The organism is Melghirimyces thermohalophilus, assembly GCF_900102685.1.
In the GTDB taxonomy this organism is placed as follows: Bacteria; Bacillota; Bacilli; order Thermoactinomycetales; family DSM-45169; genus Melghirimyces; species Melghirimyces thermohalophilus.
The window spans coordinates 1-56970 of sequence record NZ_FMZA01000013.1 but is presented as its reverse complement, the minus strand read 5'-3'; the positions used below and the strand labels follow the sequence as shown (position 1 = coordinate 56970).

Annotated in this window: 61 protein-coding genes (1 of these 61 only partly in view); 4 read left to right on the top strand and 57 right to left on the bottom strand. The window is 53.9% G+C overall.

Annotated features, from left to right (window positions below; all coding sequences use genetic code 11):
* The 9 genes from BLP91_RS10795 to BLP91_RS10750 form a co-directional block, all read right to left on the bottom strand.
* Positions 1 to 46, bottom strand: partial view of a hypothetical protein gene (locus tag BLP91_RS10795; protein ID WP_091570758.1) — the 5' end (the start) only. 701 nt of this gene lie to the left of the window's left edge; the window shows 46 of its 747 coding nt (coding positions 1–46); its start codon is at positions 44 to 46; its stop codon lies off the left edge, out of view.
* Between the two features lie 345 nt (positions 47 to 391).
* Complete coding sequence (locus BLP91_RS10785; protein ID WP_091570751.1) at positions 392 to 1624, bottom strand: dicarboxylate/amino acid:cation symporter; 1233 nt, start codon at positions 1622 to 1624, stop codon at positions 392 to 394.
* Positions 1625 to 1752: 128 nt separating this feature from the next.
* The gene (locus BLP91_RS10780; RefSeq protein WP_091570748.1) at positions 1753 to 3189 is read right to left on the bottom strand and encodes an SLC13 family permease; all 1437 of its coding nucleotides are present in this window, start codon (positions 3187 to 3189) and stop codon (positions 1753 to 1755) included.
* The gene (locus BLP91_RS10775) at positions 3186 to 4376 is read right to left on the bottom strand and encodes a glycerate kinase family protein (RefSeq protein WP_091570746.1); all 1191 of its coding nucleotides are present in this window, start codon (positions 4374 to 4376) and stop codon (positions 3186 to 3188) included. The genes BLP91_RS10780 and BLP91_RS10775 overlap by 4 nt, the downstream gene beginning before the upstream one ends.
* Before the next feature lie 146 nt (positions 4377 to 4522).
* Complete coding sequence (locus tag BLP91_RS10770) at positions 4523 to 5683, bottom strand: mannitol-1-phosphate 5-dehydrogenase (protein ID WP_091570743.1); 1161 nt, start codon at positions 5681 to 5683, stop codon at positions 4523 to 4525.
* Between the two features lie 2 nt (positions 5684 to 5685).
* Entirely contained in the window at positions 5686 to 6123 is a 438-nt protein-coding gene (locus tag BLP91_RS10765) for a PTS mannitol transporter subunit IIA (RefSeq protein ID WP_091570740.1), read from the bottom strand.
* Between the two features lie 2 nt (positions 6124 to 6125).
* Complete coding sequence (locus tag BLP91_RS10760; protein ID WP_091570738.1) at positions 6126 to 8225, bottom strand: BglG family transcription antiterminator; 2100 nt, start codon at positions 8223 to 8225, stop codon at positions 6126 to 6128.
* Positions 8226 to 8241: 16 nt separating this feature from the next.
* A complete protein-coding gene (locus tag BLP91_RS10755; protein ID WP_091570735.1) occupies positions 8242 to 9705 on the bottom strand; it encodes a PTS mannitol transporter subunit IIBC in 1464 nt (487 codons plus the stop codon).
* A gap of 187 nt (positions 9706 to 9892) precedes the next feature.
* The gene (locus BLP91_RS10750) at positions 9893 to 10597 is read right to left on the bottom strand and encodes a Type 1 glutamine amidotransferase-like domain-containing protein (protein WP_091570733.1); all 705 of its coding nucleotides are present in this window, start codon (positions 10595 to 10597) and stop codon (positions 9893 to 9895) included.
* 139 nt (positions 10598 to 10736) lie between these two features.
* On the opposite strand from BLP91_RS10750, the gene brnQ reads away from it, so the two are divergent.
* Both brnQ and BLP91_RS10740 read left to right on the top strand, forming a co-directional pair.
* Complete coding sequence (gene brnQ / locus BLP91_RS10745; RefSeq protein ID WP_091570730.1) at positions 10737 to 12062, top strand: branched-chain amino acid transport system II carrier protein; 1326 nt, start codon at positions 10737 to 10739, stop codon at positions 12060 to 12062.
* Between the two features lie 215 nt (positions 12063 to 12277).
* Positions 12278 to 12853, top strand: coding sequence for a hypothetical protein (locus BLP91_RS10740; protein ID WP_091570727.1), 576 nt, complete (start codon positions 12278 to 12280; stop codon positions 12851 to 12853).
* A gap of 9 nt (positions 12854 to 12862) precedes the next feature.
* Here BLP91_RS10740 and BLP91_RS10735 read toward each other — a convergent pair whose 3' ends face one another.
* The 28 genes from BLP91_RS10735 to BLP91_RS10600 form a co-directional block, all read right to left on the bottom strand.
* Positions 12863 to 13228 (bottom strand): YraN family protein, encoded by a 366-nt coding sequence (locus BLP91_RS10735; protein ID WP_091570725.1) that lies wholly within the window; start codon positions 13226 to 13228, stop codon positions 12863 to 12865.
* An 85-nt stretch (positions 13229 to 13313) separates the two neighbouring features.
* The gene (locus BLP91_RS10730; RefSeq protein WP_091570722.1) at positions 13314 to 14105 is read right to left on the bottom strand and encodes a ribonuclease HII; all 792 of its coding nucleotides are present in this window, start codon (positions 14103 to 14105) and stop codon (positions 13314 to 13316) included.
* Positions 14080 to 14970 carry a ribosome biogenesis GTPase YlqF gene (gene ylqF, locus BLP91_RS10725; protein ID WP_091570720.1) on the bottom strand — a complete coding sequence of 297 codons (891 nt, stop codon included), beginning with the start codon at positions 14968 to 14970 and terminating at the stop codon, positions 14080 to 14082. The genes BLP91_RS10730 and ylqF overlap by 26 nt, the downstream gene beginning before the upstream one ends.
* A 14-nt stretch (positions 14971 to 14984) precedes the next feature.
* Entirely contained in the window at positions 14985 to 15545 is a 561-nt protein-coding gene (gene lepB / locus BLP91_RS10720) for a signal peptidase I (RefSeq protein WP_091570717.1), read from the bottom strand.
* 98 nt (positions 15546 to 15643) lie between these two features.
* Positions 15644 to 15988, bottom strand: a complete 345-nt coding sequence (rplS, locus tag BLP91_RS10715) for a 50S ribosomal protein L19 (RefSeq protein ID WP_091570713.1) — start codon at positions 15986 to 15988, stop codon at positions 15644 to 15646.
* Positions 15989 to 16104: 116 nt separating this feature from the next.
* Positions 16105 to 16848, bottom strand: coding sequence for a tRNA (guanosine(37)-N1)-methyltransferase TrmD (gene trmD / locus BLP91_RS10710; protein ID WP_091570710.1), 744 nt, complete (start codon positions 16846 to 16848; stop codon positions 16105 to 16107).
* A 16-nt stretch (positions 16849 to 16864) separates the two neighbouring features.
* Positions 16865 to 17389: a ribosome maturation factor RimM gene (gene rimM, locus BLP91_RS10705; RefSeq protein WP_091570705.1), complete on the bottom strand. Its 525-nt coding sequence runs from the start codon at positions 17387 to 17389 to the stop codon at positions 16865 to 16867.
* Positions 17390 to 17419: 30 nt separating this feature from the next.
* On the bottom strand, positions 17420 to 17647 hold the full coding sequence (locus BLP91_RS10700; RefSeq protein ID WP_091570702.1) for a KH domain-containing protein: 228 nt from the start codon (positions 17645 to 17647) through the stop codon (positions 17420 to 17422).
* A 40-nt stretch (positions 17648 to 17687) separates the two neighbouring features.
* A complete protein-coding gene (rpsP, locus tag BLP91_RS10695; protein WP_091570698.1) occupies positions 17688 to 17960 on the bottom strand; it encodes a 30S ribosomal protein S16 in 273 nt (90 codons plus the stop codon).
* Between the two features lie 33 nt (positions 17961 to 17993).
* Positions 17994 to 19343: a signal recognition particle protein gene (gene ffh, locus BLP91_RS10690; RefSeq protein WP_091570696.1), complete on the bottom strand. Its 1350-nt coding sequence runs from the start codon at positions 19341 to 19343 to the stop codon at positions 17994 to 17996.
* A 28-nt stretch (positions 19344 to 19371) separates the two neighbouring features.
* Positions 19372 to 19710 (bottom strand): YlxM family DNA-binding protein, encoded by a 339-nt coding sequence (gene ylxM / locus BLP91_RS10685; RefSeq protein ID WP_245662234.1) that lies wholly within the window; start codon positions 19708 to 19710, stop codon positions 19372 to 19374.
* A 247-nt stretch (positions 19711 to 19957) separates the two neighbouring features.
* Complete coding sequence (gene ftsY, locus BLP91_RS10680; protein WP_091570691.1) at positions 19958 to 20947, bottom strand: signal recognition particle-docking protein FtsY; 990 nt, start codon at positions 20945 to 20947, stop codon at positions 19958 to 19960.
* Positions 20944 to 24549 carry a chromosome segregation protein SMC gene (gene smc / locus BLP91_RS10675; protein ID WP_091570688.1) on the bottom strand — a complete coding sequence of 1202 codons (3606 nt, stop codon included), beginning with the start codon at positions 24547 to 24549 and terminating at the stop codon, positions 20944 to 20946. The genes ftsY and smc overlap by 4 nt, the downstream gene beginning before the upstream one ends.
* Positions 24550 to 24634: 85 nt before the next feature.
* Complete coding sequence (locus BLP91_RS10670; protein ID WP_091570685.1) at positions 24635 to 24970, bottom strand: tRNA-binding protein; 336 nt, start codon at positions 24968 to 24970, stop codon at positions 24635 to 24637.
* Between the two features lie 30 nt (positions 24971 to 25000).
* Positions 25001 to 25183, bottom strand: coding sequence for a DUF8066 domain-containing protein (locus BLP91_RS10665; RefSeq protein WP_091570683.1), 183 nt, complete (start codon positions 25181 to 25183; stop codon positions 25001 to 25003).
* Positions 25180 to 25410 carry a DUF8066 domain-containing protein gene (locus tag BLP91_RS10660; RefSeq protein ID WP_091570681.1) on the bottom strand — a complete coding sequence of 77 codons (231 nt, stop codon included), beginning with the start codon at positions 25408 to 25410 and terminating at the stop codon, positions 25180 to 25182. The genes BLP91_RS10665 and BLP91_RS10660 overlap by 4 nt, the downstream gene beginning before the upstream one ends.
* Before the next feature lie 354 nt (positions 25411 to 25764).
* Positions 25765 to 26457 (bottom strand): ribonuclease III, encoded by a 693-nt coding sequence (gene rnc / locus BLP91_RS10655; protein WP_091570677.1) that lies wholly within the window; start codon positions 26455 to 26457, stop codon positions 25765 to 25767.
* 17 nt (positions 26458 to 26474) lie between these two features.
* Entirely contained in the window at positions 26475 to 27722 is a 1248-nt protein-coding gene (gene fabF / locus BLP91_RS10650) for a beta-ketoacyl-ACP synthase II (RefSeq protein ID WP_091570674.1), read from the bottom strand.
* A 106-nt stretch (positions 27723 to 27828) separates the two neighbouring features.
* Positions 27829 to 28062 (bottom strand): acyl carrier protein, encoded by a 234-nt coding sequence (locus tag BLP91_RS10645; protein ID WP_091570672.1) that lies wholly within the window; start codon positions 28060 to 28062, stop codon positions 27829 to 27831.
* Positions 28063 to 28137: 75 nt separating this feature from the next.
* Positions 28138 to 28881: a 3-oxoacyl-[acyl-carrier-protein] reductase gene (fabG, locus tag BLP91_RS10640; RefSeq protein WP_091570669.1), complete on the bottom strand. Its 744-nt coding sequence runs from the start codon at positions 28879 to 28881 to the stop codon at positions 28138 to 28140.
* An 11-nt stretch (positions 28882 to 28892) separates the two neighbouring features.
* Positions 28893 to 29828 carry an ACP S-malonyltransferase gene (gene fabD / locus BLP91_RS10635; RefSeq protein ID WP_091570666.1) on the bottom strand — a complete coding sequence of 312 codons (936 nt, stop codon included), beginning with the start codon at positions 29826 to 29828 and terminating at the stop codon, positions 28893 to 28895.
* A gap of 21 nt (positions 29829 to 29849) precedes the next feature.
* Complete coding sequence (locus BLP91_RS10630) at positions 29850 to 30848, bottom strand: beta-ketoacyl-ACP synthase III (protein ID WP_091570664.1); 999 nt, start codon at positions 30846 to 30848, stop codon at positions 29850 to 29852.
* Between the two features lie 5 nt (positions 30849 to 30853).
* Positions 30854 to 31852, bottom strand: coding sequence for a phosphate acyltransferase PlsX (gene plsX, locus BLP91_RS10625; protein ID WP_091570661.1), 999 nt, complete (start codon positions 31850 to 31852; stop codon positions 30854 to 30856).
* Positions 31853 to 32413 (bottom strand): transcription factor FapR, encoded by a 561-nt coding sequence (gene fapR / locus BLP91_RS10620; RefSeq protein WP_091570658.1) that lies wholly within the window; start codon positions 32411 to 32413, stop codon positions 31853 to 31855.
* Between the two features lie 135 nt (positions 32414 to 32548).
* Complete coding sequence (gene rpmF / locus BLP91_RS10615) at positions 32549 to 32722, bottom strand: 50S ribosomal protein L32 (protein WP_091570656.1); 174 nt, start codon at positions 32720 to 32722, stop codon at positions 32549 to 32551.
* A 40-nt stretch (positions 32723 to 32762) separates the two neighbouring features.
* Positions 32763 to 33278, bottom strand: a complete 516-nt coding sequence (locus tag BLP91_RS10610; protein ID WP_091570653.1) for a YceD family protein — start codon at positions 33276 to 33278, stop codon at positions 32763 to 32765.
* A gap of 27 nt (positions 33279 to 33305) precedes the next feature.
* Entirely contained in the window at positions 33306 to 34409 is a 1104-nt protein-coding gene (locus BLP91_RS10605; protein WP_091570651.1) for a SepM family pheromone-processing serine protease, read from the bottom strand.
* The gene (locus tag BLP91_RS10600) at positions 34406 to 35212 is read right to left on the bottom strand and encodes a patatin-like phospholipase family protein (RefSeq protein ID WP_091570648.1); all 807 of its coding nucleotides are present in this window, start codon (positions 35210 to 35212) and stop codon (positions 34406 to 34408) included. Before BLP91_RS10600 ends, BLP91_RS10605 begins: the two co-directional genes overlap by 4 nt.
* A 93-nt stretch (positions 35213 to 35305) precedes the next feature.
* On the opposite strand from BLP91_RS10600, the gene ylbJ reads away from it, so the two are divergent.
* On the top strand, positions 35306 to 36556 hold the full coding sequence (gene ylbJ, locus BLP91_RS10595) for a sporulation integral membrane protein YlbJ (protein WP_091570646.1): 1251 nt from the start codon (positions 35306 to 35308) through the stop codon (positions 36554 to 36556).
* Positions 36557 to 36603: 47 nt separating this feature from the next.
* Here ylbJ and coaD read toward each other — a convergent pair whose 3' ends face one another.
* The 10 genes from coaD to BLP91_RS10540 form a co-directional block, all read right to left on the bottom strand.
* Complete coding sequence (gene coaD / locus BLP91_RS10590) at positions 36604 to 37083, bottom strand: pantetheine-phosphate adenylyltransferase (RefSeq protein WP_091570642.1); 480 nt, start codon at positions 37081 to 37083, stop codon at positions 36604 to 36606.
* Between the two features lie 23 nt (positions 37084 to 37106).
* Positions 37107 to 37661, bottom strand: a complete 555-nt coding sequence (rsmD, locus tag BLP91_RS10585) for a 16S rRNA (guanine(966)-N(2))-methyltransferase RsmD (protein WP_091570639.1) — start codon at positions 37659 to 37661, stop codon at positions 37107 to 37109.
* Positions 37662 to 38001: 340 nt separating this feature from the next.
* Positions 38002 to 38595, bottom strand: coding sequence for a hypothetical protein (locus tag BLP91_RS10575; RefSeq protein ID WP_091570633.1), 594 nt, complete (start codon positions 38593 to 38595; stop codon positions 38002 to 38004).
* 117 nt (positions 38596 to 38712) lie between these two features.
* On the bottom strand, positions 38713 to 39042 hold the full coding sequence (locus BLP91_RS10570) for a hypothetical protein (protein WP_091570631.1): 330 nt from the start codon (positions 39040 to 39042) through the stop codon (positions 38713 to 38715).
* A 578-nt stretch (positions 39043 to 39620) separates the two neighbouring features.
* Positions 39621 to 41669 (bottom strand): ATP-dependent DNA helicase RecG, encoded by a 2049-nt coding sequence (recG, locus tag BLP91_RS10565; RefSeq protein ID WP_091570856.1) that lies wholly within the window; start codon positions 41667 to 41669, stop codon positions 39621 to 39623.
* Positions 41666 to 42556 carry an L-serine ammonia-lyase, iron-sulfur-dependent, subunit alpha gene (gene sdaAA, locus BLP91_RS10560; protein WP_091570628.1) on the bottom strand — a complete coding sequence of 297 codons (891 nt, stop codon included), beginning with the start codon at positions 42554 to 42556 and terminating at the stop codon, positions 41666 to 41668. Before sdaAA ends, recG begins: the two co-directional genes overlap by 4 nt.
* Positions 42557 to 42713: 157 nt before the next feature.
* Positions 42714 to 43370 carry an L-serine ammonia-lyase, iron-sulfur-dependent subunit beta gene (gene sdaAB / locus BLP91_RS10555; RefSeq protein WP_091570625.1) on the bottom strand — a complete coding sequence of 219 codons (657 nt, stop codon included), beginning with the start codon at positions 43368 to 43370 and terminating at the stop codon, positions 42714 to 42716.
* 36 nt (positions 43371 to 43406) lie between these two features.
* A complete protein-coding gene (locus tag BLP91_RS10550) occupies positions 43407 to 44264 on the bottom strand; it encodes a DegV family protein (RefSeq protein WP_091570623.1) in 858 nt (285 codons plus the stop codon).
* Positions 44265 to 44285: 21 nt separating this feature from the next.
* Positions 44286 to 45932: a DAK2 domain-containing protein gene (locus tag BLP91_RS10545; protein WP_091570853.1), complete on the bottom strand. Its 1647-nt coding sequence runs from the start codon at positions 45930 to 45932 to the stop codon at positions 44286 to 44288.
* A gap of 45 nt (positions 45933 to 45977) precedes the next feature.
* Entirely contained in the window at positions 45978 to 46343 is a 366-nt protein-coding gene (locus BLP91_RS10540; protein WP_091570619.1) for an Asp23/Gls24 family envelope stress response protein, read from the bottom strand.
* A 240-nt stretch (positions 46344 to 46583) separates the two neighbouring features.
* On the opposite strand from BLP91_RS10540, the gene rpmB reads away from it, so the two are divergent.
* Complete coding sequence (gene rpmB, locus BLP91_RS10535) at positions 46584 to 46772, top strand: 50S ribosomal protein L28 (protein ID WP_091570617.1); 189 nt, start codon at positions 46584 to 46586, stop codon at positions 46770 to 46772.
* A 225-nt stretch (positions 46773 to 46997) separates the two neighbouring features.
* Here the strand turns inward: rpmB and spoVM are convergent, their stop codons facing one another.
* The 10 genes from spoVM to BLP91_RS10485 all read right to left on the bottom strand — a co-directional run bounded on the left by spoVM (position 46998) and on the right by BLP91_RS10485 (position 56838).
* A complete protein-coding gene (gene spoVM / locus BLP91_RS16410; RefSeq protein WP_143003533.1) occupies positions 46998 to 47081 on the bottom strand; it encodes a stage V sporulation protein SpoVM in 84 nt (27 codons plus the stop codon).
* Between the two features lie 111 nt (positions 47082 to 47192).
* On the bottom strand, positions 47193 to 47837 hold the full coding sequence (locus BLP91_RS10525) for a thiamine diphosphokinase (protein WP_091570611.1): 645 nt from the start codon (positions 47835 to 47837) through the stop codon (positions 47193 to 47195).
* Positions 47834 to 48388, bottom strand: coding sequence for an energy-coupled thiamine transporter ThiT (gene thiT / locus BLP91_RS10520; protein WP_091570609.1), 555 nt, complete (start codon positions 48386 to 48388; stop codon positions 47834 to 47836). Before thiT ends, BLP91_RS10525 begins: the two co-directional genes overlap by 4 nt.
* Before the next feature lie 12 nt (positions 48389 to 48400).
* Positions 48401 to 49078: a ribulose-phosphate 3-epimerase gene (rpe, locus tag BLP91_RS10515; RefSeq protein ID WP_091570606.1), complete on the bottom strand. Its 678-nt coding sequence runs from the start codon at positions 49076 to 49078 to the stop codon at positions 48401 to 48403.
* A gap of 2 nt (positions 49079 to 49080) precedes the next feature.
* Positions 49081 to 49956, bottom strand: a complete 876-nt coding sequence (gene rsgA / locus BLP91_RS10510; protein WP_091570603.1) for a ribosome small subunit-dependent GTPase A — start codon at positions 49954 to 49956, stop codon at positions 49081 to 49083.
* A gap of 87 nt (positions 49957 to 50043) precedes the next feature.
* The gene (gene pknB / locus BLP91_RS16405; RefSeq protein WP_425412213.1) at positions 50044 to 51669 is read right to left on the bottom strand and encodes a Stk1 family PASTA domain-containing Ser/Thr kinase; all 1626 of its coding nucleotides are present in this window, start codon (positions 51667 to 51669) and stop codon (positions 50044 to 50046) included.
* 27 nt (positions 51670 to 51696) lie between these two features.
* Positions 51697 to 52452 (bottom strand): Stp1/IreP family PP2C-type Ser/Thr phosphatase, encoded by a 756-nt coding sequence (locus BLP91_RS10500; RefSeq protein WP_176757941.1) that lies wholly within the window; start codon positions 52450 to 52452, stop codon positions 51697 to 51699.
* Positions 52453 to 52993: 541 nt separating this feature from the next.
* Complete coding sequence (locus BLP91_RS10495) at positions 52994 to 54127, bottom strand: Ger(x)C family spore germination protein (protein WP_176757940.1); 1134 nt, start codon at positions 54125 to 54127, stop codon at positions 52994 to 52996.
* Positions 54102 to 55277 (bottom strand): GerAB/ArcD/ProY family transporter, encoded by a 1176-nt coding sequence (locus tag BLP91_RS10490; RefSeq protein WP_091570597.1) that lies wholly within the window; start codon positions 55275 to 55277, stop codon positions 54102 to 54104. The genes BLP91_RS10495 and BLP91_RS10490 overlap by 26 nt, the downstream gene beginning before the upstream one ends.
* Complete coding sequence (locus BLP91_RS10485) at positions 55252 to 56838, bottom strand: spore germination protein (RefSeq protein ID WP_245662233.1); 1587 nt, start codon at positions 56836 to 56838, stop codon at positions 55252 to 55254. The genes BLP91_RS10490 and BLP91_RS10485 overlap by 26 nt, the downstream gene beginning before the upstream one ends.
* Positions 56839 to 56970 lie beyond the last annotated feature (132 nt).

The window sequence follows — 56970 nt, the reverse complement described above, 5'->3', positions numbered from 1 at the left end:
GGCGAGAGCCTAAAACCGTATGTTGCGGAGTGAAGGGCGGATACATGGTTTTAACCTCCTTGTTGTTTCCCGCGGGATCTAACATCTATCCTATGCCGGAACCACTCTTAATGTCCTCCTGCAACAAAGAATCCGGTCACCGTCAAGCGGCCGGCTTTACAATGCTCGGTGCTTTCCGGATTCACCTGCAAGGTCACACCCACCTCTCCATCTTCAGCCGGTTAGGATATACAGCATTGGTGGTATGAGGCTTCTCAAGGGCCAAGCGGTACCCGTCCGGGTTTTCACAACAGGAAGATATCCAAGGAAGCCGATACCGACCCAACTCCGATGTGACCTGGGCTTGATCCTCTCAGTTAACCAACACCCCTTCCACCCTCTGCCTCGGTTTTTACAAAGTCCGTATCCTTTCCCTATCCATCCATCCCTTCCCCTCGGTCCATCGGGAGAGCAGCATGCCGGATACCGTGTCGCCGCTGGCGTTTACCATCGTGGCCGGGGGATCGACGACGGTGCCTAGGACGGCCAGGACCGGCAGCGCCTCTGGAGGAAAGCCGTACATGGTGACGATCAACATTTCACCGATAAAACCGCCGCCGGTCACCCCAGACATCACCATTCCACTCAACAAGGCGATACCGATCGCAGTCAAATAGGTTCCGATTCCCTCAAAAGGCAGGTGGAACAAACCGAATAGGAAGGAAATTTTTAGAATCGCACTCAAGCAAGAGCCATCCATGTGAATCGTGGCGCCTACCGGCACGACTACATCACGCACCTCCTTCGATATACCCAATTGGGCCGAAGCAGTCAGGTTGGCGGGAATGGTCGCCACACTGCTTCCGGTGGCCAATGCGGTGACAGCCGGTGATAGGATCACCCCCCAGAAGCGGCGCACACCTTCCTTCCCTCCCGCAATCCAAGCGTAGAGCGTAAAGAAGAGAGCAAAGTAGAGTAAAGCCACCGGATAATAAACGAGAACTGCCCGAGCATAAGAGCCGACCAATTGCGGGCCGAACTCCCCCACAAGGGCAGCAAAATAAGCCCCCAAGCCGATCGGAGCATACCATAAAATGAGTCCCACCCACTGAATCAGTACCTGTGACAGGGCTGATAAGCCCCGGGCAACAGGGATCCCTTTCTCTCCAGTTTGACTGACGGCGATTCCAAAAAGGGCCGCCATTAAGATCAACGCCAGCATCCTTTCCTTTGACAGGAGATCACGGAAATCGGGAGCGGTCACCGTTTGGACCAGTTGTTCACCTAGGGTGACCTCCTTCATATCCCCCTGCGCTTCCAAGGGGATGTGAACACTTTCAGCCGGGTTGAACAATTTTACAGAGACCAACATCAATAGCGAAGCAATCAAACCGGTCACTGCAAAGATCAAAAGCATCCCGCCCATGATCCGACCCAATCGTTTCAAGCTGGACATATTGGTGATGGAACTGCTGATTGTCACGAAAACCAGTGGAACCACCGCCACAAACATGAGATTCAGAAAAATATCTCCCAAGGGTTTCAGCACGGCGGATCGCGGTCCCCATATCAAACCGATGACGCTGCCGATGAGGATGGCAGACAACAAGAGAAGGGGAAATCGATAAGAACGGATCCAACCCATAGAATAGCAATCCTCCTTTACGGTCGGTCCAGTATACTTTAACCCCTTTTATACATGAATGACAAATATCTTCCTGTAAACAGGGGCAGATGAAATTTATTAAATGAAAGGACAGGCTCCCCTGTCCTTTACAAGGTTAAGCCTGTCCACTCCCAATAGGTATAGTAAAACAGAATCATCAACCCCAGATAGATGATCGACATGACCTGGCTCAGCCGTCGCAAATCATCGGCTCGGAAGCTTTTGTTTTCATCAAAATAGATCATCAATGCTTTCGAGCTGACGGGGAAAGTGAGACAAAAGTTCATGCCCACCATCATCAAAAATGACATGGCTACCACATCGATCCCTTCGGCCATGCCCAGGGAGAGAAGGGGTGGAGTGAAAATGATCGCTCTCGTCGTATGAGAGGGCAGGTAGAGATGGGCAGTCAAACATATGAGCGTGACCAGCAAGAGCGTCATAAACTCCGACTGGAACAGGAAGCTTTTTGTCATGGCTAACAAATTCCCGACCAGCCAGTCCGCCGCGCCGGTTTCCGTCAAAGAGTCGCCCAGGGCGATCGCCGCCGCCACAAAGAGAATCAGATTCCACGGAACGGATTGGATCCCTTCTTTCCAAGGGAGGGACCCCACTTTTGGGGCAGTGAGGAGTAGGGCTCCGTAAATGGTGACGGTTACCATATCGATCCCGTGAATCGATTCGGTGGTCCAGAGCAACACCATCGCACCCAGAACCATCGACGTGATGCTTTCCTTTTGGGTCAGGTCACCCGCCGGCGCCATCTGTTTTGGGGCTAGAGAGATCCCCCGTGCCTCCCTGTCGAGGAAACGAGTGATAATAAAGAAGCAAGCAACCATGCTGGCCACCAACGCAAAGGGAGCCCCCCACACGATCCATGTGAGAAAGGATATCTCTTCTTCTCCCAAGGATCGCAGATAATTATTGACGATAAAATGAGAGCTGGCTCCCAACAAAGTGGAGCTGGTCGCGATGAGAATGATCGTCGGAATCAGCAGAGATAGCCCCTTGGTTACCTTCTCATGTTGAACCTCCTCGGATAAATCTCGGAATATCGGGATCAACACCGAGGCTCGTCCAGAGGTAGAGGGGATCAGTAGCGTCAAAAACTGAATTACCAAGGTGAGCAATAAAAACAAACCGGGAACGGTCTTAGCTCTAGATGTGAGCAGCAAAGTGACTCGGGCCGCCAATCCCGTTTTCTGCATCGCCGCTCCGATCATGAAAGCTCCGATCATCAACCAGATCACATCTGACGACAGAGAGGAAAATAGTACGTTCTGATTGGTCGCTCCGCTCATGACTAAAAACAAGAGCGCTGCGACAGCCACCCATGAAGTGGGGAGGGAGGTAGCCGTCCAACAGTAAATCGCCACGATAAATGTAATCAGGGACAATCTCCCGTCCACTTGCAAATCTAAGGGCAAAAATGCCAAGCCAAGCAACCCGCCCAATAAGAGCGAGCACCATACCCACTTCAGCATGCTTTGTGACGTGTCCTGCTTCCCTGTCTGCTGCGAAACCCTTGCCTCTGCCATACTCATTGGCCCGAAGCTACCTGCCTCTGGTATTGTGTGGCTGCCAGCTCTTGTCCGATCCAAAGGGTTCGCATCAGACTTTCCACGCTATCTTCCAACCAGGCTTCTGTATTCGCCATGGCTTTCTCCAATGGAACCGGAGATTGCAAGATGCTGGTATACACATCGATGCCGTGGCGGTAATTGAGTCGGGCTCCCTCGCCGATCATCCCTGCAATCGCAATCACCGGTTTCCCGTAACGTTTCGCTCGGGTCGCCACTTCTGCCGGAATTTTTCCTCGTGGTGTCTGAAAATCGATGCTTCCTTCTGCTGTTAAGACAAGATCCGTCTCTTGCAAATACCGGTCCAGATCCAACTGCTTCATAATGATATCATACCGAGGGTGTAGCGTGGCTCCAAGCAAACCGTACAAACCGGCACCCAACCCTCCGGAGGCACCCCCACCTGGAATTTGATCCACGGTATGACCTGTCGTTTTCTCAATGAGGGTCGATAGGTGTTCAAAACTCTTCTCCAATCGCAGCAATTGTTTTTCCGTCGCCCCTTTTTGCCGTCCAAAGACCCTTGTAACCCCATGGGGTCCGCAAAGGATGTTATGCCAATTGCAAGCCACATCGATCGACACCTGCTGGAGACGGGGATCGATGGTTGACAGATCGATCGATGCGATCTGCCCGATCACATGCGCCCCTTCTCGAACATCGATCCGGTGCCCCGACGGATCTAGAAAGCGGACACCCAGGGCCTGGGCCATTCCGATTCCGCCGTCATGGGTTCCGGAGTCCCCACAGCCGATTAAAATGCGTTTCGCTCCCTGATCCAGTGCAGCACAGATCAATTCGCCGACCCCGTAAGAAGTGGTTCGTTCCGGATTCCGTTGATCTCTCGGCACCCATTTTAATCCCGCCGCAGAAGCGACCTCGATTACCGCGGTTTTTGGTGATGAATATCCTAAAAAGCCGATTGAAGCTTCTGTTTGTTGACGGATCGGACCGGTTACCAACTGATGACTGAGGCTCCCTTGTGTCCACTTTACCATGGTGTTCACAAAACCCTCACCGCCATCCACCAAGGGAAGGGAAACCACCTTCGCCTTTGACAAGACACGCCGGATCCCATTTTTCATGCAGATAGCAGCCTTTTCTGCACTGATACTCTCTTTAAACCCTGATGGCACAAGCAAAATCCTCATTGACTGCTCACTCCTTTACTCTGAGTCAATCATAAAGAGCTCAGATTAAGGTTTGGTAAGAAACCAATGAGAAGTTCAGCACAAATGGATGAACAAACACAAAAAAACTTCCCTCCGTCATCACTGGAAGGAAGTTCAGGAATCCTTTAACCCTCTATTTTTTCTTGCCATCTTTGGTACCGTTGGACCACCAACCGCGTCAACTGTGAATCCCGGGGGAGATCGGCGACGATCTGCAAGGCGCCGGCGACACCGTCTCGATCTAGAATTTGCTGCAGTTCCACCGCTTCCGGGTCCTCGGGCTCATCGAAAAAGAAGGCAGCGGCGATTCCGGTGGCCAGATGTTCCGGGGTGATCCCCTCTTCGATCAGTTGGAGGGCGGGGCCGACGAGGCGATCGGTCCGCTTCAGTTTGCGAAGGGGTGAACGGCCGACGCGGGCAACCGGGTCGGTGAGGTGAGGATTCCGGAAGCGATCCAACATGCGCTGGATGTATGCTTGGTGTTCTCCTTTATCAAAATCGTGTTTAGCCACCAATAAAGCACCCGTCTCCTCCAGCGCACCGCTGACGATCTCAGCCACCCGTGAATCTTTGATCGCCTGTTGGATCGTTTCATACCCCAAGATGCGCCCGGTATAGGCGCAGACCGCATGGCCCGTGTTTACTGTGTACAGTTTCCGCTCGATGTACGGTGTGAGGTCATCTACATAGGTAACCCCCTTAACCGGCGGCACTTCTCCCTTGATTCCGGTTCGATCGATCACCCATTCGTAAAAGGGCTCCACCGCTACTTCCAAAAGATCCGTCCCGCTCTGTACGGGGACGATCCGGTCGACAGCAGCGTCGGGAAATCCGACGCGATCGGCCAATTCCGCTTGTTCCGTCGCCGACAGGTGTGCAGCCACTTCCTTTTTTAACAACGTGGAACCCTGCAACATGTTTTCACAGGCGACGACATTGAGCGGGGGAGTCTTCCGCTTTAACCGCAGCTTGATCCCCTCAGCAATCAGTGACGCGATCGCTTTTAACACATGAGGCCCCACTGCCGTGGTGACAAGATCGGCCGCGGCGATCGCCTCAGCCACCCGCTCCGGCTCCGTCTGGCTGTTGAAGGCGGTCACCCCTGACACGCGCACTGCTGACGGCTCTTCGCCTAAGAGCTGGACGGTGTAGCTATCCCGCTCCCGCAGCGCTTCCACCAGGGGGGCTTGCACGTCGACGAAGCACACCTGGTAACCGGAGCGGCTGAGCTGCGCGCCGATAAACCCTCGACCGATGTTGCCTGCACCGAAATGGACCGCCTGCATGCTCAGTTCACTCCTTGGAACATGGCCAGAAGCTCCTCTTTCGAGGCAGCTTTTACCATTTGGGTCACGTTCTCCTCTTCCGAGACAACCAGTGCGATCTTGGAAAGCATATCCATGTGTTCATCCCCTTTACCGGCGATACCGATCACGATTTTGGCGATTTGTCCGTCGCCGAAATCGACGCCTTCCGGCAACTGGACAATGGAGATTCCCGAGCGGTGGATATGCTCTTTCCCCTCCTCCGTTCCATGAGGAATGGCAACGGAATTTCCGATATAGGTGGTGTGAGAGGCTTCCCGTTCCATCATTTTATCGATGTAGGTAGCGTCCGCATACCCCTGATCGACCAAGAGGCCCCCCGCCATCCGAATCGCCTCTTCTTTATCCTCTGCACGGGCATTGAGGAGAACCGTGTTTTCATTTAAAACATCCCCGTTCATATTTACACTCTCCTTTGTTCTTCGATCTTTTCAAACAGACTTCGATTAAGTTGCTCTGCCAGAAAACCGCGAATGCCGCTTTCATCTTTGGATTGAAAAACAGTTGGAGCCTCAACGATGAGAGCGCTGATCCTGCTCAGTGAACCGACGAGGCTTTCCATCCCCGTTTCCGGTGCCAACAGCATCAAAAGGCCCGTCATCTTCATCTTTTCCCCATCCATTCCCTTTAGCTCGATCGGTTGTGCCAAATCATAAGCGGTAAAGGAAGGACGAAGAATCTCGTCAGACCGCGCATGAAACAGAGCCAATCCGGTGCCCGGGATGCCGAGTCCCCCTAACTGCTGCCGTTGCAACAACCGATCGGTCACCGCAGCCGGTTCACGAAGCACCCCCTCTGCTTCCAACCGCCGACAAGCCTGATATAAAACCTCCGAAAGCGTAGCCCCCTCGGAAATCTCCCTGTAAGAAAAGCCTCGAAGGATCATCAGGATGCCGTCCACTGCCTGCCGGAGGCCCTCTAACGTGTCCATAATCACGTCGGCGTCCGAGGCTTCCGTCGCCGGCGGCATGTCTCTGTTCAGCATGCTTGGTCCCGTTTCCTTTAACCGGGCCCGGATACGGGAGAGGTCCTGGTCTGTCAGGTAAGGATGAACACGGAGATAGGCCCCCTCCTCCAGATCCAAAGGGATGGTGGAGAGGATCAGATCATAATCCCGGGGATCCTTACCCGGCCATTCCAAGAAGGAGGCCGTCTCCACTCCAGCGATCTGAGGGAATTCCGCTTGCAGGCGGCTCGCCAGCAATTTCGACGTGCCGATGCCGCTGGCGCAAACCACCAGGGCACGCCGGGGACGCCCCCGCCGCCTCCTTTCCAAGGCGGCCCCGAAATGCATCACCAGATAACCGATCTCCTCCCGGGGCACCGATTTTGATGGGAACACTTCCGCCATCGCTTTCTCTACCGCATCAAATAACACCGGATACTCTTTTTCAATGCGGGGAAGCAGCGGATTGTGGATCGGCAGGTTTTCTCGCAGTCGGTAAACAGCCCGTTCCAGATGAGCGAGCAACCCTTCTGTCAAAGAAGGATCCTCAGCCAGGGAGACACCCAGCTCCTCACCCACACGACGGATCAATTCCCCGGTCTCCTCCACCACCGTTCCGGCGCCTTCCCGGAACCAGTATCCCTGATCGGTGCCCAATTTCGCTCCCCGCAGATGGAGGAGGATATTGGCCACCTCCGCTTCAGGAAAGGTTAAGCCGAGATGCTTGGACAGCCTTTCGGCGATCCTCTCGGCCACCTTTTGCTCCTCTGTGCCCGCTCGATCTTCTATCATGCTCGGGTCAAAGGAGAGCATTTCTCCCTGTTGGATCCGTTCTATAGCCAGGGCCAAATGAACGACCAGCCCCACATAGGCGGCGTCTGCCAGGGAATAGGGGAGGTTTTTGATCTCTTCCTGAACGACACGTTCCACCTGGATCAGCCGCTCCCGCTCCATCAGCCCTAACAACCGTTCGGTAATCGCCCCGGAAAGTTCGGGGGATTGACGAGTGAGGGAGCGTTTCATGATCCCCAGGATCTCCCCTTCGTCAAAATGATCGGCGAGCAGGCTCCGCATCGCTGATCGCCGTTCCTTTTCCCCACCGAGTACCTGAACGCCCCAACCCCGCTGTATGAGCAACGTAAGGTCGAAGGACTGCAACCATACTTGGACGCGGTCGAGATCGTGACGGATCGTAGCCGGGGTCACACCGAGATCCGCCGCCAAGGCAGCCAATTTCACCGGTTCCGATGCATCAAGCAATGTGCAGAGAAGATATACTTCCCGTTCCACCGGGGTGTAGTCCCTTTCCGGTGTGTTGGCCAGGACAGCTCGGAGGGACTCCTCTCCAGCAGCATCCCCCTGAAGAAAAATCCCACGTCCCGCCTGTTTCTGCAGGACGAGACCAAACTCGTCCAGTGTCGACTCGAGTCCGGCGAGATCCCGGTGGATGGTACGCGTACTGACACCGAGGGCTTCCGCCAACTCCGCCACGGTCCAGTGACGCACCTCACCGGTTAACAGACGAAGGAGCGCTCGTTCCCTGGAAGTGAAGTACATGGGGGTTCACCTGCTTTTACGAATCATCTTCCTTCAGCCGGTTTACAAGGGCGTCGTATTCAGGGCTGGCCAAGAAATTATCGACGGAAATGTGCCGGGCCCCAGGCAACTTTTCCTTGGCCCGATCCGTCAGGTTTTTATGAGTGATGACGATATCGGCATCTGCAGGCAATTTGCTGATCGCCGTGTTGGTCACCTCAATATCGAGCCCCGCTTTATCCACCTTGCTTTTCAGAACCGAGGCACCCATGGCGCTGGAGCCCATGCCGGCATCACAGGCGAAGACGATTTTGTTGACATCCTTTTCCTGATCCGGTTTCGGTTCCGGAGTCTCCTCTTTCACCGGCTCTTTAACCATCTCGGACGCCGCCATACTTTTCTTCCCTTTCATCGATTCCATGGTGCGGGTGGCTGTCGCCAAGTCCCCGTCGGTGTCGGGACTTCGTTTCAGGAACAGGGAAGCGACCAGGAAGGAGACGACCGTCGCTGTCAGCACCCCTGCCAAGACGCCAAGATAACCGCCGCGGGGAGTCATCGCCAGCAGGGCGAAGATGCTGCCTGGTGAGGGAACCGCTACCAACCCGGCACCAAATAAAGAGAAGACAAAGACCCCGCTGATGCCGCCGGCGATCGCAGCCAGGATCAGAGCCGGTTTCATGAGGATGTACGGGAAATAAATCTCATGAATACCGCCGAGAAAATGAATCACAGCGGCCCCTGGTGCCGATTGTTTCGCCATGCCTTTACCTACCAACCAGTATGCGGCCAAAATGCCCAGACCGGGGCCCGGATTGGACTCCAGCAGAAATAGAATCGACTCTCCGGTCCGGCTGGCCTGATCCACGCCGATCGGACTCAAGATGCCGTGGTTGATGGCGTTATTCAGGAACAACACCTTGGCCGGTTCGATAAACAGGTTGGCCAGAGGCAACAACCCCGCACCGATGATCCACCCCACACCGGCAGCCAGCAGTTTGTTCAACCCCAATACCACCGGTCCGATTGCGAGATAGGCGGCAATGGTGAGGAGAGCGGCCACAATACCGGCGGAAAAGTTGTTGACCAGCATTTCAAAACCAGAACGCACTTTTCCTTCAAACAGGCGATCCACCTGCTTGATCACCCAACCAGCCACAGGCCCCATCAACATAGCACCCAGGAACATCGGAATGTCCGCCCCGATGATCACACCGATGGTGGCGGTGGCACCTACAACGCCGCCGCGGGCACCGTAAATCATATTGCCGCCGGTAAATCCGATCAACAAGGGCAACAGGTATTTGATCATCGGATCGACCAGTTTAGCCAGATTTTCATTGGGCAGCCACCCCGACGGGATAAAGAGGGCGGTAATCAACCCCCAAGCGATAAATGCCCCGATGTTCGGCATGATCAATCCGCTGAGAAAACTACCCATCCGCTGTATCTTTACACGCCAATCGCTGTTTTTTTCCGAGTCATTTCTTCGATTGTCACCCATGCTTTCCCCTCCTTTACCATCTATCTCAAGGATAAAACGGTTTCACCGCCTTCTCAATTTAAAGAAAACCCATCTTTGTCACGAGCTTTGTTGACATCCTTTTGCTTAGTATGTCTTGTGGAAAACATTTTTACCTTCATCCATCAAAAAGAGCGCCCTCAGGCGCTCATCGATCCATTCCGTTGATTCATCCCTTCTCACCTAAATAGACAGACTCCAGCTCCCTCTCCACCACTCGGTCGCCCCTTCGCTGCAACCGGTACGCTTTGGCCCGGGGACGGGAGGTGACTACCTGTTTTAACTCTTTTCCTAAAAAGTGAAGAGCGGCACCATCGTCGGCAGCCACACCGTCTCCGATGGCTCCCTCCCGTAACAGACGGTGAAAGCCGGGGCGACGTTCTTCTTGCCCATCGAAGTGGGGACAGGCACTCCCCTCCAAAAACCCGAGGCCTTCCACCCGGCTGATCCGGCCAGGAACGGAATCGGTGACCGCCTCCTCAAACCAACAGATGGCGCCGGCACTGATACCGGCCAACACTTTCCCCTCTTCCCAGGCCTTGCGGAAGATTCGATCCAACTCCCATGCCTTCCACAGGGCTACCAGGTTTTTTGTATTACCCCCACCGACGTATATTATATCCTTATCCATCACATAATCCTCCAAATCGGAGGTGGGAGGTGGAAACAGCGTCAACCGGGAAGGTTCGCAGTCCAACTTTTTGAACGCCCGGTAAAAACGTCGGATATAATCGACGGAATCCCCACTGGCGGTAGAAACAAAACAAACCTTCGGTTTCTTTTTCCCAGATTGTTTCAGCACATATTGATCCAAAAGCGGATTCTCTGGCTCCATGGAGAAGCCTCCACCCCCCATGGCGATGATCGGGCCCATCTGCAATGCTCCTTTCGCTTCTACTGGTTTATCTTTCCTTACATAACCGCTATTCAAATGTAGAAGGGTTTGATATAGTGGAAATCAGAAAATTTCATCCGCACTTATCAACCATTTCAGAATACAGGGAGTAGTTAATATGAGTAAACCATCCACGAAAGATATTATATCCATTGGATTGATGATGTTGGCTCTCTTTTTCGGAGCCGGTAACATGATCTTCCCACCAGCCCTGGGTCAGGCCGCCGGCTCCCATGTATGGCCCGGAATGGCCGGCTTTATCCTCACCGCCGTCGGGCTTCCCCTCCTGGGGGTGATCGCTATCGCTGTCACCGGGGGAAGCCTACAGAAAATTAGCAGCCGGGTTCACCCCTGGTTTGGACTGGCCTTCACCGTCGCCATCTATTTTGTGATCGGTCCCTTGTTCGCGACGCCGCGAACGGCTAGTGTCGCCTTTGAAATGGGAGCACGCCCCTTTCTGCCTGCGGGAGTCGATCCTTCCGGTTGGCCGATGCTCTTATATTCTTTGATCTTTTTTGCTCTCACCTTTTGGCTCTCCCTCAATCCCTCGAAGTTGGTGGACCGGATCGGGAACATCTTGACTCCGCTGCTCTTGGTGATCATCGCCACCATGTTGGTGAAAAGTTTGTTGGATCCAGTCGGGACCATCGGTGCACCAACTGGCGTTTATCAGAAGGAAGCCTTTTTCAGTGGGTTTATGGAAGGATACCTCACCATGGACGCGTTGGCAGCCCTCGTCTTTGGTATTGTCGCTGTTCAGACCGTGAAACAGCGAGGGGCTCAGGACCGAAAGACCGTGATCTCCTTCACCGTAAAAGCCGGTTTGGTGGCAGCGGCGGGTCTAACGGTAGTATACCTCACCCTGGGCTATCTGGGGGCGACCAGTGCCTCCCTCGGCCGGTCGGAAAACGGCGGACAAGTTCTAACCTCTTTGGTAACAGCCCTGTTCGGTGAACCAGGATCCCTATTATTGGGCATAGCGGTCACTCTAGCCTGTCTGACCACCTCCGTGGGATTGATCACCTCATGCGCCATGTACTTTTCAGAGCTTTTACCCGCTTTGGACTACAAAAAGACAGCGGTGGCCCTGTGTATCATCTCGATGACGGTGGCCAACCTGGGGCTGACCCAGATCATCGCTGTCTCGGTACCTGTCCTGACGATGCTTTATCCCCTGGCTATTGTACTAATTTTCGCCAGCCTGTTCCGTTCCTTCGATCATTTTCGGGCGATGTATGTATTCGCCCTGATCGGCACCGCTCTGGTCAGCATCACAGACGGGTTAAAAGCGATGAACATCGAGCTTGATTGGGTAGACTCCCTTTACGGATGGCTCCCCCTCTATTCGGAAGGCATCGGTTGGCTGCTCCCCGCTCTGTCAGGTGCCCTGATCGGATATGCCTGGCATCGCCTCAAGCCATCCGGATCCCTTTCCCGTGCATAATCACGCAAACACCCCTCCCCGGCGGGCTGGGGTGTTTTTTGATTCGCATTTATCCATCATGTTTCGATCCCCTATCCAATAGGAACCGAATCATGATACAGGCTTTGCTGTCCTTCCGGCGGGGGAAAAAATACAACCTCCGCGCTTGGTTTTCTTGCTATTCTTTATATAATATAATGAACAGGAGTGATCTCGCTCCTGAGGGGAGAGTTTAGATGTTTTCGAAACTTAAAAGCTTCTTCGACTTCACCCCAAACCCCGATGGGGATGAGGATAAGGAAACTTTACATAGAGAGTTGCGACGCTTGAAGAAGGAAAACGATGAATTGAGACTGAAACATCAGATGGCCCGAAAAAAATCAGTAGAGCGAGGAGAAGCCAAGCGGTATCATCTGGAGTTTTTTCTTTACGACGCCAAAGGGGATGAGGAGGCCCAGTACACCGAAGCGGATATTCACCGTTATCCCATGATGGGCTTTACCATTCACTACCTCGATGATGCTGGAAAGGCTGGCCGCCCGGAGTGGATGGTCCACATATTAAACGGGCTGGAAGAAACCTTTGCTGCGATGAAGGTGGTTCACCACACAGTAGATGATTCCAACCTGTACAGCTTCTTTGTCGATTTGAAACTGTATCCCCACATTGAAGTGAAAAAATGTATCTACCTCATCTTTCAACAGCTGTACCAGTGGCAGGAACACGGCCGTGATCAAGTGTCGTTGCGTGTTCATATCGGGGGAGAGGAACTTTACCAGGAACTGCTGAATCGCCACCTGGAAGCGGTCTAATGCAAGGTATCAGATCACCCCTTCCAGGTGATCAATCCGCGCCGGTTTGCTGGAATCGTTTAACAGAACAGAGATGACATCGATGCGAAAAGGGATCGACCCATGATGGTTCTGTTGTAGATAAGAGAGGGCCAACTTTCGCACCTGTTGTTGTTTCTTTCTATCGATGGATTGGAAGCCAAAACCGTAGCGGCTGCCGCGGGTGGTGCGCACTTCCACAATCACCAGTTGGCCTTCCTTTTCCGTCACGAGATCCAATTCCCCCAACCGGTTACGCCAATTGGTGTCCAGAATCCTGTATCCCTTGTTCCGCAAATAATCAGCCGCCACCTTTTCACCGATCCTGCCGGTCTCCCGTCTGCGATCCCTATCCAACCGATCACCACCTTTTGTGGATTTTTCGCCATTTTACACCAAAATTCCGTTTTTCACCACATAAAAAGGAGTGATTCCCGCCATCTTATCGGGACCACTCCTTTTTCGCTCGTTCTTTTACCGGTGCAAAGCTCTTTCGATGGATGGGGGAGACACCCCACCGGTCCAAAGCAGCCAGATGGTCAGGGGTGCTGTAACCGACATGGGACTCAAACCCATATTGGGGATATCGCTTGCCTGCTTCCATCATCCAGTCATCGCGAACCGTTTTGGCGATGATAGAAGCGGCTGCGATGGAATGGCTGAGGGCGTCACCCTTCACGATATCCTGTTGCTCCAGTGTGATACCAGGGACACGCAGCGCATCCAACAAGAGACAATCCGGTTTCGGATCCAATTGGGCCACTGCTCGGCGCACTGCCTCATAGGTCGCTTGGAGAATATTATGTTGATCGATGTAGCCATGATCCACAACCCCAACCCCGATGGCGGTCGCCTCGGCTTCGATCCGGCTTCGGAGGGAAAGCCGCTCATCCCGAGTCAATTTTTTGGAATCATTGAGACCTCGAGCATCAAAACCATCCGGAAGGATCACCGCAGCCGCTACGACCGGACCGGCCAAGGGCCCACGGCCTGCTTCATCCACACCGGCGATCAAACGGTATCCACGCTCACGATATGTACGCTCAAACTGCCACATCTCTTCGATCCGTTTCTGTTCACGCCGCTCGGCTTCCCGCTTTTTCAAATAAGAACGAGCCAGCTTCTGTACGCCGGCCCGGGGATCCGATAGAAGTGCATTCAGATCGGACTCAGAGATGTTTTTTTCTCTCGACAAGCGATCCGCAATCTCACGGATGGTCCCTTTTACTTTCATCCATCTCCTCCTCCCAATCCACTGGAAATTCCAGGGAGATCCTCCCCAACCGGCCGGAACGAAAATCTCGTAGGACGATTTCCGCCGCCTTTTCCAAATCGACTTCCCCGCCTTTTCGCATGCAACCCCGCCGTTTGCCCACCTGTTCCAAAAGCGCCAATCCTTCTTGGCCTTCGACCTCCTCCAGATTGTACCGTTTCCGCAGGGAGTCAGGATATTTTCGGGATAAGTAACTGATAAGATATAGGCCGATCTCGTCTATAGACAAGATCTCTTCCTTGATAGCTCCGCTGGCAGCCAAACGCAAACCCACGTCCCGATCTTCAAATTTGGGCCACAAAATACCTGGGGTATCCAGAAGCTCCATCCCATTTTCCAGCTTAATCCATTGTTGAGCTTTGGTCACGCCTGGTCGGTCGCCGGTTTTGGCGATGTTCTTCTTGGCCAGTCGATTGATCAAGGCCGATTTGCCTACGTTGGGCACCCCCAACACCATCGCCCGAATGCGATGGCGTCGAATTCCTTTTTTGGCCTGGGCTTCGATTTTCTCCTTCATCAGGTCCTGGCTGATGGAAAAGAGGGCCTTCACTCCGGAGCCTGATAGCAGATCCATGGAAAGCGCCTGTGTTTTGCCTTCACGGAAGGTTTCCGACCATTGCCGGGTTGCCTTTGGATCGGCTAAATCGTTTTTGGTCAACAGAATGATCCGCGATTTTCCCTGAACCAGCTGATCGATCATCGGATTGCGGCTGGACAGGGGTAATCGTGCATCCACGAGCTCCAGGACCAAATCCACTTGCTTTAATTTTTCCTCCACTTGGCGACGGGCTTTGGCCATATGTCCGGGAAACCACTGAATCGTCATATTGGATCACCTGCTCACCACAAAACCTGAAAATCTTTCAACGGCCAGAAAATCACGTCCGCCCTTCCCACAACATGATCGATGGGGACGGGACCCACCTCCGGATTGCGGCTATCGCTGCTGTTCATTCGGTTATCACCCATGACAAACACATGCCCTTCCGGGACTTTCACAGGTCCGAAATCAGCCGTCCGGTTTCCTTCATCTATGTATGGCTCCTCAATGCTTTCACCATTGACCCGCACCACGTTGTTATACGCGGAGACCGTTTGGCCCGGCAGCGCAATGACCCGCTTAATGTAATCTTTTTCCTCCGTGGCGTGAAAAACGATCACTTCTCCAGGTTTTGGATCACGAAACATGTAAAGCACCTTGTTTACGATCACCAAATCATTGTTATGCAGGGTGGACATCATGGAGGGACCGGAAACGCTGAAGGGGGAAAAGATAAAATAGCGGATGATCAATGCCAGAACCACAGCAACGGCTAGGGCTTGCACCCACTCCCATGCTTCATCGTTTCCCCGCCTCCTTCGTCTCCCATGTTTGGCGGAACGGGGGGTGAACTCGCTCATGAAGCTCCTCCTGACTCTCGCGATCAACCAACAAGAATACGGAGATTTCAGATAGTAAGCGATAAAAGGGCTTGAGACCCCCAAGCCCTTCATCCCAATTAATGAATTTCCTTGATCCGAGCAGCTTTACCTTGCAATTTCCGCAGATAGTACAGCTTAGCACGGCGCACTTTCCCGCGGCGGATCACTTCAATTTTATCAACACGAGGGGAATGAAGCGGGAACGTCCGCTCCACGCCGATACCGTAAGAGACTTTCCGGACCGTAAATGTCTCGGAAATTCCTTCGCCGCGACGCTGGATCACAACTCCTTCAAAGACCTGAATCCGTTCACGCTGCCCTTCGACAACCTTCACGTGAACACGGACCGTGTCACCGGCGCGAAACTGAGGCGTATCTTTGCGCAGTTGTTCTTCACCGATTTGGCGTACAAGTTCGTTCATGGGTTTCCCTCCTTCCCTCCATCAAGTCTCTATTCATCTAGCGGACCGAACACTCGTCGAGCACAAGATCCATTTTATCACATGGAAACTGTGAAAACAATTGAGCCCCCGAAGGACTAACTTTCCCGACGCTGCTTCTGCTGTTGGGAAAGCCAGGCCCGTTCTTCCTCGGACAAATCTTGCTTCTCCAGCAGATCCGGCCGACGCTCCAAGGTACGAAGAAGCGATTGACGCCGCCGCCACTGATCGATTTCCTTATGGTTTCCCGACAGCAATACGTCAGGAACGGCCCAGTCGCGGAACTCGGCAGGCCGGGTATATTGGGGATATTCCAAAAGACCCGTTGAAAATGAGTCGGCCTCCGCCGAGGATTCGTTGCCCAAGACCCCAGGAATCAATCGGATCACACTGTCCATCAGCACCATGGCGGGCAGTTCGCCTCCAGTCAGCACGTAATCGCCGATGGAGATTTCGTCGTCCACTAGATGCTCACGGATCCGTTCGTCAAATCCCTCATAATGGCCGCAAAGCAGAATCAGGCGGTCGTAACCGGCCAGCTCCTCCGCTTTTTTCTGCGTATAGGGAGTTCCCTGGGGGCTCATCATCACCACCGGAGGACGGGCAGCTGCCTCGTTGGTGATCGCCTCCACCGCATAAAAGAGCGGTTCCGGCTTCAACACCATTCCCCCGCCGCCGCCGTAAGGTGTATCATCGACGGTGCGGTGTTTGTTGGTGCTGTAGTCCCGGAAGTTGATCACAGAAGCGGTTACCAGCTCCCGATCCAACGCCCGTTTTAAGATGCTGGAGGAGAAAAATCCCTCAAACATCTCCGGGAATAACGTCAACACATCGAAATGCACGGGTTTGTCACCTCAATCACTCCAACCCTTCCATCCACTGGATGGTCACCCGTTCCTCCTCGGGATCCACATCCTTCACAACGGGGGCGATAAAGGGGATAAGCAGTTCACCGCCGGTATCCCTTTTGACCACCCACACATCGTTGGCGCCAGGTTGCAGGATATCGGTAACGGTCCCGATTCTCTCCCCGTCGGTGGTGAAAACCCCGCACCCGACAATCTCGTGCAGGTAGTATTCGTCCGGTTCCGCCCCTACCGCTTCCTCCCGGCCGATCATCAGGGTGCCTCCTTTGTAGGGCTCCGCCTGATTCACGTTGTCCCACTCCTCAAATCGGAGCAGCCAAAAGGATTTGTGGGGTCGGGAAGATGTTACTGTGAGCCACAGGCCACGCTGTTTCCGATCCGGGTGGCACAGAAACAGCTTGCTGCCGGAGGCGAAGCGCCTCTCCGGATAATCCGTCCGTGAGATCACCCGGACTTCCCCGCGGATGCCATGGGTTCCGGCGATATGGCCGACCGTCAACCATTCCGGTTCACGCATGGATCGCTCTCCTTTCCACGGGTTGCCCGATCAAAGGATCTCCACTGTGACCCGTTTTTTCTCTTTTACCGCAGCGGTTCCCACCACTGTGCGGAGTGCCTTGGCGATCCGCCCCTTTTTTCCGATCACCTTCCCCGTATCCTCCGGGTCGACGGAAAGCTGCAAAACGAGGTTCCCTTCCTCTTCCCGTTCTTGCACACGAACGGCTTCAGGGTGATCGACCAGGGCTTTTGCGATCACTTCAACCAGTTCCTTCAATCCAATTCCCCCTCAGGCCCGAGCGCATCAGGCAGGGAATTCACTTCTGGTTCTTGGCTTCGTGGATCTTTTTCATGATGCCTTCTTTACGGAACAGATTCTTTACCGTGTCGGAAGGTTGGGCACCCGTGTTCAGCCATTTGATGGCTTTTTCTTCGTCGATCTTCACTTGAACCGGTTGGGTCAACGGGTTGTAATACCCGATTTCCTCGATAAACCGGCCGTCGCGAGGCGCACGGGAGTCAGCCACGACCAAACGGTAAAAAGGCGACTTTTTCGCACCCATCCGTTTCAGACGGATTTTCACTGCCATTTCGTTTTCACCTCCTCTACAGGATCAAGCGAATCAAGGCATAAAGGGAAACTTAAATTTGCCAAATCCCTTTTTCTTCTTTCCTTTGGACATGGAAGTAAATTGTTTCATCATCTTTTTCATGTCCATGAACTGCTTGATCAACCGGTTCACATCCTGGACCGTCGTTCCGCTGCCCGCCGCAATCCGTTTGCGGCGGCTAGCGTTGATGATGTCCGGCTGCTGTTTTTCCTCACGGGTCATCGACCGGATGATCGCCTCCACCCGGGTCAGTTGTTTCTCATCTACCTGAAGGTTTTTCATGCCCTTCATCTGGCCCATGCCCGGCATCATGCCGAGCACCTCATCCAGGGGACCCATATTGCGCACCTGGTCCATCTGTTCCAGGAAATCGTCAAAGGTGAACTGCTGCTTACGCATCCTCCGTTCCAAATCCTTCGCCTTTTCCTGGTCAACGGAGGCTTGGGCCTTCTCGATCAGAGTGAGAACGTCCCCCATCCCTAAAATCCGGGAAGCCATTCGTTCAGGATGGAAAGGTTCCAGCGCGTCCACCTTCTCGCCCATCCCCGAAAACTTGACCGGACAGTCGGTGACCGACCGGACAGAGAGAGCGGCCCCACCCCGTGTGTCACCATCCAGTTTGGTCAGAATCACACCGGTCAAACCCAGTTCACGGTTGAAGCTTTCCGCCACATTGACCGCATCTTGACCGGTCATGGCATCCACCACCAGCAGGGTTTCATCCGGCTCCACCTTTTCCTTGATCGCCTTTAGTTCCTCCATCATCGTCTCGTCGATATGGAGGCGGCCGGCGGTGTCGATCAACACCGTATCATAGTCTTGATCCTTCGCTTCAGCCACCCCTTTTTCGGCGATTGTGACCGGACTTTCCTGATCTCCCATGGAGAAGACGGGTAGCTCCACCTGTTCTCCAAGCACTTCCAGCTGCCGGATGGCTGCCGGCCGGTACACGTCGCCAGCCACCAAGAGCGGTCGACGGTTTTGTTTCTTCAGGTATCGACCCAGCTTGCCGGTGGTGGTGGTTTTACCGGCACCCTGGAGCCCCACCATCATGATGACTGACGGTTTGGAGGTAAGTTCCAGCTTGCTCTGAGCTCCGCCCATGAGCTGGGTCAGCTCTTCATTGACAACCTTGATCACTTGCTGTCCGGGTGTCAGGCTTTTCAGCACTTCCTGTCCAACGGCGCGTTCCCGCACTTTGGACACAAAGTCTTTAACCACTTTGTAGTTGACGTCGGCTTCGAGAAGGGCCAGCCGGACCTCACGCATGGCCGCTTTGACGTCCGCCTCGCTCACCTTCCCTTTGCCTTTTAGTTTGGCGAGGGCTGATTGCAACCGTTCGGACAACCCTTCAAATGCCATGTTGCCGCCTCCCCCGTATCGTGATCACCTAATCCAATTTGAGAAGTTGGTCCAGCAAACGGCGGACGGTTTCCTGCTCCTCTCGGCCGTTCACTTGTTCCAGGATCGCCTCGGCGATCTCTGAGCGCTGGATGTGTTTGGACAAGAGCTGTAACGCTTCCTCCAGCTCCTCCAGCACCTCCCGGGACCGTTTGACGGTTTCAAACACGCCTTGGCGGGAAACACCGAGATGCTCAGCGATCTCGCCAAAGGACCAATCCTCGTGAAAATACAACTCCATCACATTCCGCTGCCTTTTCGTCAACAGCGGGCCGTAAAAGTCATACAGCAAGTTGACCCGGGTTGTCTCATCCAACAATCGGAGCACCTCTCATCCGCGTCAAGGCCATTACCTTTACACGATAGCTATCGTAACAATGGCTCTAGGGGTGTGTCAAGTTTTTTCTATTTACACTGCCAAACGAAGCATCTTAAGTCACAGGGAGGAATGGTAAAGGGATGACCAACAGCAAACCCCGGATACCTCATCCACAAAAAGCGATTCATGATGCGACAAAAGCTCACACTCTTTTGTGTGAGCTTTGTGTTCCGCCTGAGTTCCCTTTGGAAACGAATCAGGCCCCTCCCGTCTCTTTTTCCACCTCTTTCGCAAACAGGGCATGGACAAACTGTTCGGCATTAAAAGGCTGCAGATCATCCATTTTCTCACCGAGACCGATCCATTTGACGGGAACATTCAGTTCGCGACGGATGGCCAGGGCGATACCCCCTTTGGCGGTCCCATCCATCTTGGTCAACACGATCCCCGTAATATTGGTGGCCTCCTTAAAAATCTTGGCTTGCTGCAAAGCGTTTTGACCGGTGGTAGCATCCAACACCAACAGGCTCTCATGGGGAGCGTCGGCCACCTCCCGACCGATCACCCGGTGCACTTTCTTCAGCTCTTCCATCAGGTTAACCTTGTTTTGCAGGCGGCCTGCGGTATCACAGAGCAGAATGTCGGCTCCCCGGGACCGGGCGGCTTGGATCCCATCATAGATAACAGCGGCCGGATCAGAGCCCTCTTGGTGGCGGATCACGTCAACACCAACCCGATCCCCCCAAATCTCCAACTGTTCGATGGCCCCGGCGCGAAAGGTATCTCCCGCCGCCAACATCACCTTTTTTCCTTCCTCTTTGTAGTGATGGGCCAATTTTCCGATGGTGGTGGTTTTGCCGACCCCGTTCACCCCAACAAACAGGATCACCGTCAAGCCGTCGGGATTTTGATTCATCCCGGCTTCGTCGCCTTCTCCCTTCAGCATATCCACCAATATTTCCGACAGAAGGGGTTTCAGCTCCTCTGGATCCTTCAGTTTGCGCTCCTTCACTTCCACCCGCAACCGATCGACGATCTCCATGGTGGTGTCCACGCCGACATCGGCGCTGATCAGGATATCTTCCAGCTCTTCATATAGCTCTTCATCGATTTTATTGCGGCTGAAAACGGAGCTCATCGCTCCCGCCAGAGAAGCGCTGGTCTTGCTCAACCCGTTTTTAAACTTCTCCGTCACCGAACTGGTTGTCCGGGAGACGCTTTCCTTCAGCCGTTTGAAAAAACTCATCTGTCAACCTCCTTATCCCTGGCGGCCGCCACTTCTTCCTGTCCGTCAAACTCCTCCAAGCGGACGGAAACGATCCGGGAGACTCCCGCTTCCTCCATGGTAACCCCATACATCACATCGGCCCCCTCCATCGTCCGTTTCCGGTGGGTGATGATGATGAACTGTGTCTTCTGAGAAAATTCCCGGAGATAACGGGTGAAACGGCTCAGGTTGGCTTCATCCAAAGCAGCGTCCACTTCATCCAACACGCAAAAGGGGACCGGTTTGTACCTTAATACGGCAAACAACAGAGCGATCGCTGCCAAAGCACGTTCCCCGCCAGAAAGCAAACCGAGACTTTGGGGCTTTTTCCCGGGGGGTTGGGCCGTGATCTCGATCCCTGTCTCCAACAGATTGTCCGGGTCCGTCAGTTCCAGATCCGCCCGGCCTCCACCGAACATTTTAGCAAAAACATCATGAAATTCCTCGCGGATCGCCTGAAAGCTCTCCTGGAATCGATTGGACATCTCTGCTTCGATATTGCGGATCACTTCCTCCAGAGATGCTTTTGCCTCCAAAAGATCGTCCCGTTGGGAGGTTAGGAACTGCTGTCGCTCGCTGACGCGATTGTATTCATCGATCGCCCCCAGATTCACCTCCCCGAGGGAACTGATCTTTCCTCGGAGGGAACGCACTTCCCGCTCCGCTTCCTCCGGATCTTCCGGTGGTCCGTACCGTTCCTTGGCCAGCTCATAACTGATTTCGTACTCCTCCGCCAGCTTTTCCAGCAGGTGGTTTAGCTCCACATCCATACGGTTCACCTTCACTTCCTGCTGATGGAGCTCCGCTTCCGCCTGCTTCAGTTTCTGCTGATGATGACGCAGTGCTTCTTCCTGCTCTCCTCGGTCGCTGTGGAGCCGGTCCCGTTCCGTCTTGGCGGCACCCAGCTGCTCCTGAATGGAAGCTTTCTGTCGCCTCCACTCTTCTCCCCGCTCCTTCAGGGCCCGGTCCTCTTCCTCCTGATCCGTATGCCCCGTCTGAAGGTGGGAAAGTTGATCCCGGGCGTCGGCCAGTTGCCTCGTGAGCCGCTCTTTTTCCGTATCCAGTCGACGGCCGTCGGCCTCCAGGTATTCTCGCTCCTGGTTGAGACGGGCCACTTTGATCTTCCACTCGGTCACCTCACGATTGGCTTCATCCTTTTCGGAGGCTTCCTGTTCCACCCGTTGTTGGGATCGGTGGATATTTCGTCGCAGCTTTTCCTCCTCCTGTTCCATGGCCGTTTCCTTCTCGTCGATCCGGGCCAGTTCCTCTTGCACCCGGGTCTGCTGTTGCTCAATACTGACCCGCTGCCGGGAGGTTTCCTGCTGACGAGCTTCCAGGTTGCGCTGCTCCACATCTAGCTCCCGTTGCGACCCTTTTAACTCTTGTTCCCGCAGGCGACGAGTTTCCCCTTCTTGCCGGATCGCCTCCAGCCGTTCATCCAGAGCTTGCAAACGGGCCACAGCTTGTTGGTGAGCCGCTTCTTCCCGATCCCGCTCCTTATTCGCCGCTTCGATTTCCCGCTCCAACTCTTCCACCTGCCGGGAACGCCCTAACAGGTTGGTTCGGGACTGCTTCCGACTCCCCCCGGACATGGAACCGCCGGGATTCACCACATCCCCGTCAAGAGTGACCACACGGAAACGATACCCCAGCTCCCTAGCGACGGTGTTGGCATCTTCCAGGGTGCGAGCTACAATCACTTGTCCCAACAGATTGCCGACCAGGGTTTGATAAGCAGGGTCGCTCTTCACCAGCTCGGCGGCCACTCCAACCACGCCGGAAAGGTTTTTTAACCGATCCCGGTCGCGATGAGGAAGAGATCGGGGGCGAATCACGTCCAGGGGAAGGAAGGTGGCTCGTCCCGCTTTCCGCTGTTTCAGGTAACGGATTCCCTGTCGCCCAGTGGCCTCTTTGTCCACGACCAGGTGTTGCATCGCTCCTCCTAAGGCGGTTTCCAGTGCGCCTTCGTACTGTTGGGGCACATGAATCAATTGGGCAACTGCCCCGTGAACCCCAGCCAGTTCACTGACGCCCCGGTCCCGGGCCTTTAGGACTTCTTTTACCCCTTGGAAAAAACCGGCGTGTTCCGCCTCCATCTCTTTTACGATCTCCTGCCGAGAACGGAGCCCATCCCGCTTTTGCTCCGCATGGCGCAGCGCCTGAGCCGCCTGTTCTTCTTCCTTTGCCAACCGCTCCCGATCAGCGGCCGCTTCCCGGTACTGCTCCGCAAGACGGTCCAGATCGGCTTTCACTTCCCCGAGCTCCCGTTCCAACGCTTGCCTCCGTTGCGCTAGCTCCTCCGCAGCCAACTGGTCCCGTTCTATACGGGCATCTAGATCCGCCTTCTGTTCCCGCAGACGTTCCGCTTTCTCTTTTTGATAGCTCCGATCGCTCTGCAGGCGGGACCGCTGGTTGGAGAGAGTTTGCAAATCGGCTCTGAGGCGGTCCAAGTCATCCACGGCCTCATCCCCGTCGCTGGAAATACGGCTCTCCGCCTCTTGAAGCTCGGATTCCGCTTCCGCTAAGAGATGCTCCTTCTCCGCAAGCTGCTGTTGTTTTTGCTCCCGTTCCGCCTCCAGCTCTTTGATCTGATCAACAAGTTCGTCGATCCGCCGTCGGGTCTGCTCCATGTTTTGGACGCGGTTTCTGGCGCGCTCTTGGAGCACCTCCCGCTGTCCTTCGGCCTTTTCCAGTTCCTCACTGACACGAAGGAGTTCGCCTTGCAGGGTTTCCACCTGTTGCTCCTGTTGATCGATCTTCCACCGCAGCTCAGCCAAAGCAGCCTCCTGCCTGGAAACCTTTGCGGCCAACTCTGCCCGTTCCTCGCTTTGCTGCTGGAGGGAGCGATTCGCTTCCTGCCAGTTATGGTGGAGCGCTTCAATACGATGGACATACAGTCCGATCTCTTTGCGGGCCAGCTCCTCTTTCCACGCTTTATATCGTTTGGCTGTCTCCGCCTGTTCAGCAAGGGGCGTCACCTGATTCTCCAGCTCTTCCACCAGATCCTGGATCCGGGCCAGGTTTTGCTCGGTGGATTCCAGCTTCCGCTCCGCATCCCGCTTGCGGGATTTGTATTTGACGATTCCCGCCGCCTCTTCGAAGATAGCCCGCCGGTCTTCCGATTTAGTGGACAGGATCTCGTCGATTCGCCCCTGGCCAATCATCGAATAGGCATCCTTCCCGATCCCGGTGTCCATAAACAACTCATTGATATCTTTTAGACGACAGGGCTGCTTATTAATATAAAACTCGCTGTCGCCGGACCGGTAGACACGACGAGTGACGGTCACTTCCGCATAATCCAAGGGAAGCTGATGATCCGTGTTGTCAAAGGTGATCGCCACTTCACAATAACCGACAGGCTTGCGGTCATCGCTTCCGGAAAAGATCACATCTTGCATCGATGCTCCCCGGAGCGATTTGGCGCTCTGTTCCCCCAACACCCACCGGATGCCGTCTGTCACATTGCTTTTACCGCTTCCGTTTGGTCCCACCACTGCGGTAACACCGGTGGTAAACTCCAATTCAGTCCGATCGGCAAACGATTTAAACCCGACCATATCCAGTCGTTTCAGGTGCACGCAACTCCCCCTCCTTTCCGAAAGTTCATTTTACTACAGACGGCACCGGGCTTCGAGCACTCCGGTGCCGTGTTTCGCCTATTGATCAGGTAATCCGGCTGCCGAGAGGAACCTCCCGGTCGGCCTGGACCAAAGCCACTTCGCCGTCGTCCATTTCCACACCCAGGACAAGCACCTCTGATTTGAAACCCGCCACCCGGATCGGAGAAAGGTTGGTCACCGCCAGTACCCGCATGCCTATAAGCTCTTCTGGTGTATACAATCGGGTGATCTGGGCGCTGCTCTGTTTGACCCCAATCTCCCCCAGATCAATCCAAAGCTTGTAGGCGGGTTTATGAGCCTCAGGAAACGGCTCCGCCCGAATCACCTTTCCAGTTCGGACTTCCACTTTCCAAAAATCATCGTATGTAATCTCAGACATGGCAGACACCTCCACAAGAAAGAATGAGGATCATCCATGATCCCATCGATGCTGCTCATTCCCCTTCTTTCCCGTCCAGACGGACAGGGAATGGGCGATCGACTCATGGGCTTTCATCCACCGCCAGCCGACGACCGCCAGAAAGATCAGCAGGACGAGGGAGACCAGGACCACCGTCATCCGGATCAAACCAAAGAGAATAAAGGGCGTCACCGGTCACCCTCCTTCTCTTCGGCATGATCCCCCGTGTCCTCCTTCGTCTCCTCGCCGACGGTATTCCCCCTCGCCGACTCTTTTTCCGCCACCAACCGCTCCAAGGCGGAAGCGATTCTTTCGTGCGCCCGCACCCCGCGCCAGATCATGACCAGAATAAAAATCACAACACCAACATACAAGGTGACCATCAGGGCCAGGGGCAACAGCTGTGCCAACACCTGCATTCAAATCGCACTCCTTTCAGAGTTACTCATGCAAAATGGATGACCAGAAAAGTTCATCTTATCTTGAAAGGAACCCGTCGTGTACCTTCAAAGCGAGACCGGGAACAAAGAGACCTGGCGAGACTTGTACTGTCAAGTGCAAAGCGAGACCGGGAACGGAGGGACCTGGCGAGACTTGTGCTGTCAAGTGCAAAGCGAGACCGGGAACGAAAAGACCTAGTGAGACTTGTGCCCTATAAGGGTGCAATATAGGACCTCTCGCACCGCAGATAAGCAGAACAAGAGACACTAGTTCAACCCGTGGCAACGATAAGAAAACCACCGGCTTTCCGCGGGAAACCGGTGGTCGGTTTGTCATTTCCGTTGCTGGAACCGCCCAAGTCCCTCGGCGGCAGCCCGCTGTTCCGCTTCTTTTTTCGATCGGCCGGTTCCGACACCCAGTTTTTCACCTGAGAGCCACACCTCTGCCATAAACTGACGATCGTGAGCCGGTCCTTTGACATCCACAATCTGATACTCTAGAGTGCCCAGATGTTCCTGCTGTACAGCTTCTTGCAACCGGCTTTTAGCGTCTGTAGCCTGAGCGAGCCACTGATCGTCAATCCGCGGAAAAATGATCGAGTCCATAAATTGGTGGATTCCCTCCAACCCTTTTTCCAGGTAGAGGGCCCCCACAAAAGCTTCAAATACATCAGCCAATAGAGCGGGGCGATTTCGCCCCCCTGTAATCTCTTCCCCCTTGCCTAGGCGGACATGTTTGCCGAAGTTCAACTCTCTCGCAAAGGAAGCGAGGGAGGGCTCGCACACAATCCGCGCCCGCATACGAGTCAGATCCCCTTCTTTTAAATCGGGAAACCGATGAAAGAGATATTCGGAAACGATTAGTTCCAGCACAGCGTCCCCGAGGAACTCCAGCCGTTCGTTATCCGGCTGGTCACGCCCCTCTTTTCGCTCATGGGCGAAAGATGTATGGGTAAATGCCTGTAAAAACAGCTTCTCATTTTGGAGAGACAGGCCGATGGTCTGTCCTAATTCGGCCAGGTTCAACTCCGATCACCACCTGCTTATTCCTCTCCGCCAAATGCCTTGAACGCAATGGTCGCATTGTGGCCGCCGAAACCCAAAGAGTTAGACAAGGCAGCCGACACTTGAACCCGGCGTGCTTCATTGGGAACATAGTCCAAGTCGCAGTCGGGATCCGGGTGTTCGTAGTTGATCGTTGGCGGTATGATACCTTCCTTCAGCGCCAGGGCGGTGGCGATGGCTTCCACACCCCCGCCTGCCCCCAAGAGATGCCCCGTCATCGATTTGGTGGAGCTGACCGCCAATTGATAGGCGTGTTCTCCAAAAACCGATTTGATGGCCATCGTCTCAAACTTATCATTAAAATCAGTGGAGGTACCGTGGGCATTAATATACCCCACTTCCTCCAGCTCCAGCCCGGCATCCTTTAGGGCCCGCTTCATGGAACGGGCGGCGCCTTCCCCTTCTGGAGCAGGAGCAGTCAGGTGGTGGGCGTCGCCGCTCATCCCGTAGCCGGCCACTTCCGCGATGATCTCTGCATCCCGGGCCAGGGCGTGGTCAAGACTTTCCAGGACGAGGATACCGGCCCCTTCACCCATGACAAATCCGTCCCGCTCCCGATCAAAGGGACGGCTCGCTTTTTCCGGTTCGTCATTGCGGCGAGACATCGCCTGGTTGGCACTAAAACCGGCGAATGCGATCGGGGTGATCGTCGCTTCGCTCCCCCCGGCAATCATCACATCGGCGTCTCCCCGCTCGATAATTTTCGCCGCATCTCCGATAGAGTGGGTTCCCGTAGCGCAGGCGGAAATCGCCGCACTGTTGGGCCCTTTGGCCCCGGTAGAGATGGAGACTTGTCCGGCGGCCATATTGGCGATCATCATCGGGATAAAGAAGGGACTGACCCGGCGGGGACCCTTTTCAAGCAATTTCTTATGCTCGGTCTCCCAGGTTTTGAGCCCGCCGATACCAGATCCGATATAAACTCCGATCCGGTCCGCATCTTCCTGGGTGATGTCGATCCCCGCATGGCTCAGGGCGTCTTTAGATGCCGCTACCGCAAACTGGACAAAGCGGTCCATGCGCCGGGCTTCCTTGCGCTCCATGTAATCCTGAGGATCAAAGTCTTTGACCTCCCCCGCCATGCGGGTTGGAAACTCGCTTGCGTCAAATTGAGTGACAGGGGCAACCCCCGATCTTCCATTGATCAAGTTGTTCCAAAACGTCGGTATATCGTTGCCGATCGGCGAGAGGACCCCCAGACCGGTGATCACTACCCGTTTCGACAATCTCGTCACCGCCTTTAATTATTACAAAAATGGGAGAGTAAGAGCAATCCTGTCGTCCCACAGCAAAAGTGTGGAAAGTCCCGTTGTGAACGGGACTTTCAGCTCTTTAGGAACGGGAATCGATATAAGCGACGATATCCCCGACTGTGTTGATCTTTTCCGCTTCCTCATCGGAAATTTCCATGGAAAACTCATCTTCCAGCTCGAGAATCATGTCCATCACGTCCAGGGAGTCAGCTCCCAGATCATCTTTAATGGAAGCTTCCTTGGTTACTTCCGAAGCATCCACTCCCAGACGATCCACGATAATCCGTTGCACGCGATCCAGCGTATCTGCCATGTCCTTCACCTCCCTTTTGTATTATACGAAATGGTCTCTCAAAAAACTAGCAAAGACTGTAGTGGAAGGACGGGGTCAGGAAGTCACCATTCCACCGTCCACGTTCAGGGTTTGCCCGGTGATGTAGCCGGCATGATCCGAAGCGAAAAAGCGCACGGCCCCCGCCACATCTTCCGGTTTACCCAAGCGGGCAAGGGGAATCTGTTTTTTCATTTCCCCCTGCACCTCTTCTCCCAATTGGGAGGTCATATCCGTTTCGATAAAACCGGGAGCGATAGCGTTTACAGTGATATTGCGGCTAGCCAGTTCCTTCGCTGTGGTCTTGGTCAGACCGATCACCCCCGCCTTAGCCGCCACATAGTTGGCCTGCCCGGGGTTGCCGGAGATGCCGACCACCGAGCTGATATTGATGATCCGACCGAAACGCTGTTTCATCATGGAGCGGGTCACCGCTTTGGTACAGAGAAAGACGCCCTTCAGATTGGTATCTACCACCTGGTCCCAGTCTGCCTCTTTCATGCGGAGCATCAGGTTGTCCCGGTTGACTCCGGCGTTATTGACCAAAATGTCGATCCGGCCGAATGTTTCCTGCACCTGTTTCACCGCGGCATCTACCTGGCCAGCGTCGGATACATCAGCCTGAATGACCAGCGGCTGGCCACCGGCTTCCCGCACTCGGTCAGCCGTCTGTTCGGCGGCATCCCGGTTCCCGGCATAGACGATCGCCACATCCGCCCCCGCTTCGGCGAGGGAAACGCAGATCGCACGACCGATGCCGCGAGAACCTCCGGTCACCATCGCGATTTTACCGGATAACATACTCACCCTCCTCACCCCATCTTTTCCAATAGATTCCTCAGCGATTCCTCATCCCGTACGGAGACAGCAGTGACACCTCGCTGGATTTTACGTATCAGACCGGTCAGAACATTGCCCGGACCGATTTCCACAAAGGTATCTACCCCTTCATCCACCATCCGGCGCACACTGTCCTCCCAAAGTACCGGAGAAGAGATTTGCTCCACTAAAGCGTGACGCAGTTTGTCCGCCACCCACTCCGGACGGGCAAATACGTTGGTCACGATGGGAACTGCGGCATCCCGCATATCCAGTTGTCCCAACACATCCTCCATCCGATCAGCAGCCGGCTTCATCAGGCTGGAGTGGAAGGGGCCGCTCACTGAGAGGGAAATCACCCGACGGGCTCCCGCAGTCATCATTTTCTCTCCAGCGGCTTTTACCGCATCCGCTTCACCGGAAATGACCAACTGCCCCGGACAGTTATAATTGGCCGGCTCCACAACACCAAGCTCCTCACTCACTTCCCGACAGACACGATCCACCGTTTCCCGGTCGGCCCCGATCACCGCTGCCATCGTTCCTTGTCCGGCGGGGACTGCCTCTTCCATAAACAGTCCCCGCTGCCGCACAGTCTGTACCGCATCAGCAAAGGAGATCACACCAGAGGCGGCCAGGGCTGTATATTCACCAAGGCTGTGGCCGGCGACAAAATCCGGCTTCAATCCGTTTTTTTCCACCAGGCGAAAGAGGGCAAAGCTAGTGGTCAGAATCGCTGGCTGCGCATTGGCTGTCAGGCGCAGTTGATCCTCCGGTCCCTCAAAACAGAGGCGGGACAGGGAAAAACCGAGTCGCTCATCCGCCTCTTCAAAACATTCCCGCGCCCAGGGATGTTCGTCGAAGGCCGTCCGTCCCATGCCGACGGCCTGGGATCCCTGGCCAGGAAACAGAAAGGCTGTTTTACCCAAAACCGTTCCTCCTTCGACTAATCAAGATACCGGATCCATCGTCCATTTCAGTACGGACGCGCCCCAGGTCATCCCGCCGCCGAATCCAACCAATACCAGGGTCTCCCCCTTTTTGATCCGGCCGGAACGGTAGGCTTCATTTAAGGCGACAGGAATCGATGCGGAAGACATGTTTCCGTAGCGGTCCAGATTGACGACCACCTTGTCACGTGACAAGCCCAGCCGGTGAATGGCGGTTTCGATGATCCGATCGTTGGCCTGGTGGGGAATCAGGAAGTCGACATCTTCTTTGGTCATTCCAGCTTTCCGCAACGCTTCCTCCGCGGAAGAGCCTAATACCCGCACCGCAAACTTAAAGACTTCCCGTCCGTTCATGGAGATAAAGTGGAGACGCTGTTCCACAGACTCTTTCGATGCCGGATGGCGAGATCCTCCACCGGATTGTTTTAACAGATCCCCGCCGGAACCGTCACCGCCTAGTTCGAAGGAGAGAAAACCTTCTCCTTCGGCAACAGGACCCAATACAGCAGCCCCCGCTCCATCTCCGAACAGGACACAGGTGTTTCGGTCGGTGTAATCGGTGATCCGGGACAGACAGTCCACCCCGATCACGAGAACATGTCGATACAGCCCGGTTTGGATGAATTGGGATCCAGTAGCTAGTCCGTACAAAAAGCCTGTACACGCTGCTGACAGATCAAAGGTGGCTGCCTTGCTAGCGCCGAGCCGATCCTGAACCAAGCAAGCCGTCGCAGGAAATGGCATATCAGGCGTCACCGTGGACACGATAATCAGATCCAGTTCCTCAGCCGTGATCCCAGCCGATTCCAAGGCTTGTTTCCCTGCCTCCACCGCCAGATCCGAGGAGGCTTGCTTTTCCGAAGCGATTCGCCGCTCCCGAATTCCGGTCCGACTGACAATCCATTTGTCGTTGGTATCGACCATTTTTTCCAGATCCGCATTGGTTAAGACCTTTTCAGGGAGATACGCTCCGGTACCGATGATACCCACTGCTCCCATGGCCCTCAACCCCTCTCCAAACGTTGTAATTCCTCGGAAATCCCCGGGATAACCCCCCGTTCTACAAACCGACGGGCCTGGCCAATCGCATTAAACACGGCGCGGCCATCAGAGGAACCGTGGGCTTTGACCACCGGTCCTTTTAATCCCAACAGCGGTGCACCGCCATGCTCTTTATAATCCAGATCCTGGGCAAACCTTTTCAAGCCTGGCTTCAGGATCGCTGCCGCCAGCTTAGTTAATGGGTTTCGCGTCAGCTCCTCTTTCAAGCGGCCAAAAACTCCTTTGGCGATACCCTCGGTATTTTTCAGCAAAACATTTCCGGTAAAACCATCGCTGACCAAAACGTCGCAAACCCCATGGAGGATATCCCGGGCTTCCACATTGCCCACAAAATGAACCGGTAACCGCCGGATCTCTTCATAGGCTTCCTTGGTCAGGGCATTTCCTTTCCCCTCTTCGGTGCCGATGTTCAACAAGCCGACCCGCGGCTTTTCCTGGCCCATCACTTTTTCAGCGTAGAGACTTCCCATGAGAGCATATTGCTTCAGGTGCTCTGGACGGGCATCGGGGTTAGCTCCGACATCCAAGACGAGCATGCCTTTCCCGTCCAGTGTGGGAAATACCGGAGAAAGGGCAGGACGGTCAATCGCCGACAGGCGACCGGTCACCATGGTGCCAGCAGCCATCAGTGCCCCAGTATTCCCGGCACTGATAAAAGCATCCATCTCCCCTTCTTTCACCATCCGGCACCCGACCACGATCGATGAACCTTTTTTGCGGCGAATCGCCCGCACCGGCTCCTCATCCGCCTCGATCCATTCCTCCACAACCTGAAGGTGCAGATTGGTAGGAGGTTGAGAGCCGATCAGAGGACGGACTAGCGGCTCGTGCCCCAGCAGGTAGAGCTCTGCATCCGGCCATTCTTCCGCCGCCTTTAGGCTCCCTTCCACAACAGCTCCCGGCGCGTGATCTCCACCCATGGCGTCTAACGCGATGCGCATTTACTGGTCCTCCTTTGAGCGGTACACATCAAATATTCCTTGAAAAACGGTTTCGTCCATTACGTATGTTTGCACATCGACTTGGGTCCGGCTGGGAGACACCTGGGTCACCTTCGCCTTCGCCACGCATTTTTCTCCCAGCTTAACCGGCCGCACAAACCGGATACTGGCAGTAGCGGTTAGGACCAGCTCGGCATCGACCACGGCCACAGCCAGTGAGTTTGCCTGGGCGAACAAGTGATGACCCCTGGCGATTTGGTGTCGGGCAAAGACATGCTCCTCGCGGATTTCCAACTCCGACACCGCGCTGTGATCCAGTTTCAGCTCGGTCACCTGACCGATCACCTCTTCCGGATACAGAGAGCGGACATGGTCAAAGTTTTTCTCCGCCATATGTTTGATCCGTCCCCGCAGCTCGGGAATCCCCAGCTCCATTCGGTCCAGCCGAATCGTTTGAATACTGACCCCATACCGACGGGCCATCTCCTCATCAGTGAGAAAAGGCTCGTGTTCCAGGGCCAGCTGCAGTTTTTTTTGCCGTTCGCGCTTTGACAGACGCACTGTGGAGGGGTCACCACCTTCTTAACACCACGTGTTAGTACCAAGTACTAATTCAGTATATCCGAAACCCCTCCCGTTGACAAGCGTCCAATATCAAAAAAAGGACCCCGGCTGGGTCCTTTCTGCTGCGGCGAATCAGTCGTTTACCACTTCTTTTCCTTTGTAATAGCCGCATTCCGGGCACACGCGGTGGGACAGTTTTAATTCCCCGCACTGCGGACATTGAACCATCCCCGGAACCGCCAGCTTGTAGTGGGTACGACGCTTCAGTTTGCGGGTTTTGGATGTTCTGCGCTTCGGTACTGCCATTGCTTTCACCCCCCTTATCGGCATTTACCATCATATGAGATTAATCATCCCGCTTCAAGAGTTCCCCCAGCTTAGCCAGCCGGGGATCTACCTTGCGGTTGTCACAATGGCACGTCGCTTCGTTCCAGTTCGTACCGCAAGTGGGACATAACCCTTTGCAATCCTCCCGGCAAAGAGGGGCGAAGGGGATGCTTAACACCAGAGCTTCTCGGATATAAGGAGTCAAATCCGTCGGCTGGTTTACATCGATCAGATGAATCTCCTCATCGGAGTCCTGCTCCAGGCGGCTTGCATCGTCGGTGAACACCTCATGCCAATCACTGGAAAGGGTCTCTTCCACATCGGTCAGACAGCGGGAACAACGAAGGACTGCGTTCGCAGACTGCCGACCGTGAAGATGGTACAATTCGGCATCCTTCCACGCCGTGATCTTCACTTCCACAGAGTCCAGACGAACCAGATCGGGATGCTCCTGTACCACATTATCCAGTTTGACTTGCCCTTTCTGTTCCACTGGTTCTGACTGTGCTTTTACTTCTCGAAACCTGAGCAGCATCGATCACTACTCCTTTTTCAAAACAGGTTAATTGTATGCCAAAGGATGGGACACTGTCAATGCCGAACCCCGGTGATCGGCGTTCTTTTTCAATGGAAGTTTCTCGAGGAACGTTAATGCATCGGTCAATGTTTTTACGGGAACCACCTTCATATCGGTACCGATCTCCTTCGCTCTCTGTTTCGCTTTTTGTTCGTTAGAGTCCCCCGGGCGGGTGTCGGCGGGAACAAAGAAAAAGTCCGCATCTTCTCGATCCGCCGCCATCACCTTATGTTCCACACCGCCGATCTGCCCCACTTTTCCCGTCGGTGTGATCGTACCGGTCCCGGCGATTCGGTAGCCGTGGGCCAGATCCGTCTTTTTCAACTGCTTGATAATCTCCAGAGCAAACATCAGGCCAGCAGAGGGGCCGCCGATATCGTCTGCTTCGATGCGAACGTGAGGGTCGGTTTTAACCGTTCGTTCCGTGATCGGTTCGATCCCGACCCCTGGCTGTTTTTTCCCTTTCGCTGTTGCGAGGTTCCCCAATTTCAAGGTTTTTTGTTGAAGCTTTCCCTTCCGTTGAATCTGCAACCGGACGCCTTCCCCTACGTCTTTTCCATTCAGATAAGCGATCAAGTCCTCGGACCGGGTGACGGTTTTGCCATCCACTTTTTTGATCAGGTCCCCCTGCTGCAATACATCAGCTGCCGGAAACCCTTTGAGCACCCGAAATACCCGCACCCCAGCATAATTCACTTGGACCGGACGGCCAAGCTCGCGAAATGCCGCGATCACCGCATCGTCCTGGGAGAGTTGCATCACCTTTTCCTGCCTCCGTTGATAAATCTCTGGATCTTCCTTATCCGGCAACACCTTCTCTTTCGGAAGCAGTTCATAGCGAGGATTCACTTTGGACGCCATCATCCCGAACAGATTTCCCTTGCCCATCGAGACAGTGGTCATTAAAAACGTTCCCTTCTCCTTCGGTTCGGGACCATCCACACGAATCATGGAGGCCACTTTCATCGCTGAACCGGGTTTTACGATATAATAAGGAACAGGAACGATAAACAAGATGTAAAGCAGCAGTCCCAGAATCAGTGCCAGTACGATCCAAAACCGGGCCTGCCGGGCTCTTGCGTATTTCATCCCATCCCTCCTCGTTTATCGATCAGACGCTTGATGCGTTCCACTTGTGTCCGTGCCGCTTCCTCCCCTCGCCGGATCGATTCCGCCACACGGGTGAACGCGGTGGGGCTGATCTCCGTCAGATCGGGGTGTATCAAAATATCTGCTGCCAACAGTCTTTGGTTTAGTATTTCCCTTTCCATCACCCCAAGAGTCTGGGTAATCACGTCAAATATATTTTGAATCCGGACGGACGTGGTTCGGGGCACCACATCGACAGCGATCACGATATCCGCACCCATCTCTTCTACCACCGTGATCGGAATCCGGTCAATCACTCCACCATCCACCAGTGTCAGCCCCTCCCACTGTACCGGTTCAAATATACCCGGGATGGAAATGCTGGCCCGTATGGCGAGATCAGCCGGCCCCGACTGAAAAACGACCCGCTCTCCTCTGATCAGGTCGGTCGCCACCACTGCTGTGGGAATATTCAACTCTTCCAGCCGTTTCCCCTTTGTCAACAACCATACCAATTCTCTTACTTTTTCTCCCGTGACAAACCCCCTTCGGGGTACCGTCAGATCCAACCAAACATTCCGTTTCAAATGGATCGCCAAATTCTCGATCTGTTCCAAGTCGGCCCCAGCAGCATAAACCGCTCCCACAAGGCTGCCGATGCTGCTGCCGGCGATGCAATCGACCGGGATACCTTCCTGCTTGAGCACCTTGAGCACCCCGATGTGGGCCAACCCCCTCGCTCCGCCGGAGCCGAGAGCCAATCCTACTCTAGGTCTCGTCAATCCCGCTTCCCCCTCTCTCATTCGCCTCTCCAGTTGTGAGACAGGCGGGTCTAATTTCTCCTGTCGTCGCGTAGACATGTTATCAAAATCCGGTTGATGAACGGGAGGATTTGAATGAGCCCGAAAAACCCTGTCCTCCGAAGTCATATTCGTTCCCTGATCATGGGGGCGATCGCCTTATTTCTCGTGGTTTCCCTGATCATGTACCCGGAACAAGCCTTCAATTCATCGCTGAAAGGACTTAAAATTTGGTGGGACGTCGTGTTTCCTGCGCTGTTACCCTTTTTTATCGCATCGGAAATTTTGATGGGGTTCGGCGTGGTTCATTTCCTCGGTATCCTGCTGGAGCCGCTCATGCGTCCCCTCTTCCGGTTACCTGGTGTAGGAGCCTTTGTGGTGGCCATGGGATTGGCATCCGGTTACCCGATCGGGGCCAAGCTGACCGCCCGGCTGCGTGAACAGGAGCTGATCTCCCGGTCCGAAGGAGAACGTCTCGTCTCCTTTGCCAACACAGCGGATCCCTTGTTCATGTTTGGTGCGGTCGCCGTCGGTTTTTTTCACGATGTCTCCTTAGGTGTCATCATCGCTATCACCCATTACGTATCCAGCCTGTTGTTGGGCTTTATCATGCGGTTTCACGATCCAGGCGGGGCTGCCACCCCTCCACCAGAGAGAGAATCCAACTTTATCCTGATCCGCGCATTCCGGGAAATGCACAAAGCCCGCATGAAAGACGGTCGTGGTTTCGGGGAATTGATGGGAGATGCCACCACCTCCTCCATCAACACCCTGCTGATGGTCGGTGGTTTCATGATTATGTTCTCCGTCGTCATAGAAGTGCTAAATGAGGCGGGAGTCATGGTAATTTTATCAGCGATCATCAGCGGGATTCTCTCCATGCTTCAGTTTCCGGTGGAATTGGCGCCGGCGGTGATTTCCGGCACCTTTGAAATCACACTGGGCGCACAGGTAGCTAGCCAAGTTCCCAACAGCATCAATATGGCGTATAAGATCGCCATTGTCAGTGCGGTTACCGCTTGGAGCGGCTTATCCGTCCATTCCCAGGTGGCCAGCATCCTGAGCAAAACCGATATCCGCTACACGCCTTATCTTACGGCCCGTTTGATCCATGGATTTCTCGCCGGGTGGATCACGCTCCTTCTCTGGAATCCGGTCTCCAACTACATCCGTTATTCCAACGCTTCCATTCCCGCCTTTTTCCGTGAACTCCCCGATACCGGTTGGCACGGGATAGCCGAACGTATCTCCTTTCTGGGGTGGCGGGCCATCCTACTTCTCGGTATTCTGATGATGCTGGGGTTACTGGTCCGGTTTTTCAACCGCTTTCGAACAAATTCCCTGTGACGGATGATATTCCGATATGGAAAAACCCGATGACAACATCGGGTTTTTTAACGTCGGTACTTTTCGCTCATCGCTTTTTCCACAACCTCAGGCACCAGCCCTTTTACATCGCCTCCGCCGGAGGCTACCTCTTTGACAATCCCAGAACTGAGGAAGGAGTACTGATTATTGGTCATCATAAACAGTGTTTCCACCTCAGGATCCAATTTCCGCATCATGGAAGCAAACTGTAACTCGTATTCAAAATCGGAGACAGCTCGCAGCCCGCGAATGATCACATTGGCATTTAATCCGTGGACATAATCGATCAACAAGCCGTCAAAGCTGTCCACTTCCACATTGGTCATCCCCTGCGTCGATTGCCGAATCAGTTCCTTTCTTTCCTCCACGGAGAAAAGCGGCTTCTTCTGGGCGTTGTGTAAAACCGCCACCACCACATGATCAAAGACTTGAGCTCCTCTTTTCACAATGTCCAGATGGCCGTTGGTCACCGGATCAAAACTTCCTGGGTAAACTGCCAATTTCAAATTTCGTCACCTCCTAAAACATCTCATGAGTCCCGACTGTATAAATCGAGCACGGTGTCTCCGTAATTAAGATTCCGAAAACGGACCAATGAATGCACCTGAAGCGGCAAATTCCTATCTTTCCCGTGTTCCGCCACCATCACCCCACCTGTTTCCAACAAGTCTTGCTCAGCGATAGCGGTAAGGATAGGGGAAAGAATCCTTTCCTGATAAGGAGGATCGAGAAAGATGAGATGAAAGCGTGCCCTCTGCCGGGCCAGCGTGCGAAGCGCCGCACGGGCATCCCGGCGAAACACCTTCCCTCGCTGGTCCAAACCTGCCGATCTCAGGTTGTACCGCACCGTGTCCACGCTGGCACGGGCACGATCGACGAAGATCGCTTCCTCCGCACCGCGGCTAAGGGCCTCTAGCCCCAGGGAACCGCTGCCCGCAAACAGATCGAGCGCTTTTCCTCCGTCAAAATATGGTCCGATGATCTGAAATAACGATTCCTTTACCCGGTCCGTTGTCGGGCGAACCTGCAAGCCCGGAACAGACCGGAGCCGAACGCCTTTCGCTTCTCCGGCGATAATTCTCATATCGACACCTGCTTGTCCTGATGTAAACATTTTTTATCCTATCACAAAGCCTGGCAACATGGAAATGAAAGCGTTCCAAAAAAATATCGCAGCAAATGTATATTTCAAGATATAAAGGCAATGATAGGGATGACGGCGTCGGGAGATGCTGTCAAACCGCGGAGAAGACTTACGTTTCCCCATAAGCTCTTCCTCCGGTTTCTCCTCTCCCATTCAGGATCCCCCTTTTAAAGGAGGATCCCATGGACCTGACGGATTTTTTATCCGCAGGTCTTTTTTTATGTTTAAAAAACGAAACCTGCGGGTAAATTTTCCGCAGGAACCACATTTTACATGTTTATCATCTTTTTCTGGTTTGGCGCCTTCTCCGCCGGAAGTTGGAACTGTCCAGGGTTTCGGTTTCGTCAAACATGGTAGGGAGATCTTCCCAGTCCCGATGATGGGACAGATGCTTTCCGGAAGCATCCTCTTCCGGTTCATCCCACTCTTCCGTGAAACGTTGCGGACTTTCCGTCTGCGGCGAAGACCTGGCACGGTTGCTGCGCGAATTTCCGGACCCTTGCGGGGGTGTCTCCTCCTGGGGGCTCCACTCCATCGGTCCATCCCACCAATCGTCGCGGCGCGGTCCCTGTTCCCCGCGAGACCTTTCTTCGGTCCGACCCGGTGAGCGTTCATCCATGCGCGGAGGCGGCCCGATGGGTACATCCATAAATCCGAAACCTCCATCAAAACCTGGCGGCCAATCAGGACCATCGTTTCTGCTCATCGCATCCTGGGATCGGCGGAAGCTTTCCGGTTCCTCCGGCGAACCCTGGGGGAAAGGCGGATCCTGCGGCAGCCGTTCGGACAATTGATTCACCTTGTTTTTCAACCATTTCCAGCGCTTCATGTCCTGGGATTTGGATACGGAGGTCCGTTTCGATCGTTTTTTCAAGGGATGGTCTCCTCCTTTCAAGGCTGGCATAGCCTGGGATACCGTACACTGATACCATATGTCCCAACCTTTTTGCCTGTCCCCGGCAACTGCCTAAACCACCGCCTAAAATTTGGATTAAGGAACCATCCGTTTCAGCATCTGAGCCTCTCTGGGGGTGATTACATGCTCATGAACCAACAGGTCCAGCATTCGAAATGAAAATTCCCTTTGTTTTGGAGACTTTTTCAACCGTTCCAGCTCCGCCGGTGTAAACAATTGCTCTTTCATATGCGTCAGGTACTGAAGCAAAGCCATCGTACCCCGTGCTTGCCGGATGCGCTTGGTTTCTTTCACCAACTGGTTAATCCGTTCTTCAGTAACCGCCTTTCGCCCCAATGTTTGGTTCACAGCCTGGACGACTTCTTTAAACAACCTTCGCTTCCCGTTCAATCTGTCCACCTCCATCGATTCTCCATCTTATTTCTATGCGGCTGAATATCCGACTGATGCGACGATTGACATCGGGTTGCCTTCAACAGAAACTTATTCACATAATGACAAAAGAACTTCATGGTCCATTTTTTTCTATGTATTTACAAAATTAGGTCTTTCTGATATATTAGATTTAGGCCAACTGCCTACTTTTTACAGGACATCCTGTTTTGCTTAACGGATTTCACTATGGTACGAATAACCTGCGAAGCATCGATCAACAACCAACTCCTCCCCGACCCGATGGTCTGACTAAAAATGTTGCCCGTTGAAAAGGTTGGCTTGTTTCCATCGGAGCCTGGTTGGAAAGGAGGGTACGAACGTGGAGAGATGGATCCTGCTCTTCTCTGCGGTCGTAAGGATGTTTGAAACGTTGATGCAGCTATCGCAGCGTTACGGTCACAAATACAAAAGAAAAAGTCGAAAAAAAAGCCCCCACTTATAACCAGCAGGGCTGACACAAATCCCCTGAAGACCCGGAGGACCCCTACTCCTCCGGGTTTATCATTCACAACATCAATATATGTCGGTAGATGACTTTTAAAACTTGTTTAATCAAATTTAGCCTGCTCTTTTTGAAAGCGGTCCAGATACTCCCTGAGCGGGCGGTATTCAGGGGCTTCCTCCCAATCCGTCGCCTCCAGGATCTCAGCTGCGTCGGCCCGGGCCAATTCCAACACCTTAAAGTCCTCCAGCAAATCCGCCACTTTAAATTCCGGCAAACCGCTCTGCTTGACGCCGAAAAATTCACCCGGCCCCCGCAATTCCAAGTCCTTTTGGGAGATTTCAAAGCCATCCGTCGTCTCACACATCACCCGCATCCGTTCAATGCCGGTTTCCGAACGGGGATCTGCCACCAACACGCAGGTGGCTTGACCCCCGCCCCGTCCCACCCGACCCCGCAGTTGGTGCAGTTGAGCCAGGCCAAAACGATCAGCGTCATAGATCACCATAACGGTAGCGTTGGGAACATTGACCCCCACTTCCACGACAGTGGTGGAAACCAATATTTGAATTTCCTTAGCAGCATAACTGCGCATCACTTCATCTTTTTCAGCGGGACTCATCCGGCCGTGTAGCAGGCCGACTCGGATCGGCGCCAACTCCTCGGCAATCTCCTCAAATACAGCCTGGGCATTTTGTAGATCCGACTTCTCCGATTCCTCAATCAGCGGACAGATCACATACGCCTGACGCCCTGTACGGCAAACCTTCCCGATAAATTCCACGACACGGGACCAAACGTCACTTTTTACCCAATAGGTTTCCACCGGCTGTCTACCAGCAGGCATCTCGTCAATGACGGAAACATCCATGTCCCCGTAAGCAGTGATGGCCAAGGTTCGCGGAATCGGAGTGGCTGTCATATGTAACACATCAGGAGTTTCCCCCTTTTCCCGCAGTTTACTGCGCTGTCGGACTCCAAACCGATGCTGTTCGTCGGTGATGACCAGGCCTAAGGATCGATAAATCACATCCTCCTGGATCAGCGCATGAGTCCCCACCACCACGTCCGCCAATCCCATCTGAATTTGTGACAAGGCTTCCCGTTTTTCCTTTGCTTTCATTCCGCCAGTTAAAAGGATCATGTTCATTCCCGTCGGAGCGAGCAGTTCTTTTAAAGAGCGCAGGTGCTGTTCGGCCAAAATTTCTGTGGGAACCATCATTGCTCCCTGAAAACCGCTTAACCAGTTGGCATATAAAGCGATGGCGGCAACCACCGTTTTCCCTGAGCCGACATCCCCCTGCAGCAACCGGTTCATCCGACTTTCATCGGCCATATCGCGCACAATTTCCTCCACCACACGTCGCTGTGCCCCGGTCAGGGGGAAAGGAAGCGATTCGATAAAACGATCCAGCTTCTCGTGATCCAACCGACGAGTCATTCCCTTATCCGCCGCTTTCTCCTGTTTCCGATGCCACAAGAGCTTCAATTCGTAAAGGAAAAGCTCCTCATACACCATCCGCCGCCGAGCCTGTACCCCTTCCTCCCTTCCTTTCGGGAAATGAAGATAGTACATGGCCCGTGCTCGGTCCAGCAGGCGGTAGCGTGATCGCAGCTTCTGTGGCAGCACTTCTTCAATCTCCCGCCCGAAGGCCGCAAAAGCCCCGTAAATCGTCTTTCGTAGCCAGGATACAGAAAGCGAACTGGTAACCGAATAAACCGGTTCCAGCCGTCCCACATGTTTTTCGCTTTCCTGCCCGAACCACGTCCGGTCTGCCGTCAGCTGCAGGCGGTGGGCATCCCATTTGCCGGAAACCACCACCGTCTCTCCAGTTTTCATCTTTTTTTTGAGAAAGGCCTGGTTAAACCAAACCACCTTCACATAGACACCGTTGACGTCGATGCGGGCGGTTAACCGGGACTTTTTCCTTCCGTACCAACGGATCGACGGTGTTCCGTAAATCGATCCCTTCAGGGTCACCTTTGTATCGTGAACGGCTTCCGCCACATCGACCACGCGAAAGTCATCGTATCGGTAGGGGAAGTACCCTAGCAGATCGGCAACACTTTCAATTTCCAACTTTTTCAGCTCCTCTGCCCGTTTGGGACCCACTCCCGGGACAGAGGTGACAGGAGTATGCGCTAAGTCTATCATTCCTTTTCCGGCTTCCCAAAAATCCGGCGCTCCCATTCACGCCCAGTTTGAGTAGCCGCTAATCCCCCCAACGCAGTTTCTTTCAAACTGGTCGGCATATCGCGTCCGATGCGATACATCGCCCCGATCACCTCATCGGCAGGGATCACACTGGTAACCCCGGCCATGGCCAAATCGGCAGCCACCATGGCGATCGCTCCGCCCATCGCATTCCGTTTGACACAAGGTGCCTCCACCAGTCCCGCCACCGGATCACAGACCAGGCCCAGCATATTCTTCAGGGCGATCGCCACCGCTTCCGCCGACTGGGAAGGGGATCCACCAGCCATCTCAACCACCGCCGCCGCACTCATCGCTGTCGCCGATCCAACCTCCGCCTGACAACCGCCGGCGGCTCCCGAAATAAAGGAATTGTTGGCGATGCAGTAACCGATGGCTCCACTGACGAATAGTGCCCGGACCATCGCTTCCCGGTCGGCCCTCAAGCGATTTGCTGCCGTAAAAACACACCCCGGCAAAACCCCGCAAGCTCCCGCTGTCGGTGTAGCCACAATCGTCCCCATGGACGCATTCACTTCTGACACGGACATGGAGCGAGAGACGGTGTCCAACACGTCCGCTCCGGATAAAAGAACACTGGATTCCTGGATATATCTGCGAATTTTTTGTGCATCTCCCCCGGACAGACCACTGGAGGAGTGGATTTCTTCATGGAGACCCTTCTGGACAGCCTTTTCCATAATGGCTAGATTCTCTTCCATCTGTCCAAACACTTCATCCCTGGTGCGATCCATCCATTCCATCTCTTTTTGAATCATTACTTCTGAAATCGGAAGACCTTTCGATTCTGCCAACTCCACCAACTCGCTGACGCTTGTGAAATTCATGGTTACCGACTCTCCTTTTCCACCTGAAAAATCTCCTCAAATGAAAGCGCTTCACAATGCTTCGAGGTCATTTTATCATAACGGGTTGAATCGAACCTGTAAAAAACCGCCGGTTCCGGGTGACCCCCTAAGAAACCGGCGGACTGAATTTGTATAATCAGAGAACTGTTACCCCAGTGATCTCCGGCAAGGCGGACAGTTGCTCCTGAACAGCGATGGGCACGTGTTGGTCGGTCTCGATGATCATCAATGCTTCTGAGCCTTTTTGTTTGCGCGAAACCTGCATATAACCGATATTGATCCGTTGGTCAGCCAAAACAGTCGCCACCTTGGCCACAGCACCATATCGATCGTGGTGAGTTACCAACAGAGCCGGAGCGCTGCCGGACAGTTTCAATTCAAATCCGTTCAGCTCTACGATCTCGATCTTTCCACCACCGACTGAGATCCCGACCACTTCCATCTCCCCCTGTTCATCTTCCAGGCGGAGCCGTGCTGTATTGGGATGCTCCGGCACTTCCTCTGACTCGATCCAAGTGATTTCCATCCCTTGTTCTCGTGCGGTCTCCAAGGCATGAACGATCCGTTCGTCATGGGTATCATAGTTGAGCAGTCCGCCAGCAATGGCGATATCCGTGCCATGACCCTGATGCGTTTTAGCGAAGGAACCGTATAGCGTAACGGTCACCTGCCGGGGTTTACGGCCGAACAGTGTGCGGGCCACTTGCCCGATGCGGGCGGCCCCCGCTGTATGGGAACTTGAGGGTCCTATCATAACCGGACCGATAATGTCAAAAACAGACCGATATTTCAACCACGTTCCCCCCTTGCCACCATGAACTGTCTGAGATCAGGACTCTTTGGGCAAAGAGATAATTGCTAGGGTGCCCGGTCCCGCGTGGGCGCCGATCACCGGCCCGATCTCCGCAAGATAAACCTGATCCATCTCAAACTCGTCCTTGATACGAGCCACCCATGTGTCCGCTTCCTCCCGGTTGTTGGAATACAAGACCGCCACCCTCTCTAACCCGTTGGGGGCGTCCTGCTTCAACAAGTCGAAAACGCGACCGGTCGCTTTGTTTTTCCCGCGAGCCTTATCTTTGGGACAAACTTCCCCCTCCGAATTGATCGACAAGATCGGCTTGATATTCAAGAGGGAGCCAACCAAAGCGGAAGCTTTTCCAATTCGCCCGCCTTTTTGAAGGTATTCCAGGGTATCGACCAAAAAATACACCTGATGGTTTTCGATCATCCGCTGGGCGATGGCCACGCACTCGTCCAGGGATTTCCCTTCTTTGGCTGCCCGGGCCACCTCCACGACAATCATACCGATCCCGAAGGAAGCGGTCTTGGAATCAATCACCGTGACCTTAAATTCATCTTCCACCATGGACTGCGCCAACAGCGCTGACTGAAAGGTTCCGCTGAGACTGGAAGAGAGGTGAATGGACAAAATGTCCGTCTCTCCGTCCTTAGCCGCCTCCCGATACACCTCGACAAAATCGATCGGAGATGGCTGAGAGGTGGTCGGCATCTCTTCCGCTTGCTGCAGTCGTTGATAAAACTCAGCCGGGGTGATGTTGATGCTGTCCAAAAACGATTCGTTACCCAAATGAACTTTCAAAGGCACGATTGAAATCCCCAGCTCTTCGACGAGGTCCTTGGGAATGTCCGCCGTGCTGTCCGTAATCACCTGAACTTTCCCCATCGGTACACCCCCGTTTATTAGTTATTCAACCGAAAAAAAGAAGTAGTAAAGCGGCTGTCCGCCATAATGGATTTCACATTCCACATCGGGAAATTGCTGTTCCAAAAACCGCGTGATCTCCTGCAATTGATCTTCCATCACATCTTCTCCGTAGAGAATGGTCACCACATCCGCCTCGTCCGACACCATTTGCGTCAAGAGGTCCCGGGAAACGTCGGTTAAGGTTTTACCGGCGACGGAGATGTTTCCGTCCCAGATCCCGAGGTAATCCCCTTCCTCGATCTCTCCGCCGTCATACTGAGAATCCCGGACCGCATAGGTGACCTCGCCAGATTGGACACCGTGTGCGCTGCTCATCATCCGATCACGGTTTACCTCCGGCTCTTCCTCGGCGTTAAAGGAGAGCAAAGCGGCCAGTCCCTGGGGAATGGTGCGTGTCGGCAGGACTGTTACCGGCACATCCACCAGATTGCCCACCTGCTCAGCGGACATGATAATGTTTTTATTGTTGGGCAGCACCAAAATATGTTCGGCATGAAGGTTTTTTACTGCTTGGACAATCTCTTCCGTACTGGGATTCATGGTTTGTCCACCCTGAATCACCGAGTCAACGCCCAAGCTTCGGAATATTTCTGCCACTCCATCACCCACGGCCACTGCAACCAGTCCATATGGTTTCGCATCCGTCGGTGCAGGAGACTCCTTCTCGCCCTCCGATTCCAGAATAGTGGAGTGTTGTTCCCGCATGTTATCGATCTTGATACGGGTCAATTCCCCATACTGCTGGGCATAGGTCATCGCCTCTCCCGGATATTCCGCATGAATATGGATTTTCACCAGATCATCGTCAGCGACGACGAGCAGGGAGTCGCCGAAACGTCCCATATCCTCGCGAAAATTCTCCTCGGAGAAGGGGGTCTTCTCCACTTTGGCCGGATCCAGTTTAACGATAAATTCCGTGCAGTAACCGTGCTCGATATCACCGGTCTCAAAATGAGACTGAGCGCTCTGTTCGTGAGCGATGTCACTGAGGCGATCCAAATCGGCGGCCTTGTTAACAGGCTGTGCCACCGGAGAAACCACCTCTTCCCCAGTCAACGCCGCTAAAAACCCTTCGTAGATTAAGACGAGTCCTTGCCCGCCGGCGTCAACCACATTGGCCTGCTTGAGGACAGGGAGCTGTTCCGGAGTCCGGTCGAGAGATACACGAGCCTGCTCCAGTACGGCTTCCATCACATCCGTCAACTTATCCGATTGACGGGAAACGGCTACCCCCTTTTCCGCTGCCTCCCGGGCCACGGTTAAAACGGTTCCTTCAACCGGCTTGATCACCGCTTTGTAGGCCGTTTCCATCCCCTGTTTCAATCCGTCCGCAAATTGACGAGCGGTGAGTTGGGTATATTCTGCCACGCCTTTTCCAAAACCTCGGAAAAGCTGGGACAGGATCACACCCGAGTTTCCGCGGGCGCCCATGAGCAACCCCTTGGAAAGCGCTTCTGCCAGCTTTCCCACCTCATCGGCTGCCGCCTGTTTCTCCATCTCCTCCAATCCGGAGGTCAGGGTGAGATTCATATTGGTACCGGTGTCGCCGTCGGGGACGGGAAATACATTGAGTGCGTTCACTTGCTCTACGTTGTTGTTCAACCGGTCCGTCCCTGCCCGGACCATCCTCAGAAATAATTGTGCATCGATCTGTTCCAACAGTGGTCCCCCTTACTCTTCACTCACCAAACGGACACCTTGGACAAAAATGTTGACTCGACTGATGTTGAGGCCAACCATCTGATCCAGGGTGTACTTCACCTTCGATTGCACATTGTGGGCCACTTCGGAGATCTTGGTACCGTATCCCACAATGATGTGCATATCGATCTCCATTCCGTCTTCATCACTGCGAACTTCTATGCCTCTGCTCCAGTTTTCGCGGCCGAGCAGTTCGGCAATCCCGTCTTTCAACTGCTTGCGGGATGCCATTCCCACCAGGCCGTAGCAATCCATCGCGGCAACGCCGGCAACGGTTGCGATCACTTCGTTTGATACTTCAATTTGTCCCAATTGGGTGGATACATCGTGAGTCATGGTATTCCTCCCTGAAAGAGGTATCCTCGCTTATTACGGTTATTGTACAATAACGCCATATGGAAAGAAAGCAGACACACTTATGATACTCAAGCCCTCCCATTCTTGCAAGGAAATATCCCCTGTGCTACAATGATTTAGTGTTTTGCTCACGGATGTCTTCCATTCAGCGGGCAAAAAAGAGAAGAGGCGGAGCGAACTCCGCTGCGGATCCGATTAACATCCAAGGAGGTGGACCAGATGGCACGTCGTTGCTACATCACCGGCAAAGATGGTCACGCCGGCAACAAGGTGAGCCACTCCAACCGCAAAAGCCGTCGCAAATGGGGAGCCAACGTCCAAAAAGTTCGGATCTTAGTTGACGGTAAACCGAAACGCGTTTATGTCAGCACGAAAGCGCTCAAATCCGGAAAAGTGACCCGTGTCTGAGTAACGGCCGGGTAAAGCAGGAAAAAACACCCGAAAAGGGTGTTTTTTTTATAGTATACAAAGACGGCCGCAGCTGCGACCGATCCCCCCTGCCATCAACTGTGGACCCCCACCATCTCCTCGAGAGGCAGACTCGCCGGAGTCCCCGGGCGATAAGATCCGGATGAAATAGGATCAGTCCGGTCCAACATAATGGGAACACCCGGGCCCCGACACCATCCCCCCTTACTTTTGACGCTGGAAGGCACCCAGTAGGGCTTTAACCATCCCGCCGAGGAACTTTGGAAGTTTAATGGTGTAGAATTTCACCCCGATCCCTCCTTCACCCCTGTGGTTCAAGGACAACGTCCCACCCTGTCGCTTATTTATATTCTATAGAGAGCGATTCGTGCCTAGAACCTGAATCGGGGAGCGCCCAAATCAGTCCTTGCTTTCCACCACCAGCAACGTTCCGGAAACAGCGGACAGTTTTGCTACCGGAGCAGCCCATTCATTGCTGATCCCCATCGGGTGACGGCGCAGCAGCGTCGCCCCAGAGAGCGGATAGCGAAAACCTTCCAGATGCAATCCCTCCACCTGTTCCGAGAGAGGCAGCAGCGAAATATATTGGAATCGGCCTCGGGGCAATTCCATTTTACGACCATCTCCGATATACAGACGCAAACGATTGTTTCGATCGCAGAGGACCCCCTGTGCGCCTGCGGAGTGAATCCGTTCCAGCAAAAACAGATTGGCCAGGGAATGATCAAAGCGGGCTCCACCGAGAGCTCCCAGGATCAAGATCTCCTCAGCCCCTTCTGCCAACGCTAGCTCCACGGCCGCCTGGGTATCGGTCATATCCTTTTCCCGGGGAAGCTCCTCCACCTGGACGCCGCTTTCTTTCAGCTCAGCGACTGCCGCGGGACCGATCGTATCAAAGTCCCCCACGGCGATGTGAAAGGGAATCTGGGCTTTGCGCAAGGTGATCACCCCGCCATCCACCGCGACCAACCGATCTTCCTGCTTGACTTCCCTGAGTTCGGCTGCACTGGTATCACCCCCAGCCACAATTACCCAGCGGTTCACGGCTTTAAAACCAACCGCGGCGCTTTGACGGTCAACAACAACATGATGACGAGAGTGACTAAAACCTCAGGGAAGATATAGGAGATGTTGTAAAAGAAGGAATAGAGAGCGGGAGAAAATGCCTTGGGAGCAAAGGCACCAAACCAGATCACTCCAGAGATGAAATGGATGATAAACCGGACCAACCCAGCGAGCACGATCCCCGAAGCCAATCGTCTGCCCAGGGAGCGAGCCGACCGTTCTTGCTCCCACCGGGGACGGAAAAGACCTGCCAAGCCGAGGGCTGCAAAAGAGACCGGGTAGTCCAGCAACACCTGAACCGGGTGAAGGATAAAGGGGCCCAGCATCAAATCGATCAGTCCTACTAACAGTCCACAACCCACACCTGCTACCCAACCTCTTCGAAAGGCCACCAACGCGACAGGAACCATCACCAGGCTGACAGATCCCCCCTGTGGCCACAATTTTATTACAGGAAAAATGCTCAATATTCCCCCGATCGCCGCCATCACAGCGACCTCAACCAATGTCATCAATCGTGTCCGTGGCATGGCCACTCCTCCTTATCTGCGGCGGGCAGCTCCCGTCTCTGCTGCGGAACGGATGGAACGGATCGCCTTCTCTCGATCCTCTTTACCAAAGACGGCGGATCCAGCGACAAATACTGATGCACCAGCTCTGGCGGCTGTTTTCGCCGTCTCTGGGTTGATACCCCCATCCACTTGCACTTCCACATCGGACAGCCCCTCCTGATCCAGCAACCGCCGGATCGACTCCACCTTTTTTAGGACTCTGGGAATGAAAGCTTGTCCGCCAAATCCTGGATTGACCGTCATCAGCAACACGAGATCTAACTCCGGTAAAATCGGTTTCAACACCTCCGCCGGTGTCGCCGGGTTGAGTACGACGCCGGCACGAGCCCCGTGCTCCTTAATCAGATGAATGGTTCGATCTAGATGCGGACAAGCCTCCTGGTGAACAGAGATCCAGTCGGCCCCCGCCCGAGCAAAGGCAGGTATGTAACGGTCCGGCTCTTCGATCATCAAATGGACGTCCAGCGGGAGACCGGTTTGGGGACGAACCGCTTCGACGATTAAAGGACCGATGGTAATATTGGGGACAAACCGGCCGTCCATCACATCGATATGAATCCAATCGGCCCCCGCCGCTTCCACTTCTTTGATCTCGTCAGCCAGGCGTCCAAAATCCGACGATAAAATGGAGGGTGCAATTTTAATCATGATCAATACCTCCGCTGCTCATTGATTTCCTCCAGAAACTGCAAATAGTGGCGATACCGGGTTCCACTGATTTCTCCCGTTGTCAGTGCCTCCCTTACTGCGCAACCGGGTTCATTTTTATGCAAGCACCCCCGAAATTTACAATCCGAGGCGCGTTCGGCCAGTTCGGGAAAACAACGCCCCAGCTCTGTTGCTTCCATTTTCCCAAAGGATAACTGGCTGAAACCCGGCGTATCGGCCACCTGCCCACCCCCGGGTAAATCTAGAATCTCCACGTGGCGAGTGGTATGACGGCCCCGTCCCAACTTCCGGCTCACCTCACCTGTTTGCAGACGGGCGGAGGGAAGAATGGCATTTAAGAGAGAAGATTTTCCCACTCCCGACTGGCCGGCGAATACGGACAACCGATTCTTCAGGGCACGTTTCAGCTCTTCGATTCCTTCCCCTGTGTGAACACTGGTGATGAGCACCGGATAATCAGCCGCTTCGTAAATCTCCCGCAGGGCTTTCTCTTCCGAAGAATCCGGGAGCAGATCGCTTTTTGTCAGACAGATCACCGTTTCCAACCCCGCTCGTTCAGCATGGACCAAAAACCGATCCAACAGCTCCGACTGCACCTTCGGTTCTAAAAAAGATCCGATCACCACCGCTTGATCCACATTGGCAATGGGGGGGCGGACCAGCTCTGTTTTCCGCGGATGGAGATGGGTCACCCACCCTTCCGTGGCGTCGGTCTCTTCATAGGTCACCCAATCTCCCACCAAGGGGGACCACTTCTTTTTTTTGAACACACCGCGCGCCCGGCACCGGATATCTCTATGTGGTGTCCGCACATAAAAAAAGCCGCTCAGTGCCCGTACGATTTGTCCCTCCGGCATAACTTCCCTCCTTAAAAGTTCCGAAAAAGTAAAGGGAACGAGGCCCAAAAGCCTCGTTCTCATTATGAATGAAAAAGACCTCGAATATCAATCCGAAAGATTCCATTCTTTCCGGACATCTGCTGGAATCTCACTCAGCGGTTTACCCTGGCCGTTATCCACGATATAAAGTTTTACCTTGTCTCCCGGCCGGATATATTGGCCTTTTTTGGGACTTTGCGCGATAATTTCTCCGTTTCTTTTTCCGGGATAGCGATACCAGGACATATCGAACTGGGATCGGCTAACGCTGCTTTGAAATTCGCCCACGTAATTTTTATCTACCTGGGTCAGATTGGAGGGGTTGACATACAGGGTGATCGATTCCCCTTCACCAACGGAGGCTCCTGCCTTCGGTTGTTGCTTGACCACCACATCGGGACCAAATTGGGGGTTATACGATTCCTCCACTGTGACATTGTATCCCTGTAACTGATTCTTCGCTTCAGCCACAGTCTTTCCAGTCACATCTTGAAGGCTGCCCTGCTCTCCCCCTTGCTCCGGGACTCCGTTCCCTTCGTCTTTGGCCATCCAACCCATCACCGTATCAAATGTGAACAAGGCCAGTGCAAAGATCACAAACAGGGTAAACAACCCGAAGGCAATTTTTTGCCACCAAGGCATATTGGCCTGAACATTTTCCAGCCAAACCACTGTCCGCTCCAACATGGTTTTATCTTTATCGGCAGGGACGTGGCGGAGACGCTCCAGGTTGGCCATCGTCTGATCGCCCACCTGACCGGAGGGTTGGGATGAAACCGTTTGCTCCTCAGAGGCGGACACGCCAGCTGCCCCTCCAACGGCGTAGGGGCGTGTATCCCCTGAACCGGTCCGCAGCGGGGGTTCCTCGACCCGATCGTGATGAAAGACGGCGTCCAGATCCGCCTTCATCATCCGAATCGTTGGATACCGCTGATCCGGATCCTTCTCCATGGCACGCAGAATGATCTGATGGATGCTTTCAGGTACCTCCGAATTGATTTCGGCTGGGTTCTCCACCGGATCCTGCAGATGCTTCATGGCAATGGAGATAGCGGAATCCCCGTCAAAGGGCAGCCTCCCCGTTACCATTTCATAGAGAACCACCCCGAGAGAATAGATGTCCGACTTCTCCCCGATCACGCCTCCCCTGGCCTGTTCCGGAGAAAAGTAGTGGACCGAGCCCATCACAGAACCCGCCTGGGTAATCGTGGATGAAGTTGAAGCGCGGGCAATACCGAAGTCGGTCACTTTAGCCCGGCCGTTATAACCCAACAGGATGTTGTGGGGTTTGACGTCACGGTGGACGATTTGGTTTTCGTGGGCGTGGGCCAAGGCATCACATATCTGAGATGCAATGGAAACTATCTCTTCAGATGTCAACGGCCCGTACTGTTGAATGTACTCTTTTAAGGTGGGCCCTTCGATGTATTCCATCACAATATAGTGTGTATGCCCTTCCTGCCCAACATCATAAACACTGACCACATTGGGATGAGACAAACTGGCGGCGGCTTGAGCTTCCCGGCTGAACCGACGGACAAACTCCGAATCGTTACTGAGGGATTCGTTAAGCACTTTGATGGCAACATAGCGGTTTAAGAGCACATCCCGCGCTTTGTAGACCACCGCCATTCCGCCTCCGCCGACCCGCTCAATCAATTCGTAACGGTCGCCCAATTTTCGTCCTTCCACTGGCATCTCACCTCGCTCTCCCATCGATTATGATCTTTTCTCTTTTTCGGCTCCATCGTTTTTAACCAATACCAGCGAGATATTATCCGTCCCCCCGGCATCCAGGGCCATTTTTAGGAGGCGTTCAGCCTGTTCGCGGACAGGAATCGGTGATGTCAGCACTTGGCCGATCACGTCGATGGAGACCATGTTGTACAAACCGTCGGAACAGACCAACAAGGTATCCCCTTTATACCAGGGAGTGACAATGAGATCCGCTTCCACTTCTGCGTTGGTTCCCACCGCCCGAACGATCACGTTTCGTTGGGGGTGAACACGAGCTTCTTCTTCTGTAATTTCTCCATGTTTTTTCAAGACATTGACCAAAGAATGATCTTCCGTCAGTTGGTAGAGCCCCTCGTCATGCAAAAGATAGGCGCGGCTGTCACCGACATGGGCCAGCACCACTTCCTCCAGGCCCAGGATGGAAGCGATCACTGTCGTTCCCATTCCCTTATACCCTTTATCCTGGCTCGCCATCTGATAAAGCTCGTGGTTGGCCGCCTCCACCGCACCCAGGATGCCTTCCTTCCATTTGTCGGTTCCGGCCTCCCGGGGGAGGTCTTGAAGCTTGCGCTGGATCACCCGAACTGCTGTCCGGCTGGCCACATCACCGGCCTGATGACCGCCCATGCCATCCGCCACCACAGCCACGGGCACCCCGTGAGCCGACTGAAAAAGGCCGACACTGTCTTCATTAAGCTCACGTACCCGCCCTCTGTGGGTAAGCCATGCCTTTTCCATTCCGGTGACTCCTTTCCCTTGATGTTTGTCAGACTGAAAGCATGGGAGAGGATACAGCAAAGCCTCGTCAGGAGGTCTCATACTTCTCCGCCCCATATCCTTCGCCCGAATTCCCTAAAGGCGCGTCCATACGTTTCCTTGTTCCCGCGGAATGATTGCGGGTCCAATCGGTCCCGTTATACCACAGGGGCATCTTGGGGAATCATTCTCCCGATCAAGGCTCATGCGGCCAACGCGTTTAGACCAATGGGTCCTATGATTGAAGGAGGTGGCCCGCTTTCCGGTGAAGCACCGTCGGTAAAGAGAGCTCTCCCTTATCTCCCCTCCATCGCTGCGATTCCCCATGACCTAAGAGATTCACGCCAAAAAAATGAATGTGAAATCATTTCCTCAAAACTTTCCTTATTATATCAGTACCGCCCCGGAAAGAAAAGCCATTGAAGACGGAAAGCATCTCTAATCCCCGGTAAACGACCGTCCCGGCTCCTGTGACCCGACTCTTTATCACCCCCAAAGGAAAACGGGAGGATCTCCTCCCGTTTTACCTAGCTTGAAGTCCGATTCGGCGGATTTCCACCTTGTAAGAAATCTGGATATCCGCTTGGGGAAATACCTGATCCCAGTCCATTCGCTCCCACATATCTGGATGGAGAGCCCGAATTCGATTGCCGTAGTTGAAGATATCCGTTTTCAAGTCCTGCTGTGCCTTCTGGACCAACGCTTGTGCCCTTTTCTCCAACCTTTTCTTGATCGAGTCTTTGATCTTCTTCATCGCCTGTTCCTGGCTGAAATCCATGTTACAATTTTTTTCCACGATATCCCCGGTGATGTTTAAGGTGGTGTGGATTTTAGGCCGCCCTTTCACTTCCTGGATCTTAACCTTTCGATTCAGCTCCTTCGGCCGAAACACAACCCAGCCGGACTGTGAACCGCAGGGAGCATTCAGCGTTTCGCCTGTAAACTGTTGCCGAATCCGAACCAAAGCACCGGTCTCCTTCTGGTCCAGGAAACCGACCAAGCGATCCCTATGAAAGACCGCCCCTCCCACCCATTTCGCCTTTTCACTCTCTGCTTCGATCAGGTTGAGCACCGGCTCTTTTCCTGGGCTGGACAGGTCCACATAAAGATCGTTAAGGCCTTCCCTGAGAAACAGTCCAGAACGCACCCCGGTCTCCAACATGTTTAACAGGTAATCCATCGGGACCTGTTCCAGTTTGGGAGTTATTTTAAGCGCCTCTTTCGCCCGCCCTTTTACCACAACCGGCCACTGTCTGCGGCGAATTTCCGGATTCCGGCGAAAGGAGTCCAGAACATCCCGGATCCCCGCTCTCGCCAATTCTTCTCCAATCAGAAGCAGCTGACTGTTTCCTAGAAATAGATCCTGATTGCTTTTAAACTGGATTTCATCAAGGGCATCGGTCACCGTATCCCCCTTGCCGGACAAGAGTTGAACAGCTTCCTCCCCCCCTTCACCACTGCCTTCGCCACCGCCGCCAGAGATTTTGAGCGGATCGGGAATCTCGACGGTAACCTCCACCTGGTCCCCCACCTTGTCTAAAGCGACGGCGACCGCCGCCGTCCGCTCCTCAATTTCCCGGGCATCCCAACAACCACTGACCAAGGAGAGAGACAGGATCAAAGCGATCGCTTTATACAGAGGAAGGTGACGAGGCATCTTCTTTCCCCTTTCTTCTTCCCCGGAGCCCGGCAAGGATGGAGAAGACCAAGATAAACAAAAGCACCAGCACCAATTCATACATGCCGATCCAGTCCGACCACTGAAAGACCGTATGCAGGTTGGGCGGCCAGACGGAGATGCTGTAAAGCACGGGCAAGGTTCCCCAGGCCACCCATTTGCGCCGGGTCTCTTTGATATTGAAGTAGGTGACTACCAAGTCCACCAGGGCTCCGATCAAGTTGATAATCGTCGTAAACACCGCCAACATCCAGATGGCCAAGACGCCCGATTCCAGCCGTTCAAAAATTTTTCCGGGTATGGCGATCACTTTCACTTCTTCCAAGGTGGGCCACAGCAGCCGCTGTATCTCATAGATGCCGAATACGGAGATGGCGGTGCTCACCAAAAAACCGTAGATCAAAACCACAATACCGACCGCCCAAATATGAGGTCGCACCGCTTTTTTCGGCTGCTGATAACGGGCCATGTAGACGACAATCACCAGGAAACCGGAATAAGCGAAAAGGGAGGAGAAGACCCCTTTTATCATACTGTTCCAGTCCAACCGAAATAGAGGGAGCAGATTCAACCACTCCCCCTTTTGCACCAGACTGATGATAACAAGGGGCACAGGTAGAAACATCAGAGGCAGCAGAAATTCATTGAAACGGGCGATTACCACCGGGCGGTTGGCCGCCACTACGATGCTTGCCGCCAGCAAAGATAGAATCGTGGCTTCTAAGGGGGTCTTCATAAATACCGCGCTGATCAGCACTTCACCAAAAGTACGAACCACCACCCCCGTGGTCACTGTGAAATAGATAGCCGCCAACAGCAAAAAAGGCAGGAACATCCACTTGGTCCATGTAAATCGGTTGTCATCCCCTGTCGGGATCATACCGAGATACATCAGGGCTTTCCCGGGAAAGCGTTCCATCAGTCGAGTGATGATGTACACCAACAGCATGACCAGGAGGCCCCCTACCAGGATGATCCAAATCGCGTCATGCCCTGATTCCTTCACCAGTCCCCGTTGCAGACCGAGGATGCCCACCCCCATTATAGTGGATAAGAGCAGCGCAAAACTTTGATATACGGTAATCGTATCCAATTCGGCTTGGTTACTGCCGTTTCCGTCTTTTGCCATGGGATGTACCCCCTTCCCGTGAATCGTCACCAGGTCTGAAGATCACCGGTCGTTTGTTCATCAGCGGCCACGGTACACGGATCAGACTATCCTTCACGTCCGACAAGCGGAGCGGGCTGAAAGGAGAAAGATAGGGAACGCCGAAGGAGCGGATTTTGATCAGGTGGAGGAGCAACAACAACATGAACAACATAATCCCATATAAGCCCATAATCGAGGCAGCGATCATCATGGGAAACCGGATCAGGCGGAGGGAGATGGCCGCGTTGTAACTGGGGTTGGCGTAGGAGCTGATCGTGGTCAAGGCCACCACAATCACCATCAGCGGTGAAACCAGCCCGGCATTGACCGACGATTCACCGATCACCAGAGCGCCGACAATCCCGATGGTGGGTCCGATCGGCCCCGGCAGCCGGATACTGGCCTCCCGCAAAATCTCCACGCTGATCTCCATCAACACCGCTTCTACGATCGAGGGAAAAGGAACCGTCGATCGCCCCGCCGCCATGGCCATCGCCAAATCACCGGGAACCATGTCAGGGTGGAAAGCGATAAAAGCGATATAAAAGGCAGGCAGGCTGAGAGCGATGAAAAAGGCGAACAACCGGAGCAACCGTAAAAAGGTGGCGATCATATACTGTTCGTAGTAATCCCCGGCACTGTGGTAAAACTGGGCAAACACTGCCGGCATGATCAACACGTTGGGCGTTCCGTCCACCACCACCGCCACCTTCCCTTCCAATAGATGGCCCACCACAACATCTGGGCGCTCCGTATTTTGGATCACCGGAAAAGGCGACCAGTTGGTATCCTGGATCATCTCCTCGATATACCCGCTTTCCAAAACACCATCGATATCGATCTTTTCAATGCGGGATTGCACTTTTTTTACGATTTTTTCGTCTGCCACGCCCTCGATGTGCATGATGGTGACGTCGGTTTTGGTACGTTCCCCCACCTTCATATCTTTCAGCCGCAGGTCGGGATCTTTCAGCCGGCGTCGGATCAGCGCCGTATCCACCCGGAGGGTTTCTGTAAAGCCCTCCCGAGAGCCTCGGACCACCGATTCAGAGCGGGGGTCCTCCACCCCCCGCTGTTTCCAGCCTTTGGCATCGATTGCCATACCCTTAGCATATCCATCGATAAACAGGATCACATCTCCGGAGAGAAGGGCCTCGACCAGAACCTTCATTTTTTCCGTAGGGGTGTTCTCCCCCACCTCCACCAGGCTCTTGTATGTCATCTCCCACAGATCGATTTTGGTTTCGATCTTTTCTCCTTCCCGCATCAGAGGCTTTAGGATATGCTGATCGATGGTTGTGGAGTCGACCATCCCATCCAAAGCGATCAGGGCCGCCTTTCGATCGGGGGTATACTGAATGGTAAAAAAACGCGTGATCAAGTCGCTGCTGTCTCCCATCAAATCACTGATATATTTTGCGTTCTTTTTAACATCTTCAAATACCCGGACCCCTTCCGTTTTCCGGTTGACTTTTTCCTCGGAATTCTTTTTCAGAATTTCTGCTTTCCTGCGTTCGCGTCGAGCCCTTGGCTTTCTCATCTGCATCACCTTTTTTTACTGTCCCCACATCAAAGGAAATCATACCCTGAACAGGAGTTAAAAGGCAGCAAAAACCCCCTTCCTCCTGTCATGGTCAAGCCCCCATTTTGTAGACTCTTGGAAAAAACCCGG

What these genes read in the sequence shown, in the direction of transcription:
- BLP91_RS10785 (WP_091570751.1), bottom strand. Translation starts at nt 1,624, where the DNA reads ATGGGTTGGATCCGTTCTTATCGATTTCCCCTTCTCTTGTTGTCTGCC.
- BLP91_RS10780 (WP_091570748.1), bottom strand. Translation starts at nt 3,189, where the DNA reads ATGAGTATGGCAGAGGCAAGGGTTTCGCAGCAGACAGGGAAGCAGGAC.
- BLP91_RS10775 (WP_091570746.1), bottom strand. Translation starts at nt 4,376, where the DNA reads ATGAGGATTTTGCTTGTGCCATCAGGGTTTAAAGAGAGTATCAGTGCA.
- BLP91_RS10770 (WP_091570743.1), bottom strand. Translation starts at nt 5,683, where the DNA reads ATGCAGGCGGTCCATTTCGGTGCAGGCAACATCGGTCGAGGGTTTATC.
- BLP91_RS10765 (WP_091570740.1), bottom strand. Translation starts at nt 6,123, where the DNA reads ATGAACGGGGATGTTTTAAATGAAAACACGGTTCTCCTCAATGCCCGT.
- BLP91_RS10760 (WP_091570738.1), bottom strand. Translation starts at nt 8,225, where the DNA reads ATGTACTTCACTTCCAGGGAACGAGCGCTCCTTCGTCTGTTAACCGGT.
- BLP91_RS10755 (WP_091570735.1), bottom strand. Translation starts at nt 9,705, where the DNA reads ATGGGTGACAATCGAAGAAATGACTCGGAAAAAAACAGCGATTGGCGT.
- BLP91_RS10750 (WP_091570733.1), bottom strand. Translation starts at nt 10,597, where the DNA reads ATGGGCCCGATCATCGCCATGGGGGGTGGAGGCTTCTCCATGGAGCCA.
- brnQ (WP_091570730.1), top strand. Translation starts at nt 10,737, where the DNA reads ATGAGTAAACCATCCACGAAAGATATTATATCCATTGGATTGATGATG.
- BLP91_RS10740 (WP_091570727.1), top strand. Translation starts at nt 12,278, where the DNA reads ATGTTTTCGAAACTTAAAAGCTTCTTCGACTTCACCCCAAACCCCGAT.
- BLP91_RS10730 (WP_091570722.1), bottom strand. Translation starts at nt 14,105, where the DNA reads ATGAAAGTAAAAGGGACCATCCGTGAGATTGCGGATCGCTTGTCGAGA.
- ylqF (WP_091570720.1), bottom strand. Translation starts at nt 14,970, where the DNA reads ATGACGATTCAGTGGTTTCCCGGACATATGGCCAAAGCCCGTCGCCAA.
- lepB (WP_091570717.1), bottom strand. Translation starts at nt 15,545, where the DNA reads ATGAGCGAGTTCACCCCCCGTTCCGCCAAACATGGGAGACGAAGGAGG.
- rplS (WP_091570713.1), bottom strand. Translation starts at nt 15,988, where the DNA reads ATGAACGAACTTGTACGCCAAATCGGTGAAGAACAACTGCGCAAAGAT.
- rimM (WP_091570705.1), bottom strand. Translation starts at nt 17,389, where the DNA reads ATGCGTGAACCGGAATGGTTGACGGTCGGCCATATCGCCGGAACCCAT.
- rpsP (WP_091570698.1), bottom strand. Translation starts at nt 17,960, where the DNA reads ATGGCAGTGAAAATCCGTCTGAAACGGATGGGTGCGAAAAAGTCGCCT.
- ffh (WP_091570696.1), bottom strand. Translation starts at nt 19,343, where the DNA reads ATGGCATTTGAAGGGTTGTCCGAACGGTTGCAATCAGCCCTCGCCAAA.
- ftsY (WP_091570691.1), bottom strand. Translation starts at nt 20,947, where the DNA reads ATGAGTTTTTTCAAACGGCTGAAGGAAAGCGTCTCCCGGACAACCAGT.
- BLP91_RS10670 (WP_091570685.1), bottom strand. Translation starts at nt 24,970, where the DNA reads ATGTCTGAGATTACATACGATGATTTTTGGAAAGTGGAAGTCCGAACT.
- BLP91_RS10660 (WP_091570681.1), bottom strand. Translation starts at nt 25,410, where the DNA reads ATGCAGGTGTTGGCACAGCTGTTGCCCCTGGCCCTGATGGTCACCTTG.
- BLP91_RS10645 (WP_091570672.1), bottom strand. Translation starts at nt 28,062, where the DNA reads ATGGCAGATACGCTGGATCGCGTGCAACGGATTATCGTGGATCGTCTG.
- fabG (WP_091570669.1), bottom strand. Translation starts at nt 28,881, where the DNA reads ATGTTATCCGGTAAAATCGCGATGGTGACCGGAGGTTCTCGCGGCATC.
- BLP91_RS10630 (WP_091570664.1), bottom strand. Translation starts at nt 30,848, where the DNA reads ATGGGAGCAGTGGGTATCATCGGTACCGGAGCGTATCTCCCTGAAAAG.
- plsX (WP_091570661.1), bottom strand. Translation starts at nt 31,852, where the DNA reads ATGCGCATCGCGTTAGACGCCATGGGTGGAGATCACGCGCCGGGAGCT.
- rpmF (WP_091570656.1), bottom strand. Translation starts at nt 32,722, where the DNA reads ATGGCAGTACCGAAGCGCAGAACATCCAAAACCCGCAAACTGAAGCGT.
- BLP91_RS10610 (WP_091570653.1), bottom strand. Translation starts at nt 33,278, where the DNA reads ATGCTGCTCAGGTTTCGAGAAGTAAAAGCACAGTCAGAACCAGTGGAA.
- BLP91_RS10605 (WP_091570651.1), bottom strand. Translation starts at nt 34,409, where the DNA reads ATGAAATACGCAAGAGCCCGGCAGGCCCGGTTTTGGATCGTACTGGCA.
- BLP91_RS10600 (WP_091570648.1), bottom strand. Translation starts at nt 35,212, where the DNA reads ATGAGAGAGGGGGAAGCGGGATTGACGAGACCTAGAGTAGGATTGGCT.
- ylbJ (WP_091570646.1), top strand. Translation starts at nt 35,306, where the DNA reads ATGAGCCCGAAAAACCCTGTCCTCCGAAGTCATATTCGTTCCCTGATC.
- rsmD (WP_091570639.1), bottom strand. Translation starts at nt 37,661, where the DNA reads ATGAGAATTATCGCCGGAGAAGCGAAAGGCGTTCGGCTCCGGTCTGTT.
- BLP91_RS10570 (WP_091570631.1), bottom strand. Translation starts at nt 39,042, where the DNA reads ATGGAGGTGGACAGATTGAACGGGAAGCGAAGGTTGTTTAAAGAAGTC.
- recG (WP_091570856.1), bottom strand. Translation starts at nt 41,669, where the DNA reads ATGATAGACTTAGCGCATACTCCTGTCACCTCTGTCCCGGGAGTGGGT.
- sdaAA (WP_091570628.1), bottom strand. Translation starts at nt 42,556, where the DNA reads ATGAATTTCACAAGCGTCAGCGAGTTGGTGGAGTTGGCAGAATCGAAA.
- BLP91_RS10550 (WP_091570623.1), bottom strand. Translation starts at nt 44,264, where the DNA reads ATGGGGAAAGTTCAGGTGATTACGGACAGCACGGCGGACATTCCCAAG.
- BLP91_RS10545 (WP_091570853.1), bottom strand. Translation starts at nt 45,932, where the DNA reads ATGGTCCGGGCAGGGACGGACCGGTTGAACAACAACGTAGAGCAAGTG.
- BLP91_RS10540 (WP_091570619.1), bottom strand. Translation starts at nt 46,343, where the DNA reads ATGACTCACGATGTATCCACCCAATTGGGACAAATTGAAGTATCAAAC.
- rpmB (WP_091570617.1), top strand. Translation starts at nt 46,584, where the DNA reads ATGGCACGTCGTTGCTACATCACCGGCAAAGATGGTCACGCCGGCAAC.
- thiT (WP_091570609.1), bottom strand. Translation starts at nt 48,388, where the DNA reads ATGCCACGGACACGATTGATGACATTGGTTGAGGTCGCTGTGATGGCG.
- rpe (WP_091570606.1), bottom strand. Translation starts at nt 49,078, where the DNA reads ATGATTAAAATTGCACCCTCCATTTTATCGTCGGATTTTGGACGCCTG.
- rsgA (WP_091570603.1), bottom strand. Translation starts at nt 49,956, where the DNA reads ATGCCGGAGGGACAAATCGTACGGGCACTGAGCGGCTTTTTTTATGTG.
- BLP91_RS10500 (WP_176757941.1), bottom strand. Translation starts at nt 52,452, where the DNA reads ATGGAAAAGGCATGGCTTACCCACAGAGGGCGGGTACGTGAGCTTAAT.
- BLP91_RS10495 (WP_176757940.1), bottom strand. Translation starts at nt 54,127, where the DNA reads ATGCCTCGTCACCTTCCTCTGTATAAAGCGATCGCTTTGATCCTGTCT.
- BLP91_RS10490 (WP_091570597.1), bottom strand. Translation starts at nt 55,277, where the DNA reads ATGGCAAAAGACGGAAACGGCAGTAACCAAGCCGAATTGGATACGATT.
- BLP91_RS10485 (WP_245662233.1), bottom strand. Translation starts at nt 56,838, where the DNA reads ATGAGAAAGCCAAGGGCTCGACGCGAACGCAGGAAAGCAGAAATTCTG.